Source organism: Methylomonas koyamae (assembly GCF_019669905.1).
Lineage (GTDB): Bacteria > Pseudomonadota > Gammaproteobacteria > Methylococcales > Methylomonadaceae > Methylomonas > Methylomonas koyamae.
Window position 1 is genome coordinate 4356113 of the sequence record NZ_AP019777.1, and the last position, 57174, is coordinate 4413286.

Consider the following 57174-nt stretch of genomic DNA (forward strand, 5'->3'; position numbering starts at 1 on the left):
AGCGCATTGGGGTGTATGCCGTCCTGTTGCATCAACTCAGGCCGTAACACGATGTCCTCCAGAAGAAAGGGGACGTAGGATATCTTGAACTCTTGCGCCAGTTCCGGGTAAATGTCGTAAAACATCTCCACGTAGCGTTTGCCGTAGTTGGGCGGAATTTTCATCGCCAGCAGAATCACTTTGGCTCCGGCTTGCAGCGACTTTCCTATGATAGCCGCCAAATTGGCCTCCATTTCCTCCGGCGACAACCCGCGCAGTCCGTCGTTCGCGCCCAACTCCAGCAGCAAAATGTCGGGCTTGTGGTTGACCAATATCGGCGGCAAACGAGCTAAGCCGCCGGCGGTGGTATCGCCGCTGATACTTTCGTTGTAGATCGTATAGTCGAAGCCGCGCGCGGCGATTTTTTTTTGCAACAAGGCCACCCAACCTTGCTGAACTTCGATACCGTAGCCGGCACTAATACTGTCTCCAAGCACGACGATCGATTTGGCCGACGCGCAAATGGGCAAAACACTCAATACTAAGGCAAGGACTACGCTATACATGATAAACACTCATTCCAATCAACCCGCTTCCGCCATTATCAGCGCCCGTAAATTAGGCAAAGCGGTTCCAACATCCGAAGGCACCCTGCATATCTTGGCATCGGTCGATCTAATCATCAAGCGCGGCGAGAGCGTCGCCATCGTCGGCGAATCCGGCTCGGGCAAATCCACCTTGCTCAGCCTACTGGCCGGCCTGGACACTCCGAGCACCGGCTCGGTCGAAATCGACGGCCGCGACTTGAACCGCTTGAATGAAGACGGCCGGGCTTCACTACGCAACGAATTGGTCGGCTTCGTATTCCAGTCGTTTCAATTACTGCCCGGTTTAACGGCGCTTGAGAACGTGATGCTGCCGCTGGAACTGAGCGGCGTGGCCGACGCCGAGCAAGCGGCGCGGGCACTGTTGCAACGCGTCGGCCTGGCTCAACGCCTGCAACACACGCCGCGGCAGCTTTCCGGCGGCGAACAACAGCGCGTGGCCTTGGCTCGCGCCTTCGTCAGCCGGCCGGCAATTTTGTTCGCCGACGAACCCACCGGCAATCTGGACCGGAAAACCGGCGCTAACGTCGTCGACCTGTTATTCGAACTGAACCAGGAACAAGCTACCACGCTGATTCTGGTCACTCACGACATGTCTTTGGCCGCCCGCTGCCAACGCACCATCCGCCTGGAAGCCGGGAGCATCGTATGACGCGCTTCCGCCTCTCGCTGAAATTGTTATGGCGCGACGCCCGCTCCGGCGAACTAACCTTACTGGCCCTGGCGCTACTGATTGCCGTGGGCGGCACAACCTCGATCTCCCTGTTCGCCGACCGGCTGCAGCGCACGATGAATTTGCAGGCTGCGGAATTTCTGGCCGGCGATTTGGTTTTGGCCGGACCGGCACCGGCCAATCCGCAATGGTTGGCCAAAGCGAACGCATATGCCCTGAGCGGCTCGCAAACCGTCGAGTTCCCGAGCATGTTGCTGGAGAACGGCGAAATGTTACTGGCCTCGGTCAAGGCCGTCAGCGACAGCTATCCGTTGCGCGGCAAGCTCAAGACTCGCGACGCCGACCTGCAGGATGAAGCCGTTGCCAGTCGCGGCCCGACAGCCGGCGAAGCCTGGGTCGACAAACGCCTGTTGCCGGCTCTGAAATTGAAACTGAACGACACGCTGACCGTCGGCGAAAAAGCGCTGAAAGTGACCCGACTAATCAGTTACGAACCGGACAAACGCGGCGATTTTTACAGCTTCTCGCCGCGCGTCATGATGCATCTGGACGATTTGGCCGCCGCCGGCGTGGTCCAACCCGGCAGCCGGGTGCATTACGCGTATCAGTTCCGCGGCGACGAAAACGCATTGGCTGAATTCAAAGCCTGGTTGCAACCGAATTTGAATCCTTCCCAGAAAATTCTGGACATCCAACGCGACCGGCCCGAGCTGGGTTCGGCATTGCAGCGGGCGGAGCGCTATCTGGGCTTGGCCAGCGTCGTCGTCACGCTGATTGCCGGCGTCGCAATCGCAATGGCCACTCGCCGTTACAGCGAGCGCCATTTCAACGCCACCGCCTTACTGCGCTGTCTGGGCTGCACCCAAACGGAAATCGTTCGGCTCTACGCCGCCCAATTTCTGGTGCTGGGCCTGGTAGTCAGCGCAGCAGGCTGCGCTTTGGGCTGGCTGGCGCAATACGGCTTGTTTCAACTATTGAAAAACCTGTTGCCGGAAACATTGGCCAATCCCGGCGGCCTGGCAGTCGTGTACGGCCTTGCCACCGGATTGGCCATCTTATGGGGTTTTGCCCTGCCGCCATTGTTGCGCTTGCAAGGCGTGCCGCCGCTACGCGTGTTGCGCCGCGAACTGGAACCCTTGCCCAGCAGCGGCTGGCTGGTCTACGGCTTGGCGGCAACCGTAGTCGCCGGGTTGATCTGGCGTTATACCGACGATCCGAAACTGACCGGCGCAATCATCGGCACCGGATTGGTCGTGTTGCTGACATTGGGGCTGGCGATTCACACCGTTTTGCAGTTATCGCGCCGGCTATTGCCCCGCCTCGGCCTACACTGGCGTTTCGGCTTGCGCGGCTTGTTGCGCGACAGCCGCGCCGGTGTCGGCCAGATTTTGGCTTTCGGCATCACGCTGACCGCAATGGCTTTAAGTTTCAGCGTGCGCGGCCACTTATTGGACGATTGGCGCCGGCAACTACCCGAGCATGCGCCCAACCATTTTGCGATTAACATCCTGCCGTCGTCGTTGGCGGATTTTCAAAGCGATCTAAATCGGGAGCAAATTCCGGACAGCCGTTTTTATCCGGTGGTCCGCGGCCGTTTAGTGGCAATCAACGGCGAAGCCGTACAAGGCCGAGTCAGTAAAGACAGCCAAGGCGAAGCCGCCACGCAGCGGGAACTGAGCCTGACCTGGTCAGACCGGTTTCCGGATGACAACCAGGTTATCGACGGCGGAGCCTGGCAGGTGGATAGTCCCGGCCAGGTATCGGTGGAAAAAAAGTTGGCCGACAATTTGGGCATTCGTCCCGGCGACCAACTGGCATTTACTGTCGGAGACGCTCAACTGACGGCCACCGTCACTAATCTGCGCAGCGTGCAATGGGATACGATGCGTCCCAACTTTTACATGATTTTTTCGCCGGGGACCTTGGCCGGCTTTCCGACCACCTACATGACCAGTTTTTATCTGGCGGAAGCGCAAAAAAATCTGTTGCCGCCGCTATTAAAAAAATATCCGGCGGTAACGGTGCTGGAAGTCGACCAGATTCTGCAACAATTCCGCACCATATTGGCCCAATTGACCGCGGCGATTAACCTGATCTTGTATTTCGCGCTGGCGGCCGGTTTTAGCGTTTTGTTCGCCGCCGTTTATTCGACCTTGGACCAGCGGATTTACGAAGGCGCATTGTTGCGCACCTTGGGCGCGCGCCGCCGATTTTTAAGAATGGCGCATTTAATCGAATTCGGCGTGCTGGGTCTGGCGGCCGGGCTGTTGGCAACGGTGGCGGCCGAATCGATCTTATATATGTTGTATACCCGTGTGATGCAAATCGACTATCAACCGCATGTTTATCTGTGGCTGGCCTTACCGGCCGCCGGCGTTGCCGGCGTAACGCTGGCCGGCTACTGGGGAGTGCGCCACGTGGTCAGGCAGGCGCCGTTACGCGTATTGCGCCGCTGACCGGCGTATTGAGGTCGGATTGGTCGGGCAGATCAACCGGACGCAGCCCACCATCCATTCCAATCGAAAACCACCACAGGTTAGGACATGCTTACGCTAGTGTTGAATGAGAGTTTTTGGAAGGAATGAAATGGCGGCATCGACCCGTTGCGGTCTATCGCCTAACTTGATTCAATGGAAACGATTAGGTCATTAGCCTGCATAATAGACGATCACCGATGTTATACCGAAATAAAAACCTCATGTTAATCAAACAATTACCGTGTATAAGTACATTAATGAGAGGATATACTGTTAACAGCTTAATAACTTCCTAGGGACTTCAAAGGAACAACCATATGGCCTCCGACTATTCATGGACCTGCCCATATTGCAGACAAGTGGCGACCATAACGGTCGAGAACACAAGTGCCGCCTTGCACGCTTTCAATCAAAAAAACAAACTGGGGCAGCTCGCCATTCACACCTACGTGACGGTCTTTCCCAATAGCAAGTGCAAGGAATTCACCATTAAGGCAGGGCTATATATGGCCGAGCTGCACAACGGCTGGCGGGCAGTTGGCAAACCGATTCTGAGTTGGAATCTCAAACCACAGTCCGAAGCAAAACCATTCCCGGATTACATTCCACTACCGATTTTGCAGGACTATGAAGAAGCTTGCTTGATCGCCGGCCTCAGCCCAAAGGCATCAGCAACACTTTCCCGTCGTTGCCTACAGGGAATAATTCGCGATTTTTGGGGCATAAGCAAATCGCGGCTCGTTGATGAAATAAACGCACTCACCGGTCAGATTGATGCTTCGACATGGAAGGCAATTGATTCCGTTCGAGGCATCGGGAACATTGGTGCCCACATGGAAAAAGACATCAACCTAATCGTTGATGTCGAACCCGAAGAAGCAGAACTTCTTCTCAGATTGATCGAAGTCTTGCTTGAAGAGTGGTACATCCGTCGGTACGAACGTGAAGAGCACATGCAGAAAGTCATCGCTGCGGCGCAAGCAAAAGCCATCGCCAAGAATGTCAACAATCCCTAACCCTACGGTCAACCGGAATGCTAACAGCTGCGCTGTTGGTTCCCTCCGCGCCGCGCCCCGGCGTCCGGTTTCCTTAACGTTATATGGGCAATTTATGACATAAACCGACCATTCAGAAATCAACTTGGAAGGTCAGAAATTGGCCGATCTGCACCACTGGCGGTTTCGATTGCAATACCCGTTGGTTTTGAAACTGGAATCGGTGGCCGATTTCATCGGAATGCGCCGCCGGCTTCTGCGTTAGCAGCGGAGTCGGGTCAGAAGGAGATCAGCGACAAATTTAAAACGATACAAACGGCATTGGACAACGCGCCGTAAATCGCCAGCGAACTATTTAACTTGGTTTTAACCATCGCAAATAGCGCCATACAAAGCCCGCCGATATCCAATGCCAAAAACACGATAACGAAAATCATAACCCCGTCGAACAGATTCGTTCCGGGCGACGAGGCGGCGACAGTGGCAGGCATTAAAATCAATAACCAAACGGCGCAACTCGAAGCCGAGATGATCAATGAAGCTCGGGCAAAGCCGTAGCTGCGGCGCCGGCTTTGCCGGCGATCTCCGCCCGGCCATTGCGATATCGGCTGGTTCAATTCATGCTCCCTGTGTCAGAAATTGTATCGGGACGACACGATAAGCCAAAATCTATCCGGCGGGCCATTTCGAAACGTAGGATTTGTCCGACACAGCACAAAAAACCTCGCATCGGCCGAAAACAGGCCCGGCCAAGCGCTGCGGCGGCATTCCCGCCGGCACCGCCATCGCCTGCGCCACGAAGCACGCCGATTCGGACTGCCCCCTTGGCAGATCGACGCTTAAAGCGCCCGAAACCTGTAGCCGCCGGCGGTTTGCCATGACAAATAAATTTTGCCGCCATGGCTCAACAAAAAGGCATCGTCGGCCGCGACCAGACTCGATTCCGCAGTTTCGGGTTCAGACCAGCGGCTACCGCCGTCGTCCGACTGGATCAATTTGACCAGATTATGGCTGCCGTCGAACTCGGACCAGACCACTACCACTCGTTGGCCCTCCGCCAAAACCTGGGGATGTTTGGCCCCGGGATTGCCGAAGCTGTGCGGGGCAGAAAATCCGGCCGCCGCATCCGACGCATGCCCGTAAAACAAACCTTGCCGGTCGGGCGCACCACTGAACCAAACGCCATGCACGCGCCCGTCGTCAGCGATCGACAACCCCGGCCCGTGATGCGGGCAGGCATCGATTTGCCAATTCTCGCTGCTGACCCGCTGCGCCGGCCCGGGCGTATTCCAGTCGCGGAATCGGGATAGCGCGTGGTCGCGAATGTTGCCGTCGTAAACATGCCGCCACATCACGACCGGCAAATTGTTTTGATCTATTTCGACGCCCAAGCGGCAACATTCGCAACTGTGCGGGGCGACGATTCGGTTGGGGTGGAAGCTCGCGCCTCCGTCGCCGGACCAAGCGTAATACACTGCAGTACCGTTAAACTCCTGCTTGGCGACTTTGGCCTTTTCCTTATCGCGTGCGTCCAGCCAGGCGATAAATACTTCGCCGTTTTTACCCACGGCCAAAGCATCGAAGCGATGGCTGATAACGTCGAGGTTATCGTTCACCGTTACCGGCCGGGAAAAGCTCTTGCCGCCGTCGGTGGAGCGGCTGAAACGGATATGGCCGGTGTGGCGTTTTTCCAGACTTTGCGTCCAAGTCAGGTAGATATTGCCCTCCGGGCCGATTTTGATTTTCGGCCGGTATTCGCCGTGGGCGGCAACTGCCTCGGCCTCGGCATTGACCATGACCGGTGTGGAAAAATGCCGACCGGCGTCATCCGACGCTTGCAGATAAATATGCTGTTGCTGCACCCACACAATCCAGAGTTTGCCGTTATGGTCGAAGCTGGCGGTAACGGTATCCGAGCAGTTTATCTGCGGCAAAGCTTGCGGACTGGCGCAATCGGCTGCGCTCACCGCAGCTTGCTGCGGCAAGGCGGAAGGCCGGCTCTGATCGAGCGGGACGGGATCGGTCGCACAAGCCGTGACGAATAAAGTTCCGATTACGGCCGAAAAAAGCTTGGATAGTTTCATAGGTCATCCGGCAGGTTGAAAGGTTACGGCCGGTTTGCGCCGTAAGCGTTGAATTGTTGGTTTGGACGATTAGCGCCTGCGTAAGCGCAGCGCGCGAATCGGGCGTCATGATACTGAAAAATCGCGGCTACGGAAGCCGATTTCGAGCGCCCCGCCCCGCCGCTGCCGATCGCGCATAAAAAAGCCCCGGCCGTTGCCGGCCGAGGCTGCGCGTGCTCACTGGCTAAAAACCGCTATTCCGCATCCAATTCGTCGGCCGACAGTTTTTTTCCGGGAAAATAATTGGGCGCAACGCTGATCAAAATCGTGACGAAAGTAGCGATGTAAGGCACGGACTGTACCGCCAATACCGCAACCCATAACCGGCCGCTCAAATTATCGAAATATTCGATGGAGCGCATGGCGACGATACCGGCAACCAGCAGCGTCAGCAACAGCAGCTCTTGCCAGATGATCAGCAGACCGGCAACCAACGGACCTTGCTGTTCGTATTTCGGCGTACGCATGAAAGGCTTGCCGGACGTAAACAAGCCCTGCAACGTGCCGCGCGCCACGGTATGGGTCAGCGACAGGCCGGCCAGAGCCGCGCCCAAGGCCTGCAACATCGAACAAGCCACCCGCGCCTTGTACAACCATAAACCACGCACGATCTTGAAGGCGAACAAGCCTATCGTCGGCAGCAGGAAGGCGTTTACCGGCAACTCGCTGTGCTTGGGATCGGCGACGATCAAAGCTGTCAAAATCAAACTGGTGCCGGTAAACAGCAAGGCCAACGCATCGGAAAACCACGGCAACCAACCCGCGACAAAGTAGTAGCGTTGCGCCGACGTCAGCGAAGACCTCTTGTTAGGCAGGAAATGCCGCCAATGCTTTTTGATGATCTGCATCGCGCCGTACACCCAACGGAAGCGTTGCGTCATATAGCCGGAGAAGGTATCCGGCATCAAACCGCGGCCGAACGATTCTTTGCAATACACCGAATCGTAACCGGCCTCGTACAAGCGCAGACCCAACTCGCTATCCTCGCAAATACACCATTCGCCCCACGGGCCGACTTTTTCGAATGCCGATTTGCGCACCATCGTCATCGTGCCGTGCTGGATGATGGCATTGTATTCGTTACGCTGCACCATGCCGATGTTGAAGAAACCGGCATACTCCCAGTAACACATGTTTTTGAACGAACCTTGGTGGGCGTCGCGGTAGTCTTGGGGCGACTGGACGAAGCCGACATTTTCCTGATCGAAGTAAGGCACCATGGCTTTCAGCCAATCCGGCGACAAAATGTAATCGCTATCGATGACCGCGATAATTTCGGCGTCCTCTGCGGTATTTTCCAGCGCATAGTTGATCGCGCCGGCTTTGTACCCGGGCCAGTTATCCAAATGGAAGAAACGGAACTTCTCGCCCAAGCGGTCGCAATCGTCGCGCACCGGCTGCCATACGGCCGGGTCCTTGGTGTTGTTGTCCATTACCAAGACTTCGTAATTGGGGTAGTCGACCTTGGCCAGGGCATTCAAGGTCTTGCGTACCATTTCCGGCGGCTCGTTATGAATCGGCAGATGGATCGAGACTTTCGGGTAACGGAAATCGGCCGACGGCGTCAACGGCTGGAAGGTGCGGCGGCCTTTTCTGTGCCAAATGACTTCCGCTATTTCCAAGCTTTCGGTCAATAGCACCAAAATCGCCATGGCCTGCATCATCAACAATATCGCCCAAAACACCACGGAAAAACCGGTTTGGTATTGGGCGGCGGCAATCGAGGCCGACCAGAACAACACCGAGGCCGCCAAGTTGGCGACGATGCCGAAAAAGAATTTACCGGGCAGTTTCAAGCTTTTCCGCGTGAACAGGAAAGCCGCCATCAGAATGATACTGAGTATGGCCGCGCCGCTGGCCCAGTTACGCCAGGTCGGATTGGCCAACACGTCGCCTTCCATCGGAAATTTGGGCTGGCGGTCGGCATTGAACAAGCCCCAGTAAGCGCCGGCGGTACCTTCCAGCTTGATTTTCCAAGGTTGGTCGAAGGCCTCGACCACGTAGTAAATCACGTTCTCGGCGGTGGCTCGGTTCAGGAATTCGCGTAAAAACTTGGCCTGATTCGCCAGCGATGCGGTAGCGGCTTTTTGCGGCGGACCGTCTGAAGGCCAACCCACCTCGGTAATGACGATGGTTTTATCGGGATACAGTTTTTGCAATTCGTAATAGCGTTTGAACACGTATTCGACGGCGGTATCGCCTGCCGCGCCCTGGGGCAGTTCGACCGGAATGCCTTCCCAATAAGGCAGGATATGCACCGCGATATAGTCTACTTCGGCAGCCAATTCCGGATGGTCCACCCAAATATCCCAGGTCTCGGCGGTGCTGACCGGCTTCCAGGTGCGCTTTTTGACTTCGCGGATATATTCGATCAGCTCGTTGGCTTTATTGGTAACTTGAAGATTGATCTCGGCCTTAATTTTGTCCTGCAGTTCCTGCTCGGACATCTGGCCGGCAAACTCGTCGCGCACGCGTTTGGCAACCGGCTCGCTGACCTTGTTTCGGACCCGCAACAGCGATTCGTTGCCCACCAGCGTCCGAATGATCGTTTTCGGATATTGGTTGGCCAGATTGATCAGACTCTCGACTTCGCGCTGGTTCTTATCCAACCGTTTTTGCCGGTTCTCCTCGCTTTCTTCGTCCTCGACCAAATCCACCCAGCAGCCCATCGCCAGATTCAACGCGCTTTTCGCGGTCAGTTCCGGCACGACTTCCATCCCTTCCAGGGCGGTATAGGTCCTGATCGAATGCGCCTTACCCGACAACAGCTCGACATCGGCCTGGATTTGTTCGCGGGTCGGGAATATGCTGTCCTGCGGATTGAAATCGCGCTGTTTGGGGTTGAACGTCACCCCCATCATCGTGTCGCTCCAGGAAGGCAACTTTAACGGGTTATTGATGTATGACCAGATACCGAGGTTGATCAGCACCAACAATACCAAGGTGAAAAATGTGGCAATTTTGGCTTTCATTTCGACAGAAAGACTCCGCGTTAGTAGGTTTTATTGTGTATTTTTATAGTTATTACGGCGTTACAAGCCAATCCTTCGGCGGATTAATCTCGTTTGCTGTGTCGTATCTGATTGCGACGAGGCGCAAAGGCGTCCAGTCAAGATGCGGGCCACACATTCCAGTCAGGCAACAAACTTACCTACAAAATATAGCGGCATTTGGAATACCCGCCTGAGACCGAGCCCTTGACAACCAATAACCGTAGTTTCCAGCGGCATTGAAAGCTGTCTCGCTTAGCCCTGTCTTAAGCGGGTATGCGGGAAAACTTTTATTTCAACGAAAGGGTTTCGACGCGTCCTTTCATTTCGATATTCAGTTTATCTTCTTTAGCCAACCAACCGATCGCCCGCTGCACTTCGTTTTTGCCCAGGCCGGTTTCGGTTGTAATCTTATTCACGCTGGCTTCGCCATTCGCGTTCAGAAATTGCCAGATTGCTCCGGCCGCTTCGCCAATTGTATCTACCATTTCAACTCCTTATCATTTGCACAACAAAAAAATCGGCGGCTTTTCTCCGGCTAAAACGCCGCGAAAGCCCTGTTAAACAAGCAAACGCAACTAACGCTCGTCAGGCAACACAATGTTCAATTCCAGTGTTTCCTGATTACCGTCTTGCTCGAAATTGACGGTAATAGCATCCTGCCCGACATTCACATATTTTTGGATTACTGCCAATAGTTCTTTTTGTAGTTCTGGCAAATAAGAAGGCTGGTTGCGCGAGGCTCGCTCGTGCGCCACCAGAATTTGCAGCCGCTCCTTGGCCAAAGACGCCGTATTGGTCTTCGACGATCTGAAGTAATCTAAGAGACTCATCACTTGCTCCCGAACAGCTTGCTAAACAAGCCCTTCTTCTCTTCCTCGATAAAACGGTGCGGCCTGTTTTCGCCCAAATAGCGGGCAACGATATCGGCGTAGGCTTGGCCGGCATCGCTTTGCTCATCCAATATGACCGGGGTGCCGGAGTTGGAAGCGTTCAACACCGATTTCGATTCCGGAATGACGCCCAGCAGGTGTAGCGACAAAATCTCCTGTACGTCGTCGACGCTCAACATTTCGCCCAGCTTAACCCGATCCGGTGCGTAACGGGTCAGCAGCAGATATTCCTTGATCGGTTCTTCGCCCTTTTCGGCGCGGCGGGATTTGCTGGCCAAGATACCTAACATCCGATCCGAATCCCGAACCGAAGACACTTCCGGATTGGTTACGACGAACGCGTCGTCGGCGAAGTACATGGCAAGTGTAGCACCGCGCTCGATTCCGGCCGGCGAGTCGCAAACGATATATTTGAAATCTTTGGACAGCTCTTCAAGAATCTTGCCGACGCCTTCGGTCGTCAGCGCATCTTTGTCGCGGGTCTGCGAGGCCGGCAGAATGTACAACTGTTCGCAGCGCTTATCCTTGATCAAGGCCTGGTTCAGAGTCGCTTCATTATTGATAACATTGACCAAATCGTAAACCACGCGGCGTTCGCAACCCATGATCAGGTCGAGGTTACGCAGTCCCACATCGAAATCGATCACGGCAGTCTTGTGCCCCCGCTTCGCCAAGCCCATCGCGATCGCGGCACTGGTCGTGGTCTTGCCCACGCCACCTTTTCCCGATGTTACTACGATTATTCTGGCCAAAATTATTCCTCCAAGAAAAGCTTAAAACTCTTTAATGATCAGCGCTTGATTGTCCAGACTGATCTGCAACGGCTTATGCGCCGGATATTTGCTCAAATCTTCGCTCAGTTGGTAAATCCCGGCGATTGAGATCAATTCGGCTTGTAGATCGGAGCAGAAGATACGGGCCGAAGTATCGCCCAACACGCCTGCCAGAGCTCTGCCACGCAGCGAACCGTAAATGTGGATATTACCTTCGGCCATGATTTCGGCGCCGGCACTGACGGTGGCGGTAACGATCAAATCCCCTTTCGCATATACCCGCTGCCCGGAGCGGACCGGTTGCGTGACCAGTTTGTTTTCCAGCGTCTGGTTTTGTTGTTTCGGCGCTTCGACGACCGGCGGCGGCAACGTTTTTGCAGAGGGCTTACTGGCGGCGAGCGGAGCATTGGCGCCATGCAGGGAATAATTCGGCAGATTCATCTCCAGGGCGTCGTCGCTTTGCTTTTGGCTACCGCCGCGAATACCGATCGGCATGAAGCCGTGCTTACGCACTAATGCAACGATTTCAGAGAAATCCAGATCGAGATTTTGCGCGTTCAGTTTCTGCAAATCGATCAACAAAGGCGAGTTTTTGAAAAACTCGGGAGCTTGCGCGACTTTTTCCTGCAATTGCTGATCGATCAGGACCAAGTCGTTACCGGCTAGCAGCAATACCGGCACCGTCAGCGACGTGCTTTTGAACTCCAAAGCTGTTTTTTGCGTAATAGGTGCGCCGGTCGACATTTATTTTGGAAAATAAGCTGCTGTACGCCCGGAATACTACCATTTTCCGTAACAAAAAGCACAAACCCTTAAAGGAGAAACAAAGTCGCCAAACCCAAAAAGGCCATAAAACCAACCACATCGGTGACGGTGGTCAGCAATACGCCGCCGGCCAAGGCTGGGTCGATCCCCATCTTGTCCAACAACACCGGTATCGCGACTCCGGACAACGCAGCGCAAACCAGATTGATCAACATCGCCACGCCCAACAAAATACCGATATCCGGCCGGTGGAACCACATGCCGGCAACCACCGCAACGACGCCAGCCCACAACAAACCATTCAGCAATCCGACCGAAATTTCCTTCCACAACAACCGGCCGGCATTACTGCCGCTGACTTGGCGCAAGGCCAAGCCTCTGACCACCAAAGTCAGGGTCTGGCTACCGGCGATACCACCCATACTGGCGACAATCGGCATCAGCACCGCCAGCGCGACAATCTGTTGGATTGCGTCTTCAAACAAATCGATTACCGAGGCCGCCAAAAACGCCGTCAGTAAGTTTACGCCCAACCACAATGCGCGACGTTTGGCACTACTGACCACCGGCGCAAACATATCTTGCTCTTCGCTCAAACCGGCCATGCTCATCAGCGAATGGTCCGCTTCGTCCCTGATCAAACCGATAACGTCTTCGACCGTGATCCGGCCAACCACCCGGCCGTCGTCCGCCAACACCGGCGCGGATAGCAATTTGCGCCGCTCGAACATTCCGGCCACCTCTCGGCTCGGCAACCGGTAGGGAATACCGGCAATACGCGTGTCCATCACCGCAGCCACTTTGGTGTGCGGATCGTGGCTCAATAATTGGCTGAGGGGCAATACTCCCTGAAAATGCTCCTTGCGGTCGACAACGATCAGACTGTCGGTATTGGCCGGAATATTGCCGCGCAATCGCAAGTAACGCGACACGACATCGAGCGTAACATCGGCGCGTATTGTCAGCACATCGTCGGACATGATGCCGCCGGCGGTATGTTCGCCGTAGCTCAAGGCTTTTTCGATCCGGTTGCGGTTATGTACGCCGATCGATTCCATGACTTGCGATAGCAGCGGCTCGGGCAACACGTGCAACAGATCGACCATGCCGTCGGCACCCATCGACTCGGTGGCGGCAATCAAGTCTTTGCGATCGGTGATTTTCAACAGCGCGGCGCCGACTTCGACGTTCACTTCGACCAGAATCTGGCCGATCACGCCGGGCGGGATCATCGACCATAATTTTGCCCGCCGCTCGGGGTCTAAGGCTTCGAGAATATGCGCGGCTTCCGCCGGGTAAAGCGAACGCACCAGATTTCTGACGTCGATTTGCGAGCCATTGGTCAAAACCTCTAGCGCCCTGTCCAATAAAGATTCCGCGTTTTCGAGCTTCGCTGCTGATGTCATAGGTATAAAACCAAAAAAGGGCCGGTGGCCGGGTTTAACGCAACTCCCGATGCCTGACGATGACGTTGGAGGTAATCGTTTGAAAATGTTTGCTAAGCGCCTCGACCAGATACACCGAACGGTGTTGGCCGCCGGTACAACCGATCGCAATCGTCAAATAACTGCGGTTATCCGATTCGAACCGGGGTGCCCAGCGACCGATGAAATAACCGATGTCGTGCAGAAACTCCTTCACCATCGGATCGTTCTGCAAAAAATCGGCAACCGCGGGGTTTTTGCCGGTTAAGCCTCGTAACTCAGGTGCCCAATACGGATTGGGCAAGCTACGGGCGTCGAATACAAAGTCGGCGTCCAACGGAATCCCGTATTTGAAACCGAACGACTGGAACAGAATCGACAACGAGTTTTTGCCTTTCTCGCCCAACCTGTTTTTCAATAAGTCCCGCAACTGGTGGTAATGGGTGTAGCTGGTGTCGATGACGATATCGGCCCTCAAGGCCAGCGGACGCAACATCTCCCGCTCGATTTCCAAGGCTTCGCGCAAGGGCCTGCTTTCGGTGCTAAGCGGGTGGCGGCGGCGGGTTTCGCTGTATCGTTTCAGGATGATGTTTTCATCCGCTTCCATATACACCAGCTCGCAGTCGATACCCTTACTGCGAATCGAGGCCAGACTATCCGGAAAACCGGCCAGATTGTCGGAGCGGTTGCGAGCATCGATGCCGATCGCAGTCTTACTGTAGGTGGCTTGATTTTTCAGCATCACGTGATCGACAAAGTCGGCCAACAATGCGACCGGCAGGTTATCGATGCAGTAATAGCCGCAATCTTCCAGAGTATCCAAAGCGATACTCTTGCCCGACCCCGATAAACCGCTGACGATAACAAGCTTCATGATTGATTTGGCACGAGACGAAAGCCATTTTCATCCCGTGCCGCCTGATATCCGATTAACGATGGTTTTGCGATTTTTCTTTGTGCTTGACGATCTGGCGGTCGAGCTTGTCCACCATATTGTCGATCGCCGCATACATATCTTCTTGCACGTCTTCGGCATAGAGCTTGGCCCCGCTGACCTGTACCGCCGCTTCGGCTTTTTGCTCCAGTTTCTCAACGGTCAAAATGACATGGACATCAACGACGTTGTCGAAATGGCGCTTGATTTTGCCGATTTTTTCTTCGACATAAGCTTTCAACGCCTCGGTAACTTCTACGTGATGGCCTGTGATACTAACTTGCATGGAATACTCCTGTTTTTAAAAATTATTCTTCCCGATCGGTTAAATGTGCCTTTTCCGCTGGCTGGTTGAAGGGATGGACATCGCTTCCCGGTATTTGGCGATGGTGCGGCGCGCGACGTTAATGCCCTTCTCGTTCAATAAGTCCGATATTTTACTATCGCTTAACGGCTTGGCCGGATTTTCGTTACCGACCAACTCTTTTATCAGCGCCCGGATTGCCGTCGCCGAGCACTCGCCTCCGCCATCGGTACTGACATGGCTGGAGAAAAAGTATTTGAATTCGATCACGCCGTGCGGGGTGTGCATGTATTTCTGCGTGGTCACCCGTGAGATCGTCGACTCGTGCAGTTCCAATTCTTCGGCGATATCGCGCAATACCATCGGTTTCATCGCGATCGCGCCGTGTTCGAAAAAATCGCCCTGCTTTTCGACGATACTTTTCGCCACTCGCAACAAGGTGTCGTTGCGGCTATGTAAACTTTTGATAAACCAGCGCGCTTCCTGCAAGTGGTTCTTCATGCTGACGTTGTCCGAACTATTGTCGGCGCGCTTGATCATGCCGGAATAGAATGGATTGATGCGCAGCTTCGGCGCGATATCCGGATTCAGGCTGACCAGCCACTGGCCGCTCACTTTCGCCACAAAAACGTCGGGCACGACATATTCGACGTCGACTTCCTGCAAACTGGCGCCGGGCTTGGGGTCCAAGGTCCTGATCAAGGCCAATATGCCTTTCAGCTCGTCTTCGCTAAGCCCGACCCGTTTCATCAACCGCGCCTGGTCGCAACTGGTCAGCAAATCCAGGTGCCGGTGTACGAAATCCAAAGCGTCCGCCTTGTAACGCGTGCTATCCGGCAATTGCTGCAACTGCAACCGCAGGCAATCGGCCAAGTCCAATGCGGCAACGCCGACCGGGTCGAAATTCTGAATCCGATGCAGAACGGCCTGGACTTCGTCGAATTCCAAACCTTCCAACTGCTCCTGCAAACCCTGAAAAATGTCCTGCAAATCGCTGGCAACATAACCGTCGTCGTTGATCGCATCGATGATCGCCACGGCAATCGCGTAATCCCGGTCCGAGATCGGAATCAAATCCAGTTGCCACAGCAGATGGTCGCGCAAACTTTCGGATTTGCCGCGAAAGGTTTCGAATTCAGGCGTGTCACTGTCATCGCCGCCGCTGGGCAACGAGCTTTCGTAAACGTCGTCCCAACTGACGTCAACCGGCAATTCGTCCGGCATATCGGTTTGCGAACCTTCGCTGGTGACTTGGTCGGTGTTGTCGAGTTTCTTATCGCGGAACTCCAAAGCCGGCAGCTCTTCTTCGTCCAATTCCAACATCATATTGGATTCCAACGCCTGCTGAATTTCCTGCTGCAAATCCAAAGTCGACATTTGCAGCAGTTTGATTGCCTGCTGCAACTGCGGCGTCATGGTCAAACTTTGACCGATGCGGAGCTGTAAGGATTGCTTCATGACTACTCGGATTTTATAAACTGAATTTTTCGCCCAAATACACTCTGCGCACCTCGTCGTTCTCGACAAGCTGCCGGGATTGCCCTTCGGCGATAACCTTGCCTTCGTTCAAGATGTAGGCGCGATCGCATATTTCCAATGTTTCCCTGACTTTGTGCTCGGTGATCAGGATACCGATACCGCGCTGCTTCAGATGCGCGATAATTTTTTGCAACTCCAGAACCGAAATCGGATCGACGCCGGCAAACGGCTCGTCCAACAAAATAAACTGCGGCTCGCTGGCCAAAGCCCGGGCAATTTCGACCCGGCGCCGCTCGCCGCCCGACAGCCCCAGCGCTACTTGATTGCGCAAGTGGCCGATGCCGAACTCGGCCAGCAATTCGTCGATGACCAGCTCGATCTGGCCGTCGGTCAAATCGTCGCGAATCTGCAGCACCGCCCGCAAATTATCGGCGACGCTGAGCTTGCGGAACACCGAGGCTTCCTGGGCCAGATAACCTATCCCCAGTCTGGCCCGCCGATGCATCGGATGCAGCGTAATCCGCTGGTCGTCGAGAAAGATATCGCCGCGGTCCGCCTTGACCAAGCCCACCATCATGTAAAAGCTGGTGGTTTTACCGGCACCGTTCGGACCGAGCAAGCCGACAACCTCGCCGGTATCGACCAGCAAACTAACCCCGTCGACCACATTGCGCGAGTTGTAACGCTTGTACAACTCCTTTGCAACCAAGCGCGCCACTATTGCGCCTTCTTGGTTTTGGGCTGTATCACCGAGTGCACCCGCTTGCCATCGGAATTGGACTCGCCGGCCTTCAACAACGAGTTTTTCGTATCGTACTCGATGTATTCGCTGGATTGTTTGGCATCGCCCTGCCAAACCGACGCGTTTTTCATGAAAATCAACAAATTCTTGTCCGGGTAAAACTCGTTGATCAAACCTTCGCCGTGCATTTCGTCCTTACCCTCGGCCGGCAATTGTTTGAAACGGGACGGTTTACCCGTCGCCACCAGTTTGGTGATCGCCCCGTCTTTCAGATATACCACCAACTGGTCGGCGTCGATTCTGATGCTGCCCTGGGTCGCCACCACATTACCGGTGTAAGTGCTGACCTGGCTTTTCTCATCGTAGACGGCATTGTTGGAATCGATATAAATAGGCTGTTCGGAATCCGACTCCAAACCGAACGCAAGCCGCGCCGACAACAACAGGCCTACCCCGACTATTCTACTTAATTTCATAGCGACCTTTCACTTTGGACAACAATTTCAGGTGAATCGGACTGACAAAAGTCGCCTCCATTCCTATCCCTTCCGTTCTATTGGGAGGACTGATAATTTCCGCCCAAGCTTGGGTCTGTGCAAAATGACTGGCGAGTTTGACTCGCAAATCCGATGTGTTAATGGTTAAAGCCGAATTGGTTTTCGAAGCATCGCGGTTGATATAGGCCTTGCCGTTCAACTGCAAATTATCGCCGTCCGCCGCCATAATGCCGCTTTCGGCTTTGATCGACCACGGGTTTTGATTGGGATTGAACAGCGTCATGACCGGCTGCTGCAGATGCGTACTGCCGTCGGCCTTGTAGTGCTCCATCCGTGCAGCCGACAATTCGCTTTTCGGCAAGCCGTCCAAATCCATCTCTTTTTTGTAATAACCCACGCTGAAGAAATCCGGACTATTCTCGGCAATTTTTATTTCGGCGTCACGCTGTTCGTTGAGCTGCACCAGCCACCAGGACAGCAGCGCGGCCAGCCCGACATAGACAAAGATCTGAAAATTCCTCTGCGATGTCATAAGTAGCTTTGCAGCACACCGGCAAAAGTACCTTGAACCTGCATGATCAAGTCGCACACTTCCCGGACCGCGCCCAATCCGCCGATGGCCTCGGTACGCCAATGCGCGTGTTCCAACACGGCGAAATTGGCATCCCGTACCGCTACCGCGAAACCGACCTGCCTCATCACCGGCAAATCCAGGATATCGTCGCCGACGTACGCCACTTGCCGCGGCTGCAAATTCAGGCGCTGTAATATATCGGCGAAAGCCGCCCGTTTGTTTTCATGCCCCTGGTAAACCAGCTCGACCCCCAAACCTTGCATCCGCAACGCCACCGAATTGGATTTGCGGCCGGATATGACCGCGACTTCGACCCCGGTTTGGCGCAACAACTTGATGCCGTGGCCGTCGCGGGCGTGAAAGCACTTATATTCCCGGCCGTTATCGTCGAAAAACAAGCGGCCGTCGGTCAGCACACCGTCGACATCCAACACCAATAATTTGAGCTCGCGGACGATAGCCAACTGCTCAGAGCTTAATTCAAACATTTCCGTTCACGCTTCAGACGATACCGGCACGCAGTAAGTCGTGCATATTCAATGCGCCGAGCAACTTTTTGCTTTCGTCGACCACCAATAATGCATTGATTTTTTGGGTTTCCATGATTTGCATTGCTTCGGCGGCCAGCATGCGCTCGCCGACGGCTTTGCAACCCCGAGTCATGACGCTGCCGATTGGGGTAACGTGCACGTCCAGGTTTTTTTCCAGCATGCGCCGCAAATCGCCGTCGGTAAAAATACCGGCCACCCGCCCTTGCGCATCGATTACCGCAGTCATACCCAATTTCTTGCCGGTCATTTCTAACAGCGCCTCGCCGACCAGCACGGTATCGGCCACCACCGGCACTTCGCCGCCGCGGTGCATAATGTCGCCTACCTGCAATAACAACCGTTTACCCAGGCTGCCGCCCGGATGGGACAAGGCGAAATCGTCCCGGGTAAAGCCGCGGGTTTCCAGCAACGACACCGCCAGCGCATCGCCCATCACCAGCGCCGCAGTGGTACTGGCCGTCGGCGCCAGCCCCAGCGGACAGGCCTCCTGCTCCACCGCGACGTCGATATGCACGGTGGCGAACTTTGCCAACGTCGAGGCTGGATTGCCGGTCAAGGCGATCAACGGCACACCCAGGCGCTTAATAATAGGCAAAATCGTCAGAATTTCTCCGGTTTCGCCGGAATTCGACAAGGCCAACACCACATCCTGGCGAGTAATCATGCCCAGGTCGCCGTGGCTGGCCTCGCCCGGATGCACAAAAAACGCCGGCGTGCCGGTGCTCGCCAGCGTCGCGGCGATTTTCCCGGCGATATGGCCGGATTTGCCCATGCCGGTAACGACCACGCGGCCTTTACAGGCCAGCAGTAAGCGGCAGGCACTGACGAAATGCTGATCGATACGCTCGGCCAACGCGGCAACCGCTTGCATTTCGGTTTGAATCACCGCCAACGCCAACGATTGGATGTTCTGATCGCCGCCCACTAAAAACCGACTCCGCGCAGTTGAGTAAAAAGGAACCATTATTGCATGTTATCTGCCGACTTTTCACCCCAAGTCATTGACTTATTCTCGACCAGTCATAGAAAATAACCAGTTACCAATCCGGATACTCCTGTAAGTACAGCAGATGGCCAATAGCGCAAGCCCTGAAAGCAACCTCGTTTCGATTAGCAACTTGAGCTTTTCCAGGGGCGCCAGAAAGATTTTCGACGGCATCGATCTGGAAATTCAGCGCGGCAAAATCACCGCGATCATGGGCCCCAGCGGCACCGGCAAAACCACACTACTGAAACTGATCGGCGGACAACTGGCGCCGGAGCGCGGCCAGATCCACGTCGACGGCTTGAACGTCCACCGCTTGCCGACGCGGGATTTGTACAACTTGCGTAAACGGATGGGGATGCTGTTCCAAAGCGGCGCCCTGCTGACCGATATGAACGTTTACGACAATGTGGCCTTTCCGCTCCGCGAGCACACCCATTTGCCGGAATCGATGATCCGCACGCTGGTACTGATGAAATTGCACGCAGTCGGTCTGCGCGGCGCTCACCGCTTGATGCCGAACGAACTGTCCGGAGGCATGGCGCGCCGGGTAGCTCTGGCCCGGGCCATCGCGCTGGACCCGATGATGATCATGTACGACGAACCGTTCACCGGCCAGGATCCGATCTCGATGGGCGCGCTGGTGCATTTGATTAAGGCCCTGAACACCACGCTGGGCTTGACCAGCATCATCGTCTCCCACGACGTGCAGGAAACGGCGGCGATCGCCGACTACATCTACGTACTGTCCGGCGGCCGCGTCGTCGGCCAAGGTACTCCGCAACAATTGGCGGCCTCCGATTCGGAATGGGTGGAACAGTTTATGAACGGTTATGCCGACGGCCCAGTGCACTTCCACTATCCGGCCCCGGATTATCTGGACGACTTGTTGTCCGGCAAATAAGCCCTATTTGAGAACGCGATGCTCGAATTACTGCAATCCCTGGGAAAAACCACGCGCAGCGCTTTCGCCAAACTGGGGCGCGGCACTTTTTTTCTGCTGCACACCTTGTCCGGCATAAGCGAGGTCGTGCCACGCCCGAATTTGCTAGTGAAACAAATGTACTCGGTCGGCGTGCTGTCATTTCTGATCATCACTATTTCCGGCCTGTTCGTCGGCATGGTTTTGGGCCTGCAGGGCTTCAACATTCTGTCGGACTTCGGTGCCGAAGAGTCGCTCGGAGTCATGGTCGCCGCATCGCTGGTCCGCGAACTAGGCCCGGTGGTATCCGCCCTGCTGTTCGCCGGCCGCGCCGGCTCGGCACTGACCGCCGAGATCGGCCTAATGAAAGCCACCGAGCAACTGTCCGGCATGGAAATGATGGCCGTCGACCCGATCAACCGCATCATATCGCCGCGCTTCCTGGCCGGTTTTCTGGCGATGCCGTTGTTGGCGGCGTTGTTTAGCGCGATCGGCATCCTGGGCGGCCATCTGGTCGGCGTCGGCATGCTCGGCGTCGACGACGGCGCATTTTGGGCGCAAATGCAGGCCAGCATCGATTTTCACGAGGACATCGTCAACGGCGTGATCAAAAGCGTCGTGTTCGGCTTCGTCGTCTCCTGGATCGCCCTATTCGAAGGCTACGACGCCATTCCGACCTCGGAGGGCGTCAGCCGCGCCACCACCCGCACCGTGGTCAATTCGGCGTTTTCGGTACTGGCCCTGGATTTCATCTTAACCGCACTCATGTTTGGAGACATTTAACATGCCGCATTCCAAGACTCAGGATACTCTGGTCGGATTTTTTGTCGCCTCCGGCATTGCCGCGTTGTTTTACATGGCCCTGCAAGTCAGCAACCTCGGTAGTTATACCAGCGACGACAGTTACACGGTGATTGCCCACTTTCAAAACTCCGGCGGCCTGAAAGTCAAATCGCCGGTATCGATCGCCGGCGTCCGCATCGGCCGGGTTTCGTCGATCCGCTTGGACCGCGACAGCCACGAATCCATCGTCGAAATGCGCATCGAATCCAAATACGACAATATACCGATGGACTCCGGCGCCAGCATTTATACCGCCGGCCTGCTGGGCGAACAGTACATCAGCATCGACCCCGGTTCGTCGGAAGAGTATTTGCACGACAAAAGCAAACTGGACATCACCAGCTCGGCCATCGTCCTCGAGGAAATGATAGGCAAATTCATGCTGAACAAGGCGGAAGGCAAATAAATGCCGAAACTGACCGTAACCGAGCAAGCGCCAGGCCATTACACCGTGGAAGGCAATTTGACCTTTGCCAGCATCGACAAGCAGTCGTTGAAATCCTTCAATTTTCTGAAAGGCATGGACAGCATCTGCATCGACCTGGCCAACGTCGGCACTACCGACAGCGCCGGCTTGGCGCTGATGATCGAATGGATCAAACAGGCCCGCAGCAACCGCGTCAAACTGTCTTTCAAAAACGTTCCGGCCCAATTGTTGGCATTGGCCAAACTCAGCGGCTTCGACGAAACCGAATATTTTGCAAACCGCACGCCTTAGGCGTGCGTTCTGCCCCACTTACCCGAGAGCATTCATGGATAAATTACTGATTACCGGCGGCCAACCCTTACAGGGCGAGCTACGCATTTCCGGCGCCAAAAACGCCGCACTGCCGATTCTGGCTGCAACGCTACTGTCCGAAGTACCGGTCAGCGTCGGCAACATCCCGCATCTGCACGACATCACCACGACGATGGAACTGCTCGGCCAAATGGGCGTGGGCCTGACCGTCGACGAAAGAATGAACATCGAAGTCGACACCAGCACCATCCACAAATACGAAGCGCCTTACGAACTGGTGAAAACCATGCGCGCCTCGATCCTGGTGCTGGGTCCGCTGCTGGCCCGCTTCGGCGAGGCCTACGTGTCGCTGCCGGGCGGCTGCGCCATCGGCACCCGGCCGGTCGACATCCATATCGACTCGCTGATCAAGATGGGCGCCGACATTACCGTCGAAGCCGGCTACATTCACGCCAAAGCCTCGCGGCTGAAAGGCTGCCGGCTGGTGCTGGATAAGATCACCGTGACCGGTACCGAGAACATATTGATGGCCGCCACGCTGGCGGACGGTATTACCATCATCGAAAATGCCGCAAAAGAACCGGAAGTCACCGATCTGGCGCATTTTCTGAATAAAATGGGCGCCAAAATCAGGGGCGTCGGCACCGATATTCTGACCGTCGAAGGCGTCGAAAAGCTCGGCGTTCCCGGCCTGCACTACGACATCCTGCCGGACAGGATCGAAACCGGCACTTATCTGGTCGCCGGCGCGATCACCCGCGGCCATGTCCGTTTGAAAAATACCGACCCGAACACGCTGGACGCCGTACTGGCCAAGTTGAAGGAAGCCGGCGCCGACATCACCTGCGGCGAGAACTGGATCGAATTGAACATGCACGGCAAACGGCCGAAAGCGGTCACGGTCCGCACTGCACCGTACCCGGCTTTCCCGACCGACATGCAGGCCCAATTTACTGCGTTGAATTCGGTCGCCGAAGGCGTCGGCCTGATCACCGAAACCGTATTCGAAAACCGCTTCATGCACGTGCAGGAATTGCAACGCATGGGCGCGCAAATCAAACTGGAATCGAATACCGCAATTTGTACCGGCAACGAAGGCCTGAAAGCGGCGCCGGTCATGGCCACCGACTTACGGGCCTCCGCCAGCCTGGTGCTGGCCGGCCTGATTGCGGAAGGCGAAACCCTGGTGGATAGGATTTACCATATCGACCGCGGTTACGACCACATCGAAGAAAAACTGTCGCAATTGGGCGCTACCATTCGCCGCGTTCCCAACTAAAACTTATCGCCGAGCCATGTTAACCATCGCCGTATCCAAAGGCCGAATTTACGAAGAAGCCCTGCCGTTTTTGCAACAAGCCGGCATTACGCCTATCGACGATCCGGACAAAAGCCGGAAATTGATCCTGCAAACCACCCGCGACGACGTGCAATTGGTCATCATCCGCGCCACCGACGTGCCGACCTTCGTCGAATACGGCGCCGCCGACCTCGGCATCGCCGGCAAGGACGTGTTGCTGGAGCACGGTGCGGAAAGCCTGTACGAACCGCTGGATTTGGGCATTGCCGGCTGTAGGCTGATGACGGCCGGTCCGGTCGGCGCCGCGCCGGTCAAAGGCCGTTTGCGCGTCGCCACCAAATACGTCAAAACCGCACAACGCTATTTCGCCGATTTGGGCGTGCAGGCCGAGATCATCAAACTGTACGGCTCGATGGAGCTGGCACCGTTGGTTGGTCTGGCCGATTGTATCGTCGACCTGGTCGACACCGGCAATACCTTGAAAGCCAACGGCCTGGAGCCGCGCGAGCTGATCGCCAACATCACCTCGCGGCTGGTCGTGAATAAAGCGGCCATGAAAATGAAACATCAAGCCATCCAAGCTCTTATAGACCAATTCGAAACCACTCTGGCGCAGAGGTAAGCACCATGGCTGCGATCAAAATGTTACGCCTGGACAGTTCGTCCGCCGATTTTGCCAAACAATTGCAGGCCCGCCTGGATTGGGACGCCAGCGACGATTTGGAAATCCATAAACGCGTGCTGGACATCATCGCCGATGTCAAAAAGCGCGGCGACCGGGCTCTGTTGGAATATACCAACCGTTTCGACCGTACCGCATTCGGCAGCGGCAAGGAGCTGGAATTGGCGCCGGAAGCGTTAAAACTGGCTTGGGACACCCTGCCCAGCACGCAGGCCATTGCCTTGCAAACCGCGGCGGATCGGGTCCGGGCGTACGCCGAGCATCAAAAATTGCAGTCTTGGCAATACACCGAGCTGGACGGCACACTGCTTGGGCAGAAAGTCACGCCGCTGGACAAAGCCGGCCTCTACGTACCAGGCGGCAAAGCCGCTTACCCTTCGTCGGTGCTGATGAACGCGATTCCGGCCAAAGTTGCCGGCGTCGGCGAATTGATCATGGTAGTACCGACGCCCGGCGGCGAAACCAATCCGTTGGTACTGGCGGCGGCTTATGTCGCCGGTGTGGACCGGGTATTCACAATCGGCGGGGCGCAGGCTGTCGCCGCGCTGGCGTACGGCACCGAAACCGTGCCGGCCGTCGATAAAATCGTCGGCCCCGGCAACATCTACGTCGCGACGGCGAAAAAGCTGGTGTTCGGCCAGGTCGGCATCGACATGATCGCCGGTCCGTCGGAAATCCTGGTGATATGCGACGGCCAGACCGATCCGGACTGGATCGCGATGGACCTGTTCTCGCAAGCCGAACACGACGAAAACGCCCAGGCGATTCTAATCAGCCCGGATGCCGGCTTTCTGAAAAAGGTCGAAGCCAGCATCAACAAACTGCTGCCGGAGATGGAGCGCGCCGCCATCATCAAAGCTTCTTTGACCGGCCGCGGCGCGTTTATCAAAGTCGCCGATCTGGACGAAGCCGCTCAAGTCGCCAACCGCATTGCGCCGGAACATTTGGAGTTATCGGTCGCAGAGCCGGAGGCTCTGGCAGAACAAATCCGCAATGCCGGCGCCATCTTCATGGGCCGCTACACCGCCGAAGCTCTGGGCGATTACTGTGCCGGCCCCAATCACGTGTTGCCGACCTCCAGCACCGCTCGCTATTCTTCGCCGCTAGGCGTCTACGACTTTCAAAAACGTAGCAGTCTGATCAACTGCTCCGCAACGGGGGCACAAAATTTAGGGAAAATTGCCTCGGTATTGGCGCGGGGCGAAAGCTTGACCGCTCACGCCCGCTCTGCGGAATTCAGGATTTAAGATTAAGAGGGACGACCCGACGCGGCCGGCGCTGATTCGGTTCGTGCCGGTATACCGGGGGTGGGGCGACAAACTCGGCCGCCGCGGGCAACAGCCCGTTAGCAAGATCCAACGATAACGGGGCAGGCCGATGTGCGCCGACTGACAGCCAGCGCACACCGACTTCGATCAAGACTACAGCAATAACCGGCGGATGTCGGCCAAGTTGGCTTTCAACGCTTCCATGAAACGTGCGCCTTCGGCACCGTCGATGACACGATGGTCGTAGGTGATATCCAACGGCAACATCAGTTTGGGTTCGAATTCCTTGCCGTTCCAAACCGGCTGCACCTTGGAGCGGGTTACCCCCAGAATCGCCACTTCCGGCGCGTTGACGATAGGCGTAAATGCGGTGCCGCCGATGCCGCCCAGGCTGGAGATGGTCATGCAACCGCCCTGCATGTCGGCCGGTTTCAACTTGCCCAGCCGCGCCAGCTCGCTGACTTCGGCCAATTCTTGCGACAACTGAAAGATACCTTTTTTGTCGACGTCGCGAATCACCGGCACCACCAATCCGTTCGGCGTATCTACGGCGATACCGAGATGGTAGTATTTTTTCAGGAACAGCTTGTCGCCTTCCGGGGACAGCGAGCTGTTGAAGGACGGAAATTTTTGCAGCGCAGCGACCAGCGCTTTCATGATGAAGACCAAGCCGGTGACTTTGATACCGTCTTTGCCTTGGCCGGCGTTGACCGCTTTGCGGAACTCTTCCATGCCGTCGATGGCGACTTCGTCGTGGTAGGTTACCAGCGGTAGATTGAGCCAGACTCGGGTCAGATTTTGCCCGGTCAGGCGTTTGATTTTGCTCAAAGGCTTTTCTTCGATTTCGCCGAATTGGGTGAAATCGACCGCCGGAATGGCCGGAATGCCGGCCCCGCCGCTGGCCGTCGCAGCGGAAGCCATCGCCCGCTTGACGAAGTTTTTGACGTCCTCCTGCAAAATTCGCCCTTTGCGGCCGCTGCCGCTGGGGATTTTACTCAGATCGACGCCGAGCTCGCGAGCGAACAAGCGGACACTGGGAGTGGCGTGAGGTTTGAAGCCTTCGCCACTAGCCGCGACAGAAGCCGTCGCTGCCGCCTCAACCATTTTGGCCGACTCCGCTTTCGGCGGCTCGGCAACCGGTGCCGGCGCAGCGGGTTCGGGCTCAACCGGAGCTGGCGCCGCAGGAGCAGCCGCTTGCGCCGCCGGTGCCGCAGCCGCTTCTCCGACTTCGACGGTGACGATCAAAGTGCCTTCCGCCACTTTGTCGCCCGGTTTGATATGCACGCTTTTGACGATGCCGGCGGCGCTGGACGGTAAGTCCATCGTCGCCTTGTCGGTTTCCATCACAGCCAATGTCTGTTCGATCGCCACCACATCGCCGGGCTGGACCAAGACTTCGACGATATCGATTTCCGGCACGTTGCCGACGTCGGGGACTTTTACTTCAACTAAAGAACTCATCTATCGTTTTCCGTTAATTCAGCCGTTAAATCAACCAAGGAGCGCTGGCGTCGGGGTCGATACCGTATTTGGCTATCGCCACGTCGACTTTGGCGGCTTCGAATTCGCCGGCCTGCGCCAGCGCTTGCAACGCGGCGACAGTCACGTGGTAGCGGTCGACTTCGAAGAATTTGCGCAGGTTAGCCCGAGTATCGGAGCGGCCGAAACCGTCGGTACCCAGAACCGTGTAGGGATTTTTCACCCAGGGCCGAATCTGTTCGGCAAAGGCGCGCATATAGTCGGTAGCGGCGATAACCGGCCCTTTGGCATCTTCCAGGCAACGTTCGACGTGTGTGGTACGCGGCTTCTCGGTCGGATGCAACCGGTTCCAGCGCTCGCAGCTTTGGCCGTCGCGGGCCAGCTCGGTAAAACTGGGGCAACTCCACAGATCGGCATCGACCCCCCAATCGTCGTGCAGCAATTGCGCCGCAAAAATCACTTCGATGAAAATGGTGCCGGAGCCCAGCAATTGCACGCGAGGTTTGTTGCCCTTATGACCTTTCCGGAACAAGTACATGCCTTTCAGAATGTCGGCCTCCGAGCCCTCGACCAAGGCAGGCTGGTCGTAGTTTTCGTTCATCAGGGTGATGTAATAGAAGATATCTTCCTGCTCGACATACATCCGGCGCAGGCCGTCGTGGATGATCACCGCCAGTTCGCAGGCGAAGGTGGGATCGTAGGAATAGCAGTTCGGCACCGTGGCGGAAATCAGATGGCTGTGGCCGTCCTCGTGCTGCAAACCTTCGCCGTTCAGTGTCGTGCGGCCGGCGGTACCACCGAGCAGGAAGCCGCGGGTGCGCTGGTCGGCGGCGGCCCAAATCAAATCGGCAACCCGCTGGAAACCGAACATCGAGTAGTAGATGAAGAACGGAATCATCGGCGTGCCGTGCGTCGAATAGGCGGTGCCGGCCGCAATCCAATCGCACAGGCCGCCGGCTTCGTTAATGCCTTCCTGCAATACCTGGCCGTGCTTGTCTTCCTTGTAGAACATCAACTGCTCGGCATCCTGCGGCGTATAAAGTTGGCCGACCTGCGACCAAATCCCCAGTTGGCGGAACATGCCTTCCATACCGAAGGTACGCGACTCGTCCGGCACGATAGGCACGACGCGTTTGCCGATTTGCTTGTCCTTAACCAGGGTGTTCAGGATGCGGACAAAGGCCATCGTCGTCGAGATCTCGTGGCCTTCGCCGGTACCGTCCAGCAAGGCTTTGAATGCCGACAGCGCCGGAATTTCCAGCGAATAGGATTTGGCTCGGCGGGCCGGCAAATAACCGCCCAGATCGGCGCGGCGCTGGCGTAGGTATTTCAGTTCTTCGGAGTCTTCCGCGAGGCGGATATAAGGCAGGTTAGGCAGGTCTTCGTCGCTGATCGGCAGTTGGTAACGGTCGCGGATGCCCTTGATCGACTCCAGACTCATTTTTTTCTGTTGATGGCTGGTGTTTTGCGCCTGGCCGGAATCGCCCATGCCGTAACCTTTGATGGTCTTGGCCAGAATTACGGTCGGCTGGCCTTGATGGTTTGCCGCCGCGTTATAGGCCGCGAACACCTTGATCGGATCGTGGCCGCCGCGGTTCAATTCCCAGATGTCGCGGTCGGTGTAATCCTTGACCAGCTCCTTCAGTTCCGGCGTGTTGAAGAAATGCTCGCGCACATAGGCGCCGTCTTTGGATTTGAAGGTTTGGTAGTCGCCGTCGACGCATTCCATCATCCGCTTGACCACCAGGCCGTCTTTGTCGCGCGCCAGAATCGCGTCCCAGCGCCGACCCCAGATGACTTTGATGACGTTCCAGTTGGCGCCGCGGAAATTGCTTTCCAGTTCCTGGATGATCTTGCTATTGCCGCGCACCGGGCCGTCCAGGCGTTGCAGGTTGCAATTGATGACGAAAATCAGATTGTCCAGCTTCTCGCGGCCGGCCATGCCGATCGCGCCCAAGGTTTCCGGTTCGTCGCATTCGCCGTCGCCGAGGAAGGCCCAGACTTTGCGGCCTTCGGTATTGGCCATGCCGCGATCCTGCATGTAACGCATGAAACGGGCTTGGTAAATCGCCATGATCGGGCCCAAGCCCATCGATACGGTCGGGAATTGCCAGAAATCCGGCATCAGCCAAGGATGCGGATAAGAGGACAGACCGTTGCCGCCGACTTCCTGGCGGAAATTATCCATTTGCGCTTCGCTCAACCGGCCGAGCAAGAACGCCTGAGCGTAGGTTCCGGGTGCCGAATGGCCTTGCGAGAAAATCAAGTCGCCGCCGTGCTTGTCGGAGGCAGCGTTCCAGAAATGGTTCTGGCCGACGTCGTACAAAGTAATGGCCGAGGCGAAACTGGCGATATGGCCGCCGACATTGGTGTGCTTATTGGCCCGCAGCACCATCATCATCGCATTCCAACGCACGTAAGACCGAATGGTACGTTCGATGTCGGTATTGCCGGGAAATTTGGGTTGCTTATCGACCGGAATCGTATTGATGTAAGGCGTATTGGCGGAGAAGGGAATATCCAGTCCGGCTTGTCTGGCGGTGCTGAGCAGGGTTTCGATCAGGTAACTGGCGCGTTCGCTGCCTTCCTTTTCGATCACCGCTTGCAGGGCTTCCATCCATTCTTGAGTCTCTGCGGGATCAATATCGTATTTGGCGGCAATGTCGGTGTTGTTGGTCATTACGGAACCTAGGAAACATGGAAATAGCCTGAAAAGGATACCCGAAAAGGCCGGTTTGAGCATGTGTTTTTTACGCGGCGGAACCGCCGGACAACTGGCTCAGGCCGTACCTTTCCGAGCCAATCGGCGAAGCGGCAAGACTCGTTGCCGCCGCCGTTTTTTAGCCGACCCGCCCCAAAAGTACAGTGGATTCGCAAGCCGGCATGCCTTAGAATTTGCGTTGGTTCAAAATTTAGGGAAATTGCGATGGGTAAAGGCCTAATAAAACTATTCACGCTGCTGGCTCTGGCAACAACGGGCTTGCAGGCAAAAGCCGCTTTGCAGGAAGTGGTTTACACGTCGCCCATGTACTGGCAGACCATTGACGGCGAGAATTTCACGTTCACTATCGAAAACGCACCGTTGGCGGCACTGGCCGAAGGCGTATTTTCATTGCACGCGCGCGGCGATTATGGTCTGACATCCTCGACCGAGAGTATTTTGGTGCAGATTGAAGACGGCAACAGCGTCGCAGTGGACGTACTGTCCCAAGACGGTACGCTGATTAACGCCCACGATACAAACGACCTGATCGAATGGCGTTGGCAGATCGCATTAAGCGACCAAGATTTGGTCGACTGGACCCAAGACGGCCAAATAGTAGTTAAATTGGACTTGGCCAGCGCGGTCAATGCCAATCTGGTTGCGGGCGGCTTGACCGATCAATTCCCGCCCTTCGTGCAGGCAAAACTGAGTTACTTCACCACTGCGGTGCCGGTACCGGCGGCGGCTTGGTTATTCGGTAGCGGATTGCTTGGCCTATTCGGCTTTCGCAAACGCAGTCGCACAGTTTAAACGCCCCAACCAGGCAGACAGATAAAAAACACGGCCCCGGCCGTGTTTTTTATTGCGAGAAAACTTTGCAGTTAATGGGAAACAACGCTGTCGGGATGGTTTAACGGCGCCAGCGTGTCGGTCAAATGGGTCAAAGCCTGGGTACCGACCTGAACGCTAAAACTGCCTGACTTACTGTCGCCATCGCCATCCGTCGCCACGAAATCGAAGGTCAACGGCAAGGTTTGCGTATTCGGAAAATTCGAGTACTTCAACCCGGTTACTTCGAAACTGCCGCTTATCACCTCGATTTTTAAAGTGTCGTAACCGCCGTCCACGACGATGGCCGGAGCATCTCCCCCACCGGGAGGCGCGCTGTAGCTGACTGCTTTACTGCCGACTTCGGCACCTTCGCGGTAAGCGGTCCACTTGAACGAGTCGGCACTGCCGCCGACGTTGATTTCGCTCAACCTGACGCCATTGACTAACTGCGGAGCGTCTACCCCGAAGTTATTGACCGTACCGAACTGGTAGGTAACGTTTTCGCCCTTGTCCATCACGCCGTCGTTGACGCCGACATGGCCATTATCGAGCACCAGGCCGGCGCCGGTAATCAGCAGCGAATTGCCAACCGCAATATTCCCCAGCGGGCCGACGGCGGCCGCGGCGAAATTCAAGTCGATAATCGGCGCCGCCGGCAAATCCAACACGCTTTCCAACGTCAACGTATAGTCGCCGACATTAGCGCCGTTATGCGTAGGCAGCAACGTAAACACCAGGCGATCTTCGGTGCCGAATCCGGCCGGACCGTTATCGACGTAGGCATACAATTCGTCCAGGCCGTCGTTGTTGGTATCCAATACCGTAAACGATACGCTGTCGGATAACGAGGTTACATTTGCCGTAGGCTTTACCAGGGTGATGCCGCCGTTACTGCCAAAACCGTCGAAGCCGAGATCGTATTGAATCAAGCCCGACAAGCTTTCTCCCGCCGCATCTTTCATTTCGGCATTGTGTAATAACTGGCCATTGCGACCGCCGACCGTCGGACCGTCGTCGAACACGGTTGCAGTAAATGCCGTATTCGCCACAGCACCGTTCGCGCCGGTCAATACCGCGGAAATATCGTATTGGATCGGCGCCGAAGCGGCGTCTGCCAAACCCGGGTGCGGCAATGCTTCTTTCAGCGCAAACTCGTAGCTACCGTCGGCATGCACCGTAATCCGATAGGTGCTGGCCTCCAAAGTCTTACTGGCCGCATCCCAAGTCGCTCCTGCAGCCGCCAAAGTCACGGAAACCGGCGCCTGGCCGTTGATCGACAGCGATCCGGTACCATTGGGCTCCAGTAACACGGAATGTCCTGTCGTTTCCAATCTCCCACTGGTCTCGTCCAGCGTAGCGTTCGTCGCTGCCACGATCGGGATATAGCCGACGCTGATCGTGGCTTGATTGGAGACCAATCCCAAATTGTCCGTAACCGTGTATTTGATCGGTGTCGGATTGCCAAGGAAACCCGGCTCCGGAGTAAAGGTGACATTGCCGTTCGTCGAGTCGACGCTCCACACCCCTTCCCCGGCAACTACCAGAGGCTGGCCGGGGCCGGTCGAGCCGACTAATTGAATAGTCGAAGGCTCCGGTTTAGGGCCATCGGGGTCGAAGTCATCATCGTGCACTCCCAGTACTACAGCGGGCGTCCCCGGCGTTTGACCGCCGATACTATTATCCCCGGCCACCGGCGGCAAATTTCCGCCGGTAATGGGCTCTCCGGGCAGGGCTCCGGGGTTCAAAAGCAACACTTCCGGGGCGATATCGTTGAAGGCGACGCTGGGGCCGGTGGTATCGAAACCGTTAGTGACCGGTGCGACCGGATTCAGATAATCGACGCTGACCGGGACATGGCCTTCGTTACCGGCAACGCCGCCGCCCGCGGGACCGGCACCCGGCGCACCCGCCGCAGTCGGATCGGCGATTTGGGTCGGATCGGCGCCAGCCAACAAGGCCGCTTGAATGTCTTCGGCCGAAGGCCCGGCGGGCGTCGGATTCGGTGCAACGGCTACCGCTTCCTGGGATTGCTCCTGCAACGCGGCGCCGAGCGGCATGCTGTCGTTAGCGCCCATATCGACGCTGGAACCGTCTGCCAACTCAACGACAATGCTACTGCCGGCGGCGGTTGCCAGCACATCGGTGTCGAACACCCTGTCGCCCGCTTGTAATGTCCTTATGCTGCCGTCGGCTGCAGTGGCCCTGGCCGAGCCGCTCACTGATTTGACGATACCGATTTCTCGAGCCATACCTCGCTCCGGGTAAGTTCAACCAAAAGGCACAATAGTATGCCAGCCCGGCAACTCAGTACAGTAGCCGCTACAAAAAACCGTGAACGCGCGGTCAAGAACTGCAAGACAACATCGAACATCCCGCCCGCTGTTTGGCCCAATCCGGACGCTTCTCGGCGAAACGCTCGCGGCCGGGTTGCTCGCTATACGGGTTGCGCAACACGTCCAACAATTCCGCCACCAAACCGAAATCGCCCTGCTCCGCCTGATCGATCGCCAATTGCGCCAGATAATTGCGCAGCACATATTTCGGATTCACCGCATTCATCCGCTGCCGCCTAGCCTCTGGATCGCCAGCCTCGCTCCGCGAGCGGCTGCAATACTGCCCGAACCAGGCCAGCGCCCGATCGCGCAACTCGGCGGCCAACGGCGCATAGCTGTTGCGCTCCAGCATCGCCACGAAATCGGCTGCCGAGCCGGCCGGAGCATACGGATCGAGATCGGCCAGTTGCCGGTAGAACAGCGTCATATCGGTTTCGGCAGCTTGTAACAGTTGCAACAAATCGCCGACCAGCGCTTCGTCTTTGTCCGGATCGAAACGGCTCAGCCCCAATTTGGCGGCCGTCGTAGCGCTCCACTCGGCCGCGAAGGTTTCGCTGAACACCGATAGCGCTTGCTGCAAGGACTCCGCACGCATGACCAACGGGTAGATCGCGTTGGCCAGTTGCACCAGGTTCCAATAGGCGATCTTCGGTTGATTGCCGAAGCGGTATCGCCGCCCCTGAGCATCGGTCGTATTCGGCGTCCAGTCCGGATCGTAGTTCTCCAGCCAACCGTAAGGCCCGTAATCGATGGTCAAACCCAGGATGGACATATTGTCGGTGTTCATCACGCCGTGCACGAAACCGACCCGTTGCCAATGCACGACCATTTCGGCGGTGAGCCGACAGACTTCCTCGAACCAGCGCAGATAGGTCTGCGGCCCCGGCTCGCCCAATTCCGGAAAATCGCTGCGAATCGTGTAGTCCGCCAATTTTTTTAACGCATCCAAATCGTCGCGGGCGGTAAAAATCTGGAAATTGCCGAAGCGGGTAAACGACGGCGCCACCCGGCAGACGATGGCGCCCGGCTCCAATTGCGGGTTGCCGTCGTAGAACATATCCCGCACCACGGTTTCGCCGGTCAGCACCACGCTGAGCGCACGAGTGGTCGGCACCCCCAAATGGTGCATCGCCTCGCTGCACAAAAACTCGCGGATCGACGAGCGCAACACGGCCAGGCCGTCGGCGCTACGCGAATACGGCGTGCGGCCGGCCCCTTTCAATTGCAGGGTTCGACGTCGCCCGTCCGGACAGACCGCTTCGCCGAGGTTGATGGCCCGGCCGTCGCCGAGCTGCCCAGCCCAATGGCCGAACTGGTGGCCGCCATAACACATCGCAAACGGCTGCATGCCTGCCGCCAAGCGGTTGCCGGCAAAAACCCGGCAAAAATCTTCGGACAGGCAATCCTGGTCCGAAAGCCCCAATTCCGCCGCCACTTCCGGCGAATAGGCCACCAAGCGCGGGCTTTTCACCGGCGTCGGCTGCACCAACGAGTAACAGGCGCCGTAAACCTGGCGGCGAAAATTATCGGTTTCGGCGTCGCCCGGCAGTTCGCGGACGAAACGGTTATCGAATCTGAGGCAATCGAGGGTGGAACTATCGGCATGGGTCAGCATCTGGGCATCCGGGTTCTGGCTAAAAAGTTTACGGGTGGCAACCGGAAACGGCTAAGATAAACCGTTAAACGCTAGTTTAAAAACATCAATTTTCCTGAAGGCAATGCTTATGAAAAACCATTTCGTCAAACTCAATCCGCGCGCTTTAACGTTAACGTCGCTGTTGCTGGTTAGCGCCTTATCGACAACGCAATTGACCGGTTGTTTCACGGTCGGCCAGGAGTTTGCAGCAAATCACGTGCCGGAAATTAAAATCGGCCAAACCCGGAAACAAGATATTAGCGAGCTGTTCGGCACGCCTTGGCGCACCGGCATGGAAGACGGCAAACCGACCTGGACCTACGGCATTTACAAGTACGCCTTGTTCGGCGGGACCGACTCGCAAGACTTGCTGATCCGTTTCGACCCGCAAGGCATCGTCCGTTCTTACACGTTCAGCACCACCCGCAAATAAGCGCAGTCCGTCACCTCGCCGGCCGGCCGCGGCCGGCATCCGCAATCGGGTTAAACCACGCCGGGAACGGCCGCATCCTCAGCGCGGTCGTCGCCGGCGTAAAACCGGAAGCAATCCCGACCAGCACATTTGGCTTGGTACATCGCGCTGTCGGCATGTTTCATCAGCGTGGCGGTATCGGCACCGTCGCGCGAATACAGGGCAATGCCGACGCTGCAGGAAATATCCAGCGCCCGGTCTTGAATCAGGAAAGCACAGCTCAGCACCTGCAAAATACTCTCCGCCACCAACGCTGCCGCTACGGGCTGTTCCAATTGGGTAAGCAGCGTGCGGTCGCGCCGCGCCTGAGCCATGGCCTGGTGCAGGCGGTCAGTCAACGCTTCGTGGCGGGCCAGATGGTGCAGATGGTCCTCTACCGTCTTGCGCACGGTGATATCCGGCATCCAGCACGTAATGGGTCACGGCGCCGCCCGCGTTTTTGACGGCGGTAATCGTCAACCATTCCGGGAACTCCTTGCCGTTTTTGCGCCGGTTCCAAATTTCGCCTTGCCAGGAGCCTTGGCGCTGGATGCCGTCCCACATTTGCGCGTAAAAATCGGCGTCGTGTGTCCCCGACTTCAGCAGCTTGATCCTGCGGCCGACGACCCCGCGCGATTAATCAAGAAAATTGCAGTTTTGCGGCGTTCGAGCATGGTCTTGGTCAACCGCAATTCGTTTTCGATACCCTTCAAAGCCTTGATGTCGTCGTAAACGCCCAAAACGCCTATGCTCCGGCCCTGGCTGTTACTCAACGGCGCCTTCGACGTACGCCGCAAAATACGCCGACCTTGCCGACGATGTCGGCAGCTGCGCTCAAACCGCCGTCGGCTGACCAAGGCGGCGACGCTGAGCGACGCCACCAACCCGGTCAACAGATAGTCGAAGCTGACCTCATCGTCAGGAGAAAACGGTGGTTCAAACTTGCGGTTCGTGGAGAGGGAAGACGGCGAACGGTCGATAGAACACATCGCTTCTTGGCAAAACCTGTAGGCATTAACTTACAAAACCACTCCTGTTTTGCAAAACATTTCAGGGTTTTCCTATTTACAGCGACGCCCCGCCGCTTTAACGCTCGCGCCCACCCATGCGCCGCACCAGCAACAATGCCAGCGCCAACAGGCAAAAGCCGGCCCCGGCATGAAATGTCGCCGCTGCGCCGGCCCGGTCCCACAACAGCCCGGCCAGCACACTGGCCAGAAGCATTGCTACCCCACTGACCAAATTAAAAAAGCCGAACCCGGTACCGCGCAAATCGTCCGGTGCGGTATCGGCCACCATTTTCGCCAGCAAGCCCTGCGTCATCCCCATATGCAGCCCCCACAGACCGACGCCGGCCAGCATCGCCTCCCAGCGCGCGCTGGCAGCCAAAATCAAATCGGCGCCGACCAGCACCAGCAAGCCCCAGGCCAGCAAGGTCCGGTGCGGCATCCGGTCGGACAGCCGTCCGAACGGGTAAGCGGTCGCCGAATAGACAATATTCATTGCCACCATAACCAGCGGCACCCAAGCGATGCCGATGCCGCCCTGCTGTGCCCGCAACACCAAAAACGCTTCGCTGAAGCGGGCCAGAGTAAATACGGCGCCAACCATCACCACCCACCAGTATTCCCGGCCCAGGCGCCGCAAATTGCGGCGGCGGATCGGATTGCCGCGTTTGGCACGCGCCAGGTTGGCCGGTTCTTGGACGCCGAAAAACAGCATCGCCACCGAAAGTGCGGCGGGGATCACCGCCACCCAGAACACCGCCCGGAAATCGTTGGCCCAGGCCAGCATCAAGCCTACCGCCAGCAGCGGCCCCAGGAACGAGCCGACCGTATCCAACGACTGCCGCAACCCGAAAGCCGCACCGCGTATTTCGACCGGCGTCACGTCGGCCACCAACGCATCGCGCGGTGCGCCGCGCATACCCTTGCCGACCCGGTCCAACAAGCGCGCGCTCAACACCATATCGACGCTGGCAGCCACCGCAAACAACGGCTTGGTCAGCGCGCCGAGGCTGTAGCCCAGCAAGGCCAAGCTCTTACGCTTGCCCAGATAATCGCTGAGCGTGCCGGAAAATACCTTGACGATCAGTGCGGTAGCTTCGGCCGCCCCTTCAATCAAGCCGATACTGAGGCTGCTGGCGTGCAATACCGTCGCCATGAACAACGGCAACAGGCTGTGGATCATCTCCGACGAAATATCCATCAACATGCTGACGCAACCCAAAGCCCAAACGCTGCCGGGAATTTGCCGCCACACCGGGCGCGAGCCGCTTTGTTTCATAGCATCGCCTCATTACCTTTGCTCGGAGCCGAACCGCGGCGGCGGCAACCTCCGCCAGCCGATTGACATTATCCGTTAGCGGTGTAACCGTAAGCGTTTTTACGCTAACAGGAGAGTTACATGATATCCCGCTTATTGTTTTTGGCTTTGTTTTTCAGTTCCGGGCTACAAGCCGCGCTGCACGAACAGAGCGTCAGCTACCAGGCCGGCGGCACCACATTCAAGGGCTATCTGGCTTGGGACGACGCCAAGGGCGAGAAACAACCCGGCGTGCTGGTCGTGCACGAATGGTGGGGATTGAACGACTACGCCAAGCAGCGCGCGAAAATGCTGGCGGAACTGGGCTATACCGCACTGGCCGTGGATATGTACGGCGACGGCAAATTCAGCGAACACGCGGCCGAAGCTTCGGCGTTCATGGCCAGCGTCGTCGAGCGGGCCGGCGTTTCCGAACAGCGTTTTGCCGCCGCCGAGGCATTCCTGAAGCGGCAGCCGAGCGTCGATCCGGGCAAAATCGCCGCAATCGGCTATTGCTTCGGCGGCGCCACGGTATTGAACATGGCCAGACAAGGTGCCGACTTGGCCGCTGTGGTCAGCTTCCACGGCAATCTGGTCAGCAAAACCCCGGCCCAAGCCGGCAAAGTCAACGCCAAAATTCTGATATTGAACGGCGCGGCGGACGAGTTCGTCACGGCCGACAGCATTGCCGCGTTCGAAACCGAAATGACCAAAGCCGGCGCCGACTACCGCTTCGTCAATTATCCCGGCGTCCGCCACGGCTTCACCAACCCGGATGCCGACCGGCTGGGCAAGGCCAATAACCTGCCTATCGCTTACGACGCCGATGCCGACCGCCAATCCTGGGCGGCGATGCAAGAGTTGTTTCGGCAGGTTTTCCGCAAATAAGGCTCCGCTTCGGAGCCGGACGCCGGCTTAAGCCGGCAGCGAATCGAGCAGGATTTTGAATTCGGCTATCGGCAGCGGTTTGCCGAACAAATAGCCTTGAAACGCCGCGCAGCGGTTATCTTTCAAAAATGCATGTTGCGCGGCGGTTTCCACGCCTTCGGCGATCACGTTGAAGCGAAAATTGTTGGCCATATCGATGATGGTTTTTACCAGCACGGCGTCGTTCGGGTCGGATACGACATCGCGGACAAAACTTTGGTCGATTTTCAATTGGTCTAGCGGCATCTGTTTCAAATACGACAACGACGAATAACCGGTGCCGAAATCGTCCAGCGACAAGCGCACGCCCAACGCTTTGAGCCGGTGCATTTTGGCGACGACTTCGCCGACGTCGTCGACGATGACGCTTTCGGTCAGCTCCAGTTTCAAGCGGTCGACATTGATGTTATGGGCCGAAATCGCCGTGCTGACCGCATCGACGAAGTCCGGCTGGCGAAACTGGTGGGCGCTGACATTGATCGCCAACAGCAGGCCGCGGGTTGCTTCCTGCTGCTGCCATGCCGCCAATTGCCGGCATGCCGTGTCCAGCACCCAGGCGCCGATCTCCAGAATCAGCGAACTCTCTTCCGCCACCGGAATGAATTGGGCCGGCGAGACCATGCCGCGTTGCGGGTGCAACCAGCGGATCAGCGCTTCGGCGCCTAAGGGCTTGCCGTTACTGTCGATCTGGATTTGGTAATACAAGTGCAATTGGCCTTCGGCCAGCGCCTGGCGCAGATCGGCCTCCAATGCGGCGCGGGTTTCCAGCGCCTGCTGCATTTCCGGGTCGTAAAACCGTACCGTGTTGCGCCCGGAGTTTTTGGCTTGGTACATCGCGATATCGGCCCGCTTCAGAATGTCGCCGGTCGACAAGCCGTCGCCGCAAAACAGGGATACACCGATGCTCGGCGAGCTGTGGTAAACATGGTTCTCGATGTGGTAAGCCACCGCCAGCGCCGCCCGGATTTTTTCGGCGACCGCAATCAGCTTGTTCGACGCCTGCAACGGGTCTTCGCCCAACTCTTCGATCAATACCACGAACTCGTCGCCTCCCAACCGGGCCACGATGTCGCTGCCGCGCACGACAAAACCGATGCGTTTGGCGACCTCGATCAGCATCAAGTCGCCATAATCGTGGCCCAAGGTATCGTTCAACATCTTGAATTTATCCATGTCCAGGAACAGTACGGCGCCGTATTGCCTGCTGCGGGCCGAATTGGCCAAGGCCTGGTTGAAGCGGTCCAGCAACAGGCGCCGGTTGGGCAGCTTGGTCAACGGATCGTAGAACGCCAGATTGCGAATCTCGGCTTCGGCGCGTTTGCGTTCGGTAATGTCGGTAAAGATCGCCACGTACCCGGTGGTTGCGCCGGCCGGGTTCTTCACGGCGGTAATCGTCAGCCACTTCGGGTAAATTTGGCCGCTTTTGCGCCGGTCCCAAATCTCGCCGGCCCAGGTACCGGTTTCCAGCAGCCGCGACCACATTTCGCTGTAGAACACGTTATCGTGCCGGCCGGAACTGAGGATGCTCGGGTTCTTGCCGGCGACTTCCTCGGCACTGTAACCGGTGATTTTCTGAAAAGCGTTATTGACCCGCAAAATATTGCCGCCGGGATCGCTGATCATGATCGCCGCGTCGGTCTCGAACGTGACTGCGGCGATCCGCATCTCTTCTTCGGCTTGTTTCCGCTCGGTGATGTCGATGGCAATGCCGAGCAGATGCGTGGCATTGCCGGCCGCGTCGCGCAAAGCCGTTTTTCGGACGTACAGGCAACGCAATTCGCCCTGCGCCGTCGCCACCACCGACTCCGGGATATCCAGCGTTTCGGCTGCCGCCAAAGCCTGGCGGTCGCTATCGGCAAACAGATCCGCCTGTTGCGGCGGAAACAGGTCGGCATCGGTTTTTCCCAATACCTGTTCGGCGCGATAGCCCAACAATTCTTCGCCGGCCCGGTTGAACAATTCGAAGCGTAGATCGTCGGCCCGCTTCAGAAACACGACCGCCGGAATGTTCTGGATGACCGATTCCATCAACTGTTTGGCCCGGCGCAGATTCTCGGCGGCGCGTTGGCTGTCGCCCATGTCGCGCCAGACCGAATACATCGCCGGCCGACCGTCCCACTGAATCTGAGTCAAGGTCACTTCCACCGGCAACAGGGTTCCGTCTAGCCGCTTGTGCGTCCAGTTGAACCGGTGAATGCCGGACCGGCGCACGATCTCGAACTGTTTGGCAGCTTTGCGCGCCGAAGCCTCGCCGTCGGGCTGGAATTCCGGCGAAATATCCACCGGGTGCAGGTGCAACAGCTCCGGTTTGCTGCTTAAGCCGAGCGCACGTAAGGCCGCGGCGTTGGCTTCGACGAAGTGTTCGTCGCGAATAAGCCAGGCCGGGTCCGGCATTTGTTCGAATAACGAGCGGAAACGGCCTTGGCTTTCGTTCAGCGCGGCCAGGGCGGCTTCGGATTGCACCAGCTCGCTCCTGTAGCGATCGCGGTAGCGGTGCATGGCCTCGATCGCCAACGAAACCACGATGCCGTCGAACGCAAACACCGAATTGGCCCAAAACGATAAACGCAGGTTATCTGCCGTAATCGCAAAATAAGGCGGCGTGAAAAAATAAGTTGCCGCCAGCGCGCCGAGGCCGGTGGCTAGCAAGCCGGCCCGGTAACCGCCAACCGCGGCGGCAACCACCACAGCGGGAAAGAAAGTCAAATGCTGCAATTCGGCACTGGCCGGAGCCCATCCGAGCCGCACCAGTAACGCCAGGACGGTCAACAGCGCCGCGAACAAGCAATGCCGCAATCCGCCGCGCCGGCCGCCGACCAAACTCGGGAATTTGGCGCCTAACCATTCCTGGCCGGTAACGGGCGTAGTATTTTCTGGCATGAATTCTCTCGCTGACGAATTCGGTTTGGCTGGGCGATGGCTGCGGACCGCAGGTATCGAGGCGGGCGGCGGGCCAAATCAAGGATAACTTTGTGGGGTATTTTACGCGTTTTGCCGGAGCCGGGGGGCGGTGGCGCTGCAAAACGCGACCTGAGCCGAGAACTGCGTCCCGGCTCGCCGCTCGACCGCTCGGTTGCGGCCGGCCGGAATCCGGCGGAACGGGAAGTGCTCTAACAGGTGCCGAGTTGGTTTCGGCCGGGCCGGGCGTTAACGGGTGCCGAACACGACGATGGTTTTGCCGTGCGCGGTAATCAAGCCTTTGTCTTCCAGCTCCTTCAACACCCGTCCGGCCATTTCCCGTGAACAACCGACGATACGGCCGATTTCCTGACGGGTGATATGCAATTGCATGCCGTCGGGATGGGTAATCGCATCCGGTTCCTTGCACAAATCCAATAACGTCCGGGCAATGCGGCCTTCCACGTCCATGAATGCCAAATCGCGGTATTTGCGGCTGGTGATCAACAGCCGGGTCGAGAGTTGTTCGCCCAGTACCGTCAAAATTTCCACGGCATGATCGCGCAAGTCGGTGTTCAACAGCAGCTTGAAACGCTCGTAGCCGATTTCGGCCATCTGGCATTTGGTCCGGGTTTTTACCGATACGCTGCGGGTTTCGGCGTTTTTGAACACGCCGATCTCGCCGACGAAATCGTGCTTATTCAAATACGCCAATATCAGTTCGCGGCCTTCTTCGTCCTCAACGCTCACACTTACCGAACCGTCGACAACGAACAACAATTTATCGCCGATGTCACCCGGGCGAACGATGGTTATTTTGGCCGGATAACTTCTAACGTGGCAGAAACGCAGAAAGGCATCCAGGGCGGCGGGAGATATTTTGTTTTGTTTAACAAAGCTCATAAGTTGTAATAATTTTGTGAACTAGTTTGAGTACTTTACCAAGGTGCAGTAGTTTTAGAAAAAAATCAAGACATTTGACAGGTTCGTTGTAAAATCCGCGCCAATTTTGTTTTTGGTTAGGATTGATTATGCAGGCAACGATCAAGTGGGTCGACGGCCGGTTGTTCGTCGGAGAATCCGGCAGCGGCCACACCGTCGTGATGGACGGGCCGCCGGACCATGGCGGCCGCAATCTCGGCGTCCGGCCGATGGAAATGCTGCTGTTGGGCGTAGGCGGTTGTTCGTCGTTCGATGTGATCGATATTCTGCAAAAAGGCCGCCACGACATCGTCGATTGCACGGCGGAACTGACCGCGGAACGGGCCGACAGCGTCCCGGCGGTATTCACCAAAATCCATCTGCATTTCAAGGTAACCGGCAAGAACCTGCCGGCGGCGGCGGTGGAGCGGGCGGTAAAACTATCGGCCGAGAAATACTGTTCCGCGTCCATTATGCTCGGCAGAGCCGGCGTGGAAATAAGTCATGATTTTGAAGTTATAGAGGGCTGACCGCTTGAGCAAATTACAGTTACACGGGTTTAACAACCTGACCAAATCGCTGAGTTTCAATATCTACGATGTCTGCTACGCGCCGAAAGAACAGGAAAAAGCCTACATCGAGTATATCGACGAAGCCTACAACGCCAAGCGCCTGACTCAAATCTTGAAGGACGTCGCCAACATCATCGGCGCCCAGATTCTAAACATCGCCCACCAGGATTACGATCCGCAGGGCGCCAGCGTGACGATGCTGATATCGGAAGGCGCGGTGATTCCGGCCGGCATGAATTCCGAATCGCCCGGCCCGCTGCCCGACACGATTCTGGCCCATCTGGATAAAAGCCACATTACCGTGCACACCTATCCGGAAAGCCATCCGGACACCGATATCTGCACCTTCCGCGCCGATATCGACGTATCGACCTGCGGCCAGATTTCACCGCTGAAAGCGCTGAATTACCTGATCCACAGCTTCGAGTCCGACATCGTCATCATGGACTACCGGGTGCGCGGCTTTACCCGCGATATTTCCGGCCAAAAGCACTACATCGACCACAAGATCAACTCGATCCAGAACTACATCGCCGAGAGCACCAAAGAGCTGTATCAAATGATCGACGTCAACGTCTATCAGGAGAACATCTTCCACACCAAGATGATGCTGAAGGAAACCGAGCTGGAAAATTACCTGTTCGAAAAGGAAAGCAATTTCAGCGAGGACGAGAAGCAGGAAATCCAGGAAATGTTGCAGGACGAGATGGCCGAAATCTTCTACGGCCGCAATTTCTCTTAACGGCTATTTCACGCAGAACGGCCGCTACGGTTTGCTACCGTAGCGGCCGTTTTCGTTTAGCGGGCCGACTTTTGCGCGTCTTCCTGCATCCGCTCTTTGTGTTGCTTACGCAATTCGTCCATTTTCCGCATCTGCTCCGGATTCAATACCTGTTTGATCCGGCTATGCGACTCTTCGTGAATGGCGCGAAACTTTTCGTGCTGTTCTCTGAAAATCGCTTCCAGTTTGGTTTTTTGCTCCGGCGTCAGTTGCAGCAATTGCGTCAGACTTTCCAGCTTGTGGTCGACCGGCTGGCCGTAATCGTTCTCGCCGGTATAAGCGAACGCCGCCAGCGGCACCGCCAAAAATGTCGCGAACAGCCATCTTTTTTGCATCGTGGTATTTCCTTTAGAGTGGATTAAAAGCGCGGATTCCGCCAAAGCAAACCGCAGCAACCGGACCAGGAAGCGCTCAGAAAACCAGCGGATCCTGCACCGGGTGGCAGTCGATGCTGAAGCGTTGCGGCATATCGTCCAGGCGCAACGCGGTCAATTGGCCGCCCCACAGGCAACCGGTATCGATCGAATAACAGTTGTAGCCCTCGTAATAGCCCAAGGTCGACCAGTGGCCGAAAATGATCCGCAAATCGCGGCTTTTCCGGCCCGGAACCTGGAACCACGGCAGCAAATGCGCGGGCTGCGTGCCCGGGGCGCCTTTCTGGCCGAAATCCAGCTCGCCGGCGAGCGTGCAATAACGTAGCCGGGTAAAGCAGTTGACCGCAAAGCGCAGTTTTTCGTTCTTCGGCAAATCGTCCCGCCAAAGCAAAGGCTTGTTGCCGTACATCGAGCGGAAAAACCGCTCGTAATCGCCGCCCTGCATGGCTTGCTCGGTCTCGCGCGCCATCTGCTCGGTTGTCGCCAAATCCCATTGCGGCGGCAGGCCGGCATGCAGCATGCAATAATCGCCGTCGCGGTAAAACAAACGCTGGTGGCGCAGCCAGTGGATCAGCTCGTCGCAATCCTCGGCCCGCAACACCGCACCCAAGGTGTCCTTTTTGCCGGCCTTGCTCAAAGACACCACGGTTGCGATCAGGTGCAGGTCATGGTTGCCCAGAACGGTAATCGCCGACTCGCCGAGGCCTTTGACGAAACGCAGCGTTTCCAGCGACTTGGGGCCGCGATTGACCAGGTCGCCGGCCAACCATAAGCGGTCGCGGCCCGGATCGAAGTCTATCTGGTCCAGTAACCTGCGGAATTCGTCGTAGCAGCCCTGGATATCACCAATTGCATAAACTGCCATTAGTGCAGGGTGCGGGGGATCGACAGGGTGAATTTAGGGATGGCTGCGTTGAAACTTTCGCCGGTGTCGGCTTGCATCTGGTATTTGCCCTGCATCACGCCGACCGGAGTTTCGATCATCGCGGCGCTGGTGTAGCGGAACGAATCGCCCGGATTCAAATGCGGATGTTCGCCGACCACGCCTTCGCCGTTGACCTCCTGGATCTTACCGTTGGCATCGGTGATCAGCCAATGCCGGGTCAGCAGCTTGGCCGGCGTGGAGCCGACGTTGGTAATCGTAACGGTGTAAGCGAACACGTAACGGTTCTGTTCCGGCGAGGATTGCGCCTCGACGTAGTAAGGTTGCGCTTCAACTAAAACTTTGTTTTTTTCGCTCATTGATGGATCATGTAAATCGGACTTTCGTTTATTTCAACCCAACTGGTAGCCAAACGCAAGCAATCCCATGAACATCCGCAGATTTTGGGGCGCGGCCCTGCTGGCCTTGCCCTTGGCGGCGTTTGCCGAAGATGCCAAAGATCTGTTCGCCGCTGCCGCCGCCGGCAAAATCGAACGGGTCGAATCGTTGTTGGCCCAGGGCCTGGATGCCAACGGCAAAATCGACCAAGACCGTACCGCGTTGATGGCCGCCAGTTTCAACGGCAACATCAGAATCGTCAAAACCCTGCTGGCTTACGGCGCCGACGTCAATCTGGCCGACAAACTCGGCGCCACCGCGCTAACGGATGCTGTCATGTTCGGCAACCCGGATCTGGTCGCTGTGTTGATTGCCGCCGGCGCCAACGTCAATGCCGCCGACGCCCAAGGGGTCAAAGTCCTCGACAAAGCCAAAAGACTGGGCCGCGACAATATTGTCAAACTACTGGAAGCCGCCGGCGCCAAAGCGCAGGAAGCCAAGGCCGAGGAAGTAGTCCCAGCCCCAACCGAAGCAAAATCCGAAGAACCCAAAAAATGACCCCAGCAAAACCTCTGCACATCCACATCCTCGGCATCTGCGGCACCTTCATGGGCGGCTTGGCCCTGATCGCCCGCGAACTCGGCTACAGCGTCAGCGGCTCCGACCAAAACGTTTATCCGCCGATGAGCACCCAGCTCGAACAGCAAGGCATTCGCTTGATGAACGGCTACCGGGCGGAAAACCTGGATTGCAAACCGGATCTGGTCGTGGTCGGCAATGCGATGTCGCGCGGCAATCCGGAAGTCGAAGCCGTGTTGAATCTGGGCCTGCCCTATATCTCCGGCCCGCAATGGCTGGCCGAACACGTGCTGCAACACAAATGGGTGTTGGCCGTGGCCGGCACCCACGGCAAAACCACCACCACCAGCATGTTGAGCTGGATCTTGGAATTCAACGGCTTCAAACCCGGCTTTTTAATCGGCGGTATTCCCTTGAATTTCGGCATCTCGGCCCGGCTGGGCGAGTCGGATTTCTTCGTCATCGAAGCCGACGAATACGACTGCGCCTTCTTCGACAAGCGCTCCAAGTTCGTCCACTACCGGCCCCGCACCGCAATCCTGAACAACCTGGAATACGACCACGCCGACATCTTCGAAAACCTGGACGCGATCAAAAAGCAGTTCCACCATTTGGTCAGAACCATACCCGGCCAGGGTTTGATTATCGCTCCCGACTGCGAGAAACACGTCGCCGAAGTGCTGGAAATGGGCTGCTGGACCCCGGTACAAATTACCGCCATCGACGCGCCGGCGCCGTGGCAAGCGCAATTGCTGGCCGACGACGGCAGCAGCTTCGCGGTGCATTTCGAAGGCCAAGAGCAAGGCACGGTCGCATGGCCCCTGACCGGCAAACACAACGTCTACAACGCCCTTTCGGCTATCGCCGCCGCTCGCCACGTCGGCGTGCAAGCGGGCGACGCGATTGCCGCGTTGGCCAAATTCCAAAACGTCAAGCGGCGGATGGAAGTTATCGTCAAAAAGAACGGCATCACCGTTTACGACGACTTCGCCCACCACCCGACCGCGATCCAGACCACGCTGGACGGCCTGCGCAAACAAGTCGGCAACGAAAAAATCCTGGCCATCGTCGAACCGCGCTCCAACACGATGCGCCTGGGCGTGCATACCCAATCGCTGGCCGAATCGCTGAACCAAGCCGACCGCGCCATCATTTTTCAGCCGGATGGGCTGGGTTGGGATTTGAGCCAATTGTTGAAATACGCCGACAACATCGAGATTTGCACCGACCTGGACGCCATCGTCGAAACCATCCGCGCCGAAGCCGACGGCGTCTGCCACGTCTTGTTGATGAGCAACGGCAGTTTCGGCGGCATCTACCAGCGGCTGCGCGACAGTTTATGAGCCATCGCGTCGAAATCCGCTACTGCACCCAATGCCGCTGGCTGCTGCGCGCCGCCTGGATGGCGCAAGAGCTGTTGACCACCTTCGATAGCGAATTAAGCGAACTGGCGCTGCAACCCGGCACCGGCGGCATTTTCGAAGTGTCCGCCGACGGCGTCCCGGTCTGGTCGCGTAAAGAACGCGGCCGTTTCCCCGAAATCACCGAATTGAAGCAATTGGTCAGAGACGTCATCGCGCCGGAAAGGGATTTGGGACACATCGACCGTAAACCGTCGCCGCAGTCTTAAGCCGGCAGAGCGGACAATGAACCAGCCCGCTCGTCTCCGGTAGCGTAAGCGCAATCCGAGCCCCCGCTGCAACTGTTGGCGGCCCGGATCGGGCATATACTCATCCCTGCCACCGGGCAAGGCCGAGCTACCGGACCAATTACCGGCCCTAACCCGGGCGGTTAATTCGCCTGCCGCTTCATAAACCTGGCTCTGCCGGAACCCAGTGCCATTTAGCCCGGCCGGGCAAACCGGTGCTGGGCAAAGCGGCAACATGGGGAGTGCATCGGATCGGTTAGTCAAATAGTTGGCGGGTTTTCTGCAGCCCGGCACTATCAATTCAATCAAAGGGGGTACAGCATGAGTTTTCAAGGTCAAGGCCGCCCGCTAAGCGGCGCAGGTATCGAGCAGGTGTGCAGCACATTAGGTGTCGCCCAGCCGGAAGTGTGGGCGGTGCTTAGCGTGGAAACGCGCGGCTTCGGTTTTTTAAAAGACCGCCGCCCACAGATACTGTTCGAACGCCACATTTTCCACAACCAAACCGGCGGCCGCTTCGACAACAGCGCTCCGGACATCAGCAACAGCAAGGCCGGCGGCTACATCGGCGGAGAGGCGGAATACGACCGTCTGAACACGGCAATCGGCCTGGACCAAGCCGCGGCGCTGAAAAGTGCGTCCTGGGGTATCGGGCAGGTGATGGGATTTAACTTCGCGGACGCCGGGTTTGCCAATGTGGCAGACATGGTTGCCGCATTCGTTGAAGACGAGAACGCACAACTGCTGGCGATGGCCAATTTTATCAAAGCCAACGGACTGGCCGGCGCCATGCAAAAGGGCAAGTGGGACGCGTTTGCCCGTGGCTATAACGGCCCGAGCTTCGAAAAAAACCAATACGACACCCGCCTGGCCGCCGCCCACGCCCGTTACCAGGTGATGCTGCCGGACTTGAGCTTGCGCACGGCACAAGCGGCGCTGCTATATCTCGGTTTCGACCCCGGCACTATCGACGGCGTAACCGGCAAGCGCACCCGCTCGGCAATTATTGCCTTTCAAGAAAAAGCCGGCCTGCCCGAAACCGGGGAACTGGACACCGACACGGAAAGCACGCTGCTTGGCGAGGCGTTTAAGTCTGACTAGGCGCGTCCGCGCAACAGCAATGTAGACCAACCGAATTGCTGTAGATCGAGCAGCGTCCCTGTTCTTTGGTCGCAGTCGGCGTGGATTTGCAAAAACCAGCGGCCCTGCCGATTGCGACTTACCGCCATGGCCGCTCTACGCGAAAAGTAACAGGATTTTTCACTTAACCAGCTGTTCAATTTTTCGGTGTCACCCCTGCCCAACATTGCGACTTTTACGATAGCCGCGCGCGATTGAGAATATGGTGGCGCGACTTGGCCAGCATGCCCAGCAAACCGCCCAGGAACAGCCAAGCCGTAGTCGGCAGCGGCACGGCGGCGACCCGCAGGCTGCCGTTGGCGGCCAAGTTGGAAAAGTCGAGTAGCTTGCGGTCCACGCCGACGACGCTGATGCGGTCCGGGTTGAAACTGCCGCTGAAGCTGCTGAAATTAAACAGGCTGAAACTGCTGCCCGCCGTGGGAGTGAAATTGCCGCCAAACACCAGCGCCAGGGTGCCGTTAAAATCCAGATGATCGATATTTAACAACTGGTCGTATTCGCTGCCGGGGCTGTTGCCAAAGATTTCCATGGTCAGCACCGTCGTTGAATTAAAGCTGGCATTGCCACCGTGAAAATCGATGGCGGCCGGGCTGTTGCCGGGTTTGTAGGCGCCATGAAAGGCAATGTCGCCGCTAAAGCCGCCGGCACCGTTGACGTCGTTCAAAAAGGTCAGCGTGCCGCCGGTGCCACCAACCTGACCGTTATTGGTGAAGTTACCCAAAATGCTGGCGTTGCCGGTGTAGTTCAAGGTTTCACCGCTGCCCAGATCGGCGCCGTTGATGGTACTGAGCTTGCCGCCATCCGCTAAAATGGTAGCCCAGCCAAGGTTAGCCTTGTCTTTATCCAACAGATTAACTTGGTTAGGGCCGACGCTCAAAATGCCACCAAAATCGAAACCATTGGCTGAATTGGTAGTGCCCAAATCCAGATTTCCGCCAACAGCTTCAATGAAATTTGCGGCGCTTCCCCCTGAGACAGCAGCAGCCACTGTGCCGAAACCGGCCAGTGTCTGGATGTTATTCATATTCAAATTGGGGGATAGCTTGGCGGCGATAGTGCCGCCGCTTAAACGCAGCATGTCCGCTTTAAGCTCGCCACCATTCAGAATCAGCAAATTCCCAGCATTGACGGCCAAGGTGGTGGCGTCGATTTTACCTCTTAGATCCAGGATACCCGCTTGAACATGGCCACCGCTTATATTGAGTAAATTCCCACTATTAACGGTCAGGGTATTCACCACTGCCAAGGTTTTGCCGTCGGTCAAAGTGGTCGTCGCGCCGAACATCGGGTTGTTGCCCAAGCTTACCCCATTGCTGCCGGTAATATTCAGGGTGCCGGCTGTCCAGTTGAATTGCCCGCCCGCGCTGGGAGTAATGTCCGGGGTTTGGACGCTGAGCGTACCGCCATTCAGGTTCAAAATACCCTGATTGCCGATAGTTAAGTGGTTGCCGACCGACACTTCGCCATGATTTTCGATATTCAGGGTCGCTTGGCCGTTGCCACCGACGGTCAAATTGCCGCGGTTTTCCCATAGCGAATTGGCTCCTGTAACCGTAACATTACTGCTGCCGCGCGCAAATTCGCCCATCAAGCCGTTAAGGTCGGTGACTTTACCGCCATTTTCGATGTTCAAACTGCCTATACCGTTAACTCCAACGAATAACTCGCCGCTGTTCTCCCACAACGAATTGGTGCCCTTGACGGTAGCTACGCTCGTAGCTCCTGAATAGACCGCCAAGGATCCATAAGCATTGCTGACTTTACCGCCATTCTCGATATTCAAGATACCGTTACCGTTTCCACCCACCATCAAATAGTCGCTGACAGTCCACACCGAATCGGCGCCGCTGATCGTTGCTGTACCGATGCCTATCTGGTTTCCCAAGATACCGAAAGTACTATTTACATGGCCACCATCCTGCACGTTAAGTGTTCCGACGCCGTAAGAACCAATATCCACGGCTCCACTGTTGGCCCACAGTGAGTTTGCGCCAGTAACAGTAACAGTGGCATTGCTACTGGGAGCTAAGCCAATAACACCGCTGCTATCGCTCACTTTGCCGCCATTTTCGATGTTCAAACTGCCTTTACCGAATTTTCCAACAAATACCTCGCCGCTGTTCTGCCACAACGAATTGCTCCCCGTTACGGTGACGCTCCCTTGCCCGGAGTCCTGATTGCCTACAATGCCTGTTTGATTACGTAGTGTGCTACCCGATTGCAAGACCAGATTGGCCGCGCCACTGTCGCCGACGACGAAATCGACATTGCTGTTGTTGATAGCGGTTTTATTGCTCAAGCTTAGGCTCAAGCTTAGGCTATGGTCGCCAAGCGTTACCGCCCCATTGACGGCCATGCCTGCCGTGCCCCCATCCCAGGTTTGATCGACATCCACGCTGATTGGCATATTGATGGTTTGCAGGTTATTGCTGAGATTGGTGATGTTGCCGGTGCTGGTGATGGCATTGCCGTTTAACTGAAAAGCCCCGGCACTCGGCGCAAAGCTTATCCCGCCGACCACAAAGCCCGGCACCGCGTCGTTGACGGGCGTTAATCGGGTGTTGCCGTCAAAAACCAAGCTGTCGCCTGCAGTGGGCACCACGTCGTTGTTGGTCCAGTTGGTATTGGGGTTGAAGAGATTATTGTTGGCATAAAACCAACTGTCGCTGTCGCCGCTGCCGTCCCAGACCAGTTCGTAGGCGTGAACGGTTGGCGCGAGTACTGCACTTGATAACAGACTGCTGAGAGCAATGGCTAAAGGATGGCGCTTGAATGACGACGGTTGCATGGGTATTCTCCTGGAAAAGTAGGTTGGTTAAAGCGTTAACAAACAATGCGCAGGCTGCTTAGAAGGCTTGGCTGCCGTGGTTTTTGCGACGACTCACCAGCAAGGTGGTCATCAAGCCGGATAAAAACAGCCAGGTTGCCGCCGGTAAAGGCACCGCCGCGACTTGCAACGTGCCGGTGCTGGCCAGCTTAGTGAAATCCAGCAAATTGCGATCAAAACCGGCGACGGTAATGTGGCTTGGGTCCAAACTGCCGCTGAAGCTGCTGAAATCGAACAGCTTGAAACTGCTGCCCGCCGTGGGCGTGAAGTTACCGCCGAACACCAGCGCCAGGGTGCCGTTAAAATCAAAATGGCCGATGTTCAACAACTGGTCGTATTCGCTGCCGGGGCTGTTGCCAAAGATTTCCATCGTCAGCACCGAGCTTGCACCAAAGCGGAGGCTACCGCCGTGGAAGTCGATGGCGGCCGGGCTGTTACCGGGATTGTAGTTGCCGCGAAAAACAACGTTGCCGCCAAACCCACCGGCGCCATTCACATCGTTCAGGAAAGTCAACCTGCCCCTCGATCCAGTCACCAGGCCGTTGTTGGTGAAGTCACCCAAAATGCTGGCGCTACCCGTGTAATTCAGCGTTTCGCCGTCGCCCAAATCGACGCCGTTGATGCTTTCAAGTTTGCCACCCTTACCCAAACTGGTGAAGACGCCCAAATGGGCTTTATCTTTATCCTGCAACGTTACTTGATTTGAGCCGACATCGAGCTTGCCGCCAAATTCGAAACCTTGAGTGGAATTGGCGTTGCCCAGCACCAGTTTGCCGCTATTGGCGCGGATGGTGTTGGCCGCCGTGCCGCCGCTCACGGTCGTTGTCAGCGTGCCGTAACCGGACAAGGTGCCGATGTCGTTCATATCCAGATGGCTACCGTTATGGAAGACCATTTGTCCGCCGTTCAATGCCAGCGTACCGGCCTTCAGCGAGCCGCCGTTTAGCCATAATAAACTGCCGCTGTTGATGTTCAGGCTGTTGGTCACCGCCAAGGTTTTACCGCTGGTCAGGGTGGTGAACGGGCCAAAAATCTCACTGTGGCCCAAGGTCACGCCGTCGGCACCAGTGATGCTCAAGGTGCCGGCGAGCCAGTTAAACCGCCCGCCAGGCGCAGGGCGAACATCGTCTTGATTGACGACTTCGAGCGTGCCGCCGTTCAGATTCACGAGGCCGGTGCTTAAAATGCGTAAGCGTCCGCCAACCGAAACCAGGCCCTGGTTTTCGATATTGAGCAGCCCCTTTCCACCCCGGCCGATCAACAGATCGCCTTGGTTCCGCCATTGCGAGCCGTCGCCGTTGACCATCACCGTGCCCAAGCCGCCGAGGGCATTGCCGATGACCGCGCTGGCGCTCTCCACTTTTCCGCCATTTTCCACATTCAGCGTGCCGCTGCCTTGATTGCCTACCATTAGTCTATCCCGGACAGTCCATGTCGACCCTTGGCCGTTGATGCTGGCTTCGCCCACACCGCCACTAACGTTGCCGATAGTTGCTCTGTCGCTTTTCACGCTGCCGCCGTGATCGACGACTAAACTGCCGTTACCCTGATCGCCGACAAACAGCTCGTATTTGTTAAGCCATTGGGCGCCAGAACCCAGCACGCTGACCCGGCCGATACTTCGCGAGTTGGCGCCGACGTAACCGAACTGGCTACTGACGGTGCCGCCATGGCGGACGAGTAGTTCGCCTCTACCGTCGGACAGGTATCCAACCGACAAATCGCCCGTGCTCAGCAGGGAGCCGGAGTCCTCGATTACAACCTCGCCAATGTACCGATTGCCGATAATGGTTAAAGCGCTTTCCATGCTTCCGCCCTTGACGATATTCAATTCGCCCGAGCCTTGATCGCCGATGATACTCTCGGCGCTAATCACGGCCCCGCCGTTAGCGATTTTCAAACTGCCTTGTCCAGGCGCTCCAATAGACAGGCTCTGATTCGTCCACCGCGATCCGGCGCCGTCGATGGTGACTAAGCTGGGATGCATGGAGTTACCGCCACCTATGGAGCTTTTGCCGGAGTTCAACACACCACCATTGGTCATCCTCAGCGTGCCTTCACCAAGATAGCCAATGTGCAGATCGTCGCTATTGGTCCAACTCGATCCCTGGCCATCGATAGTCACTTGGGCTCCGTTGCCGAGAGACGCCGTCTTACTGATCACCGAGCCGGAATCGAGGATATTCAGGATGGCTTTGCCGTGCGTGCCTATATTCATGTTCCCGCTATTGGTCCATTTCGATCCCGAGCCTTGGACGGTCATTTCCGCCGTACTTCCCTGGCCGGCGCCGATGATGGCCGAGACACTGTCCAGCGTACTCCTGCCTTTCACCAGCAATTGTGCTTCTCCGGTTTCGCCGAGAATCAATGGGTTATTGCCGGCGGAAACCTTGACGTGGCGTAACAAGGTCAGGGAATGGTCGCCCAAACCGGCGAATTGATTCACTTGCAAAAAGCCGCCGGGGATATTGCCGCCGTCCCAGACCTGATCGGCGCCGATGGCGATCGGCATATTGATGGTTTGCAGATTGCGGCTGGCGTTGACGATATTGCCCGTGCTGACGATGCGATTGCCGCTTAGAGTAAACGGCATGGCGTCGGCCGCAAAGGTCATGCCATTGATGGCCAGGCCTTCCGGGCCGTCGTTAAGCGGCGTCAACCGGGTCTTGCCTTTGAAGACCAAGGTATCGCCAGCATTCGGCAGTAATAACGGGTCGTTATTGAGCCAGTTGGTATTGGGATGAAGGAAGTCGTTGTTCGAGTAAAACCAACTGTCGTTGTCGCCGCTGCCGTCCCAAACCAGCTCGTAGGCAAGGACGGGTGAAGTCAAAAGGCCGTTGGATAGGATGCCGGCCAACGCCAGCGCTAATGGGTGAGCTTTGAAATATGGGCGGTACATGATGCTGCTCCAGAGTAAACGATAAAAGTGTTGTCTCGGAGGCGGTTTGTCGCTAACCGATGTCCGATGGTTGGCGTTTACTTGTCATTTCTTGTGCCAATTGCCGCGTGTTTGCTGCTGTTGCCCTGTAAGCGATTGTTTTAATGTTGTTTTGGTCTTGTTGTTTAAGGCATTTCAGGTTGGCGGCGATGAGCCGGCGGGCGGAAGCGGCGACGATATGTCGCTCAATTTACGATATATCGTCTATTTTCAGGCCGATCAGGGCCTGTCGCCGGCAGGTGCATGGCCGCAAAATAGCGACAGGCGCTTCGCAATAAACGGCGCGGAGGCTGTTCAATGCCTATGGACAGGCCCGTAGGTCCGATTAGCGATAGCGTATTCGGACGCATGTTTGACCTCGTTCCTCCGATTACACTTCGCTAATCGGAGCTACGCGGGCTGAGCGCATTCCAGAAGGCCGACTTCAGTTCGGTTTGCGAGCGGTCGATTGCGCCGCGGGCGTCGCTCCGGAAGTGGTTGAGTTGTTGGCCGGTCGCGGGAGCGCCCATCACCGTCCCCAACAATTGCTGGCTATCCGGATCGTACCGATAATCCGCCGTGCCGCCGGTAGGGCTGGCCTGCCGGGCACGGTTACCGACCGTATCGTATTGGTAGCTCTGGTTTTGCATTGGGTTGGCATGATTCAGGGCGGTTAGTTCGCCGACGGCGTCGTAGATGTAATTTTGTCGGGTAAGAAACAGGCCCGCGGTGCGAGGCCTACCCGGCTTTCGCTCCTCCGATTACGCTTCGCTAATCGGAGCTACGCGGGCTATCCCGCCCCGATTCATCGATCAACGTTAAGTCAACGGGCGAGCGATTTTTAGGCCATTGGTCGAGCAAAAAGCGTCAACGTTGAATTCAATTTCCGTCAAGTTTTACCCAACAACGGTTTTTGAACGCTAACAACGGACCGTCAACGAAATGGCAACGGAAAAGGCCGGTTGGCGACACGTTTGCGGCAGGCGCGGACGCCATGCCGGGAATGGTTGGACAGCGGAAATGCGGGGTGGGTCAGTTGGGAACGAGGGTTTCGGGTGGTGGTACAGGCCGCCGATAAATGAGATCGGCGGCCTGGTGATAATTGAGGTTTGCGGTCACTCGACCGATGCGCCTCCTGGCGTCGGCACATCTTATCGGCGCAAGTTATCGCGTCACTGGACTTTACGGCTTAGCATTTGAATAATTGATCGTTTTTTCCAATTTTCCCGTTGAGTCGTAAAAAGACCAAATACCGGTTTCTTTACCATACTCATATTGCCCCCGGATATGGACGTAACCACCTTCCCACGCAATAAAAGTACCGTGTTTAATTTTACAAATATGCTGGACACCAGACTTCCCCCAACCAGTAAATTCCGCCACAGATGGAGAAGGACATTGAATATCTTCATCATAGAAATTTTTTAGCTCGTCGTTCTCTTGTGAACAACCAACTAAAAAAACAACAGCACAGATACGTAAGGTGATCATATCGCTTTTTTCTCAAGGTGCTGGATAAACATTTTTATCGAATGGGTCGGGTGCAGGGGCTGTACGGGCATTTTCAATAACATGCCATGCATACGTTTGACACTGGTTCCATGGCAGCCACCTACCCAATGGCGAACCAACCTTAAGCTGTTCATTTATTTTACTTTTATCAACATTGTTACTGCTCTTAAAATAAGCAATGTCACTTTTGATAAAATTAAAAAACATTTAATATCAATGCTTTAAAATTTAACGCATTATGACATTACATTCTAAAAGAGCAGTAATTTCTAGACCTGACCCCGTTCTGCATTCGAGTAGACCGGTAGGATCAATATTTCTTAGAGGGTTATTTAAAGCATAGGTGTAAGTATTAATGCCCCCAACTAGCCCTAATATTTTCTAATTATTAGATCAAGCATTGCCCACCCAGCTATTATCCATAGCAACAAGGTTGAGTAGCGAGGAAACCTTATAGTAATTGGTAGCGAAACTATCATTACAAAAGCACCTATGCAATCAATAATATTACGAATATTAAACCCAAACTTATCTATACCTTCAACTGACACCTCGAAAGCAGATAGTCCATATAGTGATAACAAAACAAACAAAACCATTTTTACCGAAATCCTATTCAACATCAGCTTACTTTCCATCAATAACGGTAAAAGTACCAAACATTTTGATGCTTTCATTGCGAGCGGGGCCAAAACGATACCTGATTACTTACAAGCCTCAGCTAAATCAAGTGACGACTGAATGCTATCTGCCTTGGTTTTCATGGCCTTAGGTAAAAAACCGGATGGAGTCAGGTCTAGTCTCATGGTTAATTCCATGAATTCAGTGCAGCACCCCATATGTTGCTACTGAAAGCTATTCATAACCCATTGTTTAACTTGACTTATATCTGAACGGTTTTTTCTGAGGCTCATACGTAATCAGGAAACGATATGGATACGGATCATCTGATCGACCTGGTAGCTGATTTGTGCTGAATTGAGGCGCTAAATCAAGGACATCAACAGTTTTTGTAGATTGAATCAATTTTGATATTTGACTGTAAGCATCTGAGTTCCCAACAGTCACACATCCCAAGCTAACTGAACCAGGATGAAGTCGATAGGACCCAGGAGATCCCCTTCCAGATCGAAAATCATCAATATCGTTACGAGGTGACGAATCTTGTCTATCAAGACGAAACCAATTCTGATGATTTGAAGATTGATAATCCAGAATGTCGTATTGCCCAACTGGTATAGGATCACTTCTTACGCGACCATTGATGTCTACCCCAGAAAAAGCGTTAACCGAAGCGGTTGTAAGTGGATTGTCTCGATCTACAACTACAAGGGAGCCAGTTGAGAGATTGAATACGGCATCTACGAGTAGACCGGTAGGATCAATATTTCTTAGAGGGCTATTTAAAGCATAGGCATAAGTATTAATCCCTCCCGCCAACCCAATCGGGTCCGATTGCAGATAGCGGCCGAGTTCGGGCGAGTAATAACGAGCCATATTGTAGTGCAGGCCGGATTCGGCGTCGAAGTACTGGCCGGGGAAGCGCAGGTTCTGGCTGATGGCGT

55 protein-coding genes (2 of these 55 only partly in view) are annotated in these 57174 nt (G+C 56.2%); 19 read left to right on the plus strand and 36 right to left on the minus strand.

The window, feature by feature from the left end:
* A protein-coding gene (locus MKFW12EY_RS19665; RefSeq protein WP_054763434.1) for an arylesterase crosses the window boundary here: on the minus strand, positions 1–545 show its 5' portion. It extends 58 nt beyond the left edge of the window; the window shows 545 of its 603 coding nt (coding positions 1–545); the start codon lies at positions 543–545; its stop codon lies off the left edge, out of view.
* On the opposite strand from MKFW12EY_RS19665, the gene MKFW12EY_RS19670 reads away from it, so the two are divergent.
* From MKFW12EY_RS19670 to MKFW12EY_RS19680, 3 genes are all read left to right on the plus strand, one after another.
* Positions 544–1236 carry an ABC transporter ATP-binding protein gene (locus MKFW12EY_RS19670; RefSeq protein ID WP_221053618.1) on the plus strand — a complete coding sequence of 231 codons (693 nt, stop codon included), beginning with the start codon at positions 544–546 and terminating at the stop codon, positions 1234–1236. The two genes, MKFW12EY_RS19665 and MKFW12EY_RS19670, sit on opposite strands and share 2 nt — an antisense overlap.
* Positions 1233–3713 carry an ABC transporter permease gene (locus tag MKFW12EY_RS19675; RefSeq protein ID WP_221053619.1) on the plus strand — a complete coding sequence of 827 codons (2481 nt, stop codon included), beginning with the start codon at positions 1233–1235 and terminating at the stop codon, positions 3711–3713. Before MKFW12EY_RS19670 ends, MKFW12EY_RS19675 begins: the two co-directional genes overlap by 4 nt.
* Positions 3714–4051: 338 nt before the next feature.
* On the plus strand, positions 4052–4750 hold the full coding sequence (locus MKFW12EY_RS19680; RefSeq protein ID WP_054761397.1) for a DUF4145 domain-containing protein: 699 nt from the start codon (positions 4052–4054) through the stop codon (positions 4748–4750).
* 257 nt (positions 4751–5007) lie between these two features.
* On the opposite strand, the gene MKFW12EY_RS19685 is transcribed toward MKFW12EY_RS19680, so the two are convergent.
* The 16 genes from MKFW12EY_RS19685 to MKFW12EY_RS19760 all read right to left on the minus strand — a co-directional run bounded on the left by MKFW12EY_RS19685 (position 5008) and on the right by MKFW12EY_RS19760 (position 19703).
* Positions 5008–5166 (minus strand): hypothetical protein, encoded by a 159-nt coding sequence (locus MKFW12EY_RS19685; RefSeq protein ID WP_221053620.1) that lies wholly within the window; start codon positions 5164–5166, stop codon positions 5008–5010.
* Between the two features lie 402 nt (positions 5167–5568).
* Positions 5569–6813, minus strand: coding sequence for a sialidase family protein (locus MKFW12EY_RS19690; protein ID WP_221053621.1), 1245 nt, complete (start codon positions 6811–6813; stop codon positions 5569–5571).
* A gap of 233 nt (positions 6814–7046) precedes the next feature.
* On the minus strand, positions 7047–9824 hold the full coding sequence (locus MKFW12EY_RS19695; RefSeq protein WP_064025706.1) for a glycosyltransferase: 2778 nt from the start codon (positions 9822–9824) through the stop codon (positions 7047–7049).
* A 308-nt stretch (positions 9825–10132) separates the two neighbouring features.
* Positions 10133–10330, minus strand: a complete 198-nt coding sequence (locus MKFW12EY_RS19700; RefSeq protein WP_054761389.1) for a winged helix-turn-helix domain-containing protein — start codon at positions 10328–10330, stop codon at positions 10133–10135.
* Positions 10331–10420: 90 nt separating this feature from the next.
* Complete coding sequence (minE, locus tag MKFW12EY_RS19705; RefSeq protein WP_054761388.1) at positions 10421–10675, minus strand: cell division topological specificity factor MinE; 255 nt, start codon at positions 10673–10675, stop codon at positions 10421–10423.
* Positions 10675–11487: a septum site-determining protein MinD gene (gene minD, locus MKFW12EY_RS19710; RefSeq protein ID WP_054761387.1), complete on the minus strand. Its 813-nt coding sequence runs from the start codon at positions 11485–11487 to the stop codon at positions 10675–10677. The genes minE and minD overlap by 1 nt, the downstream gene beginning before the upstream one ends.
* A gap of 21 nt (positions 11488–11508) precedes the next feature.
* Positions 11509–12216, minus strand: coding sequence for a septum site-determining protein MinC (gene minC, locus MKFW12EY_RS19715; protein ID WP_306306098.1), 708 nt, complete (start codon positions 12214–12216; stop codon positions 11509–11511).
* 104 nt (positions 12217–12320) lie between these two features.
* On the minus strand, positions 12321–13679 hold the full coding sequence (mgtE, locus tag MKFW12EY_RS19720; RefSeq protein WP_054761380.1) for a magnesium transporter: 1359 nt from the start codon (positions 13677–13679) through the stop codon (positions 12321–12323).
* Positions 13680–13713: 34 nt separating this feature from the next.
* Positions 13714–14571, minus strand: a complete 858-nt coding sequence (gene rapZ, locus MKFW12EY_RS19725; RefSeq protein WP_054761378.1) for an RNase adapter RapZ — start codon at positions 14569–14571, stop codon at positions 13714–13716.
* Between the two features lie 55 nt (positions 14572–14626).
* On the minus strand, positions 14627–14917 hold the full coding sequence (hpf, locus tag MKFW12EY_RS19730; protein WP_054761376.1) for a ribosome hibernation-promoting factor, HPF/YfiA family: 291 nt from the start codon (positions 14915–14917) through the stop codon (positions 14627–14629).
* A gap of 39 nt (positions 14918–14956) precedes the next feature.
* Positions 14957–16393 carry an RNA polymerase factor sigma-54 gene (locus tag MKFW12EY_RS19735; protein WP_054761374.1) on the minus strand — a complete coding sequence of 479 codons (1437 nt, stop codon included), beginning with the start codon at positions 16391–16393 and terminating at the stop codon, positions 14957–14959.
* A 13-nt stretch (positions 16394–16406) separates the two neighbouring features.
* Positions 16407–17132 carry an LPS export ABC transporter ATP-binding protein gene (gene lptB, locus MKFW12EY_RS19740; protein ID WP_054761372.1) on the minus strand — a complete coding sequence of 242 codons (726 nt, stop codon included), beginning with the start codon at positions 17130–17132 and terminating at the stop codon, positions 16407–16409.
* Positions 17132–17632: a lipopolysaccharide transport periplasmic protein LptA gene (gene lptA, locus MKFW12EY_RS19745; RefSeq protein WP_054761371.1), complete on the minus strand. Its 501-nt coding sequence runs from the start codon at positions 17630–17632 to the stop codon at positions 17132–17134. The genes lptB and lptA overlap by 1 nt, the downstream gene beginning before the upstream one ends.
* Complete coding sequence (lptC, locus tag MKFW12EY_RS19750) at positions 17619–18185, minus strand: LPS export ABC transporter periplasmic protein LptC (protein WP_054761370.1); 567 nt, start codon at positions 18183–18185, stop codon at positions 17619–17621. The genes lptA and lptC overlap by 14 nt, the downstream gene beginning before the upstream one ends.
* The gene (locus tag MKFW12EY_RS19755; protein WP_054761368.1) at positions 18182–18715 is read right to left on the minus strand and encodes a KdsC family phosphatase; all 534 of its coding nucleotides are present in this window, start codon (positions 18713–18715) and stop codon (positions 18182–18184) included. The genes lptC and MKFW12EY_RS19755 overlap by 4 nt, the downstream gene beginning before the upstream one ends.
* 13 nt (positions 18716–18728) lie before the next feature.
* Entirely contained in the window at positions 18729–19703 is a 975-nt protein-coding gene (locus MKFW12EY_RS19760; protein ID WP_373280587.1) for a KpsF/GutQ family sugar-phosphate isomerase, read from the minus strand.
* Between the two features lie 145 nt (positions 19704–19848).
* Here MKFW12EY_RS19760 and MKFW12EY_RS19765 point away from each other — a divergent pair, with 145 nt between their 5' ends.
* The 7 genes from MKFW12EY_RS19765 to hisD are packed head-to-tail and all read left to right on the plus strand — an operon-like array spanning position 19849 to position 25496.
* Positions 19849–20667 carry an ABC transporter ATP-binding protein gene (locus MKFW12EY_RS19765; RefSeq protein ID WP_064022948.1) on the plus strand — a complete coding sequence of 273 codons (819 nt, stop codon included), beginning with the start codon at positions 19849–19851 and terminating at the stop codon, positions 20665–20667.
* Positions 20668–20685: 18 nt separating this feature from the next.
* Positions 20686–21468, plus strand: a complete 783-nt coding sequence (mlaE, locus tag MKFW12EY_RS19770) for a lipid asymmetry maintenance ABC transporter permease subunit MlaE (RefSeq protein ID WP_064022949.1) — start codon at positions 20686–20688, stop codon at positions 21466–21468.
* A gap of 1 nt (position 21469) precedes the next feature.
* Positions 21470–21934, plus strand: coding sequence for an outer membrane lipid asymmetry maintenance protein MlaD (gene mlaD, locus MKFW12EY_RS19775; protein WP_054761366.1), 465 nt, complete (start codon positions 21470–21472; stop codon positions 21932–21934).
* Entirely contained in the window at positions 21935–22246 is a 312-nt protein-coding gene (locus tag MKFW12EY_RS19780) for an STAS domain-containing protein (protein ID WP_064022951.1), read from the plus strand.
* A gap of 34 nt (positions 22247–22280) precedes the next feature.
* On the plus strand, positions 22281–23546 hold the full coding sequence (gene murA / locus MKFW12EY_RS19785; RefSeq protein WP_221053622.1) for a UDP-N-acetylglucosamine 1-carboxyvinyltransferase: 1266 nt from the start codon (positions 22281–22283) through the stop codon (positions 23544–23546).
* Between the two features lie 16 nt (positions 23547–23562).
* Positions 23563–24189, plus strand: coding sequence for an ATP phosphoribosyltransferase (gene hisG, locus MKFW12EY_RS19790; RefSeq protein ID WP_054761365.1), 627 nt, complete (start codon positions 23563–23565; stop codon positions 24187–24189).
* Positions 24190–24194: 5 nt separating this feature from the next.
* On the plus strand, positions 24195–25496 hold the full coding sequence (hisD, locus tag MKFW12EY_RS19795; protein ID WP_221053623.1) for a histidinol dehydrogenase: 1302 nt from the start codon (positions 24195–24197) through the stop codon (positions 25494–25496).
* A gap of 174 nt (positions 25497–25670) precedes the next feature.
* Here the strand turns inward: hisD and aceF are convergent, their stop codons facing one another.
* The gene (aceF, locus tag MKFW12EY_RS19800; protein WP_221053624.1) at positions 25671–26978 is read right to left on the minus strand and encodes a dihydrolipoyllysine-residue acetyltransferase; all 1308 of its coding nucleotides are present in this window, start codon (positions 26976–26978) and stop codon (positions 25671–25673) included.
* 25 nt (positions 26979–27003) lie between these two features.
* Complete coding sequence (gene aceE, locus MKFW12EY_RS19805; protein WP_054761362.1) at positions 27004–29676, minus strand: pyruvate dehydrogenase (acetyl-transferring), homodimeric type; 2673 nt, start codon at positions 29674–29676, stop codon at positions 27004–27006.
* Positions 29677–29922: 246 nt separating this feature from the next.
* On the opposite strand from aceE, the gene MKFW12EY_RS19810 reads away from it, so the two are divergent.
* The gene (locus MKFW12EY_RS19810; protein WP_054761361.1) at positions 29923–30510 is read left to right on the plus strand and encodes a VPLPA-CTERM sorting domain-containing protein; all 588 of its coding nucleotides are present in this window, start codon (positions 29923–29925) and stop codon (positions 30508–30510) included.
* Between the two features lie 71 nt (positions 30511–30581).
* On the opposite strand, the gene MKFW12EY_RS19815 is transcribed toward MKFW12EY_RS19810, so the two are convergent.
* Both MKFW12EY_RS19815 and MKFW12EY_RS19820 read right to left on the minus strand, forming a co-directional pair.
* Positions 30582–32780, minus strand: a complete 2199-nt coding sequence (locus MKFW12EY_RS19815) for a retention module-containing protein (RefSeq protein WP_221053625.1) — start codon at positions 32778–32780, stop codon at positions 30582–30584.
* 94 nt (positions 32781–32874) lie between these two features.
* Positions 32875–34479 carry a protein adenylyltransferase SelO gene (locus tag MKFW12EY_RS19820; RefSeq protein WP_221053626.1) on the minus strand — a complete coding sequence of 535 codons (1605 nt, stop codon included), beginning with the start codon at positions 34477–34479 and terminating at the stop codon, positions 32875–32877.
* A gap of 109 nt (positions 34480–34588) precedes the next feature.
* Here MKFW12EY_RS19820 and bamE point away from each other — a divergent pair, with 109 nt between their 5' ends.
* Positions 34589–34933 carry an outer membrane protein assembly factor BamE domain-containing protein gene (bamE, locus tag MKFW12EY_RS19825; RefSeq protein ID WP_054760962.1) on the plus strand — a complete coding sequence of 115 codons (345 nt, stop codon included), beginning with the start codon at positions 34589–34591 and terminating at the stop codon, positions 34931–34933.
* A 50-nt stretch (positions 34934–34983) separates the two neighbouring features.
* On the opposite strand, the gene MKFW12EY_RS19830 is transcribed toward bamE, so the two are convergent.
* The 4 genes from MKFW12EY_RS19830 to MKFW12EY_RS19845 all read right to left on the minus strand — a co-directional run bounded on the left by MKFW12EY_RS19830 (position 34984) and on the right by MKFW12EY_RS19845 (position 37237).
* On the minus strand, positions 34984–35361 hold the full coding sequence (locus MKFW12EY_RS19830; protein ID WP_221053627.1) for a diguanylate cyclase domain-containing protein: 378 nt from the start codon (positions 35359–35361) through the stop codon (positions 34984–34986).
* Entirely contained in the window at positions 35303–35563 is a 261-nt protein-coding gene (locus MKFW12EY_RS23335) for a hypothetical protein (RefSeq protein WP_157199324.1), read from the minus strand. The genes MKFW12EY_RS19830 and MKFW12EY_RS23335 overlap by 59 nt, the downstream gene beginning before the upstream one ends.
* Positions 35551–35940: a hypothetical protein gene (locus MKFW12EY_RS19840; RefSeq protein WP_157199318.1), complete on the minus strand. Its 390-nt coding sequence runs from the start codon at positions 35938–35940 to the stop codon at positions 35551–35553. Before MKFW12EY_RS19840 ends, MKFW12EY_RS23335 begins: the two co-directional genes overlap by 13 nt.
* A gap of 97 nt (positions 35941–36037) precedes the next feature.
* Positions 36038–37237 carry an MFS transporter gene (locus MKFW12EY_RS19845; protein WP_221053628.1) on the minus strand — a complete coding sequence of 400 codons (1200 nt, stop codon included), beginning with the start codon at positions 37235–37237 and terminating at the stop codon, positions 36038–36040.
* A gap of 120 nt (positions 37238–37357) precedes the next feature.
* On the opposite strand from MKFW12EY_RS19845, the gene MKFW12EY_RS19850 reads away from it, so the two are divergent.
* Positions 37358–38143, plus strand: coding sequence for a dienelactone hydrolase family protein (locus MKFW12EY_RS19850; RefSeq protein ID WP_054760970.1), 786 nt, complete (start codon positions 37358–37360; stop codon positions 38141–38143).
* A 27-nt stretch (positions 38144–38170) separates the two neighbouring features.
* Here MKFW12EY_RS19850 and MKFW12EY_RS19855 read toward each other — a convergent pair whose 3' ends face one another.
* Complete coding sequence (locus MKFW12EY_RS19855; RefSeq protein WP_221053629.1) at positions 38171–41062, minus strand: EAL domain-containing protein; 2892 nt, start codon at positions 41060–41062, stop codon at positions 38171–38173.
* A gap of 267 nt (positions 41063–41329) precedes the next feature.
* Positions 41330–41983: a cAMP-activated global transcriptional regulator CRP gene (gene crp, locus MKFW12EY_RS19860; protein ID WP_054760982.1), complete on the minus strand. Its 654-nt coding sequence runs from the start codon at positions 41981–41983 to the stop codon at positions 41330–41332.
* Between the two features lie 128 nt (positions 41984–42111).
* Here crp and MKFW12EY_RS19865 point away from each other — a divergent pair, with 128 nt between their 5' ends.
* Positions 42112–42531: an OsmC family protein gene (locus MKFW12EY_RS19865; protein WP_054760985.1), complete on the plus strand. Its 420-nt coding sequence runs from the start codon at positions 42112–42114 to the stop codon at positions 42529–42531.
* 4 nt (positions 42532–42535) lie between these two features.
* Positions 42536–43315 (plus strand): adenosylmethionine decarboxylase, encoded by a 780-nt coding sequence (gene speD, locus MKFW12EY_RS19870; RefSeq protein WP_140914358.1) that lies wholly within the window; start codon positions 42536–42538, stop codon positions 43313–43315.
* Positions 43316–43371: 56 nt separating this feature from the next.
* Here speD and MKFW12EY_RS19875 read toward each other — a convergent pair whose 3' ends face one another.
* The 3 genes from MKFW12EY_RS19875 to apaG all read right to left on the minus strand — a co-directional run bounded on the left by MKFW12EY_RS19875 (position 43372) and on the right by apaG (position 44970).
* Positions 43372–43689 carry a hypothetical protein gene (locus MKFW12EY_RS19875; protein ID WP_054761021.1) on the minus strand — a complete coding sequence of 106 codons (318 nt, stop codon included), beginning with the start codon at positions 43687–43689 and terminating at the stop codon, positions 43372–43374.
* Between the two features lie 76 nt (positions 43690–43765).
* Entirely contained in the window at positions 43766–44593 is an 828-nt protein-coding gene (locus MKFW12EY_RS19880; RefSeq protein ID WP_221053630.1) for a symmetrical bis(5'-nucleosyl)-tetraphosphatase, read from the minus strand.
* Positions 44593–44970, minus strand: a complete 378-nt coding sequence (gene apaG, locus MKFW12EY_RS19885) for a Co2+/Mg2+ efflux protein ApaG (protein WP_054760987.1) — start codon at positions 44968–44970, stop codon at positions 44593–44595. The genes MKFW12EY_RS19880 and apaG overlap by 1 nt, the downstream gene beginning before the upstream one ends.
* A gap of 67 nt (positions 44971–45037) precedes the next feature.
* Here apaG and MKFW12EY_RS19890 point away from each other — a divergent pair, with 67 nt between their 5' ends.
* The 4 genes from MKFW12EY_RS19890 (at position 45038) to MKFW12EY_RS19905 (ending at position 48314) form a co-directional block, all read left to right on the plus strand.
* Positions 45038–45547, plus strand: coding sequence for an ankyrin repeat domain-containing protein (locus MKFW12EY_RS19890; RefSeq protein WP_054760989.1), 510 nt, complete (start codon positions 45038–45040; stop codon positions 45545–45547).
* Between the two features lie 14 nt (positions 45548–45561).
* Positions 45562–46911: a UDP-N-acetylmuramate:L-alanyl-gamma-D-glutamyl-meso-diaminopimelate ligase gene (gene mpl / locus MKFW12EY_RS19895; protein WP_054761023.1), complete on the plus strand. Its 1350-nt coding sequence runs from the start codon at positions 45562–45564 to the stop codon at positions 46909–46911.
* Positions 46908–47198: an Rdx family protein gene (locus tag MKFW12EY_RS19900; protein WP_054760991.1), complete on the plus strand. Its 291-nt coding sequence runs from the start codon at positions 46908–46910 to the stop codon at positions 47196–47198. The genes mpl and MKFW12EY_RS19900 overlap by 4 nt, the downstream gene beginning before the upstream one ends.
* A 339-nt stretch (positions 47199–47537) precedes the next feature.
* Positions 47538–48314, plus strand: a complete 777-nt coding sequence (locus MKFW12EY_RS19905) for an N-acetylmuramidase domain-containing protein (protein ID WP_054760993.1) — start codon at positions 47538–47540, stop codon at positions 48312–48314.
* On the opposite strand, the gene MKFW12EY_RS23210 is transcribed toward MKFW12EY_RS19905, so the two are convergent.
* The 6 genes from MKFW12EY_RS23210 to MKFW12EY_RS19930 all read right to left on the minus strand — a co-directional run.
* Positions 48311–48442, minus strand: a complete 132-nt coding sequence (locus tag MKFW12EY_RS23210; protein ID WP_256360768.1) for a hypothetical protein — start codon at positions 48440–48442, stop codon at positions 48311–48313. The two genes, MKFW12EY_RS19905 and MKFW12EY_RS23210, sit on opposite strands and share 4 nt — an antisense overlap.
* 86 nt (positions 48443–48528) lie before the next feature.
* Positions 48529–51141 carry a hypothetical protein gene (locus MKFW12EY_RS19910; protein ID WP_221053631.1) on the minus strand — a complete coding sequence of 871 codons (2613 nt, stop codon included), beginning with the start codon at positions 51139–51141 and terminating at the stop codon, positions 48529–48531.
* Positions 51142–51199: 58 nt separating this feature from the next.
* On the minus strand, positions 51200–54079 hold the full coding sequence (locus MKFW12EY_RS19915; RefSeq protein WP_221053632.1) for a hypothetical protein: 2880 nt from the start codon (positions 54077–54079) through the stop codon (positions 51200–51202).
* A gap of 419 nt (positions 54080–54498) precedes the next feature.
* Complete coding sequence (locus MKFW12EY_RS19920) at positions 54499–54747, minus strand: hypothetical protein (RefSeq protein ID WP_054761008.1); 249 nt, start codon at positions 54745–54747, stop codon at positions 54499–54501.
* A gap of 532 nt (positions 54748–55279) precedes the next feature.
* The gene (locus tag MKFW12EY_RS19925) at positions 55280–55588 is read right to left on the minus strand and encodes a toxin-antitoxin system YwqK family antitoxin (RefSeq protein WP_157199322.1); all 309 of its coding nucleotides are present in this window, start codon (positions 55586–55588) and stop codon (positions 55280–55282) included.
* A gap of 894 nt (positions 55589–56482) precedes the next feature.
* Positions 56483–57174, minus strand: the final stretch of a protein-coding gene (locus MKFW12EY_RS19930) for an RHS repeat-associated core domain-containing protein (protein WP_221053633.1). 2077 nt of this gene lie beyond the right edge of the window; the window shows 692 of its 2769 coding nt (coding positions 2078–2769); the start codon falls outside the window, past its right edge — the gene reads right to left on this strand; its stop codon occupies positions 56483–56485.

What these genes read in the sequence shown, in the direction of transcription:
- MKFW12EY_RS19670 (WP_221053618.1), top strand. Translation starts at nt 544, where the DNA reads ATGATAAACACTCATTCCAATCAACCCGCTTCCGCCATTATCAGCGCC.
- MKFW12EY_RS19675 (WP_221053619.1), top strand. Translation starts at nt 1,233, where the DNA reads ATGACGCGCTTCCGCCTCTCGCTGAAATTGTTATGGCGCGACGCCCGC.
- MKFW12EY_RS19680 (WP_054761397.1), top strand. Translation starts at nt 4,052, where the DNA reads ATGGCCTCCGACTATTCATGGACCTGCCCATATTGCAGACAAGTGGCG.
- MKFW12EY_RS19685 (WP_221053620.1), bottom strand. Translation starts at nt 5,166, where the DNA reads ATGATTTTCGTTATCGTGTTTTTGGCATTGGATATCGGCGGGCTTTGT.
- MKFW12EY_RS19690 (WP_221053621.1), bottom strand. Translation starts at nt 6,813, where the DNA reads ATGAAACTATCCAAGCTTTTTTCGGCCGTAATCGGAACTTTATTCGTC.
- MKFW12EY_RS19695 (WP_064025706.1), bottom strand. Translation starts at nt 9,824, where the DNA reads ATGAAAGCCAAAATTGCCACATTTTTCACCTTGGTATTGTTGGTGCTG.
- MKFW12EY_RS19700 (WP_054761389.1), bottom strand. Translation starts at nt 10,330, where the DNA reads ATGGTAGATACAATTGGCGAAGCGGCCGGAGCAATCTGGCAATTTCTG.
- minE (WP_054761388.1), bottom strand. Translation starts at nt 10,675, where the DNA reads ATGAGTCTCTTAGATTACTTCAGATCGTCGAAGACCAATACGGCGTCT.
- mgtE (WP_054761380.1), bottom strand. Translation starts at nt 13,679, where the DNA reads ATGACATCAGCAGCGAAGCTCGAAAACGCGGAATCTTTATTGGACAGG.
- rapZ (WP_054761378.1), bottom strand. Translation starts at nt 14,571, where the DNA reads ATGAAGCTTGTTATCGTCAGCGGTTTATCGGGGTCGGGCAAGAGTATC.
- hpf (WP_054761376.1), bottom strand. Translation starts at nt 14,917, where the DNA reads ATGCAAGTTAGTATCACAGGCCATCACGTAGAAGTTACCGAGGCGTTG.
- MKFW12EY_RS19735 (WP_054761374.1), bottom strand. Translation starts at nt 16,393, where the DNA reads ATGAAGCAATCCTTACAGCTCCGCATCGGTCAAAGTTTGACCATGACG.
- lptA (WP_054761371.1), bottom strand. Translation starts at nt 17,632, where the DNA reads ATGAAATTAAGTAGAATAGTCGGGGTAGGCCTGTTGTTGTCGGCGCGG.
- lptC (WP_054761370.1), bottom strand. Translation starts at nt 18,185, where the DNA reads ATGACATCGCAGAGGAATTTTCAGATCTTTGTCTATGTCGGGCTGGCC.
- MKFW12EY_RS19755 (WP_054761368.1), bottom strand. Translation starts at nt 18,715, where the DNA reads ATGTTTGAATTAAGCTCTGAGCAGTTGGCTATCGTCCGCGAGCTCAAA.
- MKFW12EY_RS19765 (WP_064022948.1), top strand. Translation starts at nt 19,849, where the DNA reads ATGGCCAATAGCGCAAGCCCTGAAAGCAACCTCGTTTCGATTAGCAAC.
- mlaE (WP_064022949.1), top strand. Translation starts at nt 20,686, where the DNA reads ATGCTCGAATTACTGCAATCCCTGGGAAAAACCACGCGCAGCGCTTTC.
- mlaD (WP_054761366.1), top strand. Translation starts at nt 21,470, where the DNA reads ATGCCGCATTCCAAGACTCAGGATACTCTGGTCGGATTTTTTGTCGCC.
- MKFW12EY_RS19780 (WP_064022951.1), top strand. Translation starts at nt 21,935, where the DNA reads ATGCCGAAACTGACCGTAACCGAGCAAGCGCCAGGCCATTACACCGTG.
- murA (WP_221053622.1), top strand. Translation starts at nt 22,281, where the DNA reads ATGGATAAATTACTGATTACCGGCGGCCAACCCTTACAGGGCGAGCTA.
- hisG (WP_054761365.1), top strand. Translation starts at nt 23,563, where the DNA reads ATGTTAACCATCGCCGTATCCAAAGGCCGAATTTACGAAGAAGCCCTG.
- hisD (WP_221053623.1), top strand. Translation starts at nt 24,195, where the DNA reads ATGGCTGCGATCAAAATGTTACGCCTGGACAGTTCGTCCGCCGATTTT.
- aceF (WP_221053624.1), bottom strand. Translation starts at nt 26,978, where the DNA reads ATGAGTTCTTTAGTTGAAGTAAAAGTCCCCGACGTCGGCAACGTGCCG.
- aceE (WP_054761362.1), bottom strand. Translation starts at nt 29,676, where the DNA reads ATGACCAACAACACCGACATTGCCGCCAAATACGATATTGATCCCGCA.
- MKFW12EY_RS19810 (WP_054761361.1), top strand. Translation starts at nt 29,923, where the DNA reads ATGGGTAAAGGCCTAATAAAACTATTCACGCTGCTGGCTCTGGCAACA.
- MKFW12EY_RS19815 (WP_221053625.1), bottom strand. Translation starts at nt 32,780, where the DNA reads ATGGCTCGAGAAATCGGTATCGTCAAATCAGTGAGCGGCTCGGCCAGG.
- MKFW12EY_RS19820 (WP_221053626.1), bottom strand. Translation starts at nt 34,479, where the DNA reads ATGCTGACCCATGCCGATAGTTCCACCCTCGATTGCCTCAGATTCGAT.
- bamE (WP_054760962.1), top strand. Translation starts at nt 34,589, where the DNA reads ATGAAAAACCATTTCGTCAAACTCAATCCGCGCGCTTTAACGTTAACG.
- MKFW12EY_RS19840 (WP_157199318.1), bottom strand. Translation starts at nt 35,940, where the DNA reads ATGTGTTCTATCGACCGTTCGCCGTCTTCCCTCTCCACGAACCGCAAG.
- MKFW12EY_RS19845 (WP_221053628.1), bottom strand. Translation starts at nt 37,237, where the DNA reads ATGAAACAAAGCGGCTCGCGCCCGGTGTGGCGGCAAATTCCCGGCAGC.
- MKFW12EY_RS19850 (WP_054760970.1), top strand. Translation starts at nt 37,358, where the DNA reads ATGATATCCCGCTTATTGTTTTTGGCTTTGTTTTTCAGTTCCGGGCTA.
- MKFW12EY_RS19855 (WP_221053629.1), bottom strand. Translation starts at nt 41,062, where the DNA reads ATGCCAGAAAATACTACGCCCGTTACCGGCCAGGAATGGTTAGGCGCC.
- crp (WP_054760982.1), bottom strand. Translation starts at nt 41,983, where the DNA reads ATGAGCTTTGTTAAACAAAACAAAATATCTCCCGCCGCCCTGGATGCC.
- MKFW12EY_RS19865 (WP_054760985.1), top strand. Translation starts at nt 42,112, where the DNA reads ATGCAGGCAACGATCAAGTGGGTCGACGGCCGGTTGTTCGTCGGAGAA.
- MKFW12EY_RS19875 (WP_054761021.1), bottom strand. Translation starts at nt 43,689, where the DNA reads ATGCAAAAAAGATGGCTGTTCGCGACATTTTTGGCGGTGCCGCTGGCG.
- MKFW12EY_RS19880 (WP_221053630.1), bottom strand. Translation starts at nt 44,593, where the DNA reads ATGGCAGTTTATGCAATTGGTGATATCCAGGGCTGCTACGACGAATTC.
- apaG (WP_054760987.1), bottom strand. Translation starts at nt 44,970, where the DNA reads ATGAGCGAAAAAAACAAAGTTTTAGTTGAAGCGCAACCTTACTACGTC.
- MKFW12EY_RS19890 (WP_054760989.1), top strand. Translation starts at nt 45,038, where the DNA reads ATGAACATCCGCAGATTTTGGGGCGCGGCCCTGCTGGCCTTGCCCTTG.
- MKFW12EY_RS19900 (WP_054760991.1), top strand. Translation starts at nt 46,908, where the DNA reads ATGAGCCATCGCGTCGAAATCCGCTACTGCACCCAATGCCGCTGGCTG.
- MKFW12EY_RS19905 (WP_054760993.1), top strand. Translation starts at nt 47,538, where the DNA reads ATGAGTTTTCAAGGTCAAGGCCGCCCGCTAAGCGGCGCAGGTATCGAG.
- MKFW12EY_RS23210 (WP_256360768.1), bottom strand. Translation starts at nt 48,442, where the DNA reads ATGGCGGTAAGTCGCAATCGGCAGGGCCGCTGGTTTTTGCAAATCCAC.
- MKFW12EY_RS19910 (WP_221053631.1), bottom strand. Translation starts at nt 51,141, where the DNA reads ATGCAACCGTCGTCATTCAAGCGCCATCCTTTAGCCATTGCTCTCAGC.
- MKFW12EY_RS19915 (WP_221053632.1), bottom strand. Translation starts at nt 54,079, where the DNA reads ATGTACCGCCCATATTTCAAAGCTCACCCATTAGCGCTGGCGTTGGCC.
- MKFW12EY_RS19920 (WP_054761008.1), bottom strand. Translation starts at nt 54,747, where the DNA reads ATGCAAAACCAGAGCTACCAATACGATACGGTCGGTAACCGTGCCCGG.
- MKFW12EY_RS19925 (WP_157199322.1), bottom strand. Translation starts at nt 55,588, where the DNA reads ATGATCACCTTACGTATCTGTGCTGTTGTTTTTTTAGTTGGTTGTTCA.